Source organism: Antrihabitans stalagmiti (assembly GCF_016482825.1).
Lineage (GTDB): Bacteria > Actinomycetota > Actinomycetes > Mycobacteriales > Mycobacteriaceae > Antrihabitans > Antrihabitans stalagmiti.
This window is the reverse complement of the sequence record NZ_JAEMNV010000002.1, coordinates 1-57175: the sequence shown is the minus strand read 5'-3', so window position 1 is coordinate 57175 and position 57175 is coordinate 1. Positions and strand designations below refer to the sequence as shown.

The window sequence follows — 57175 nt, the reverse complement described above, 5'->3', positions numbered from 1 at the left end:
ACGTTATTTCGCGCGTCGCACGCGCGTTCCGGGTAGGCACAGATCGCGGTGATTCCGCCGCCGTAGGGTGCAGGGCATGAGCGAAGAGCCTGATCTCGTCCCGACACCCAAGGACGCGTCGACCGTCATTCTCGTGCGCGACGGCGATCCCGGACTCGAACTGTTCCTGCTGCGTCGCGTCGGCGGCATGGCGTTCGCCGGCGGCATGACCGTCTTTCCCGGCGGTGGCGTCGACCTTTCCGACGCCGACGCCAGTCTCGAGTGGGCCGGTCCGCCCGTCGAATGGTGGGCCGAGCGTTTCGGCGTCGATCCAAGTCGCGCGAAAGCACTGGTGTGCGCCGCGGTCCGGGAGACGTTCGAGGAATGTGGCGTGCTGCTTGCAGGCGAGACGCACGACACCGTCGTCGCGGACACCTCGCAATACCGCGCGGACCGCGAGCGACTCGAAAAGCGCGAGCTGACGTTCGGCGAGTTCCTCACCCGCGAAAATCTCGTAATCAGGGCCGATTTGCTGCGACCGTGGGCGAACTGGATCACGCCGATCGGTGAGAAGCGCCGTTACGACACCAGGTTCTTCGTCGCGGTCGTCCCGGAGGGCCAGCAGGCCGACGGAGAGACATCGGAAGCCGCGGCGGTGTCGTGGCATACACCGGAGGCCGCAATCGCGCAGTGGCGGCGCGGGGAGTCGATATTGCTGCCACCGACCTGGACCCAACTCGAGACGCTGTCTCGGTTCTCCGAGACGGCGAGTGTCTTGGCAGCCGAGCCCGAGATCGAGCCGATACTGCCGCTGCTGCACACGGTCGACGGCACGCTACGGGTCGATTTCCCCGGCATGGACGGCTACTACGAAGCAGGCCCACATCCATGGGCGGGACCGTCGCGCGCGTAGCGTTTCCTGACATGGCTGAATTCGTGACGCTAGAGGTCGCCGACGGCATCGGGACCATCACCATCGCGAGGCCACCGGTCAACGCGCTCAGTTTGCAGGTCCATCGCGAACTCGTCGCGTCTGCGCGGCAAGCGAATTCGAACGCCGACATCCGGGCCGTCATCGTGTACGGCGGCGAAAAGGTGTTCGCGGCCGGTGACGATGTCAAAGAGATGGCCGAACTCAGCGCGGGGGAGATGGCGTTGCTCGCCGGCGATATTCAAGCCGCGCTCGGTGCAATCGCAACGATCACTCAGCCGACTGTCGCGGCCATCAGCGGATATGCGCTCGGTGGTGGACTCGAGGTCGCGCTCGGTGCGGACCGAAGGATCGTCGGCGACAACGTGAAGCTCGGCCTTCCCGAAATTCTGCTCGGAGTGATTCCGGGCGGTGGCGGCACCCAACGACTTGCTCGGCTGATCGGACCGAGCAAAGCGAAGGATCTCATCTTCACGGGTCGATTCGTCGACGCCGACGAAGCGCTTGCGATCGGACTCGTCGACGAGGTTGTTGCGCCGGACGAGGTCTACAACGCGGCTCGGGCCTGGGCGCAGCAGTTCGTCGGCGGGCCCGCAAAAGCGTTGGCGGCGGCGAAGTCCGCGATCGACGACGGACTGGCGACCGATCTGGAATCGGGCCTCGCCATCGAGCGCCGCGCCTTCGCGGACCTCTTCGCGACCAAGGATGTCGGGATCGGGCTGCAATCCTTCGTGGCGAACGGGCCGGGGCGGGCGGAATTTACCGGCGAGTAGCAAAGGTACTGGTGATCCGGGTCGGGTCGAGGTCACCAACTTGTTCACCTCGGCTCACCTAGTAGGCTGCCCTTCATGACTGCAAGTCCCAAAGAGCCAGGCCGACGTCTCGCGGCTGTGCCGGACCTCGACCCCGCGCCCAACCCGCACGCCACCCAGGCGGAGGTGGAGGCAGCGCTGAAGGACACCAAACTCGCGCAGGTCCTCTACCACGACTGGGAAGCGGAGACCTACGACGACAAGTGGCACATCTCCTACGACGAGCGCTGCATCGACTACGCCCGTGGTCGCTTCGACGCGGTTGCAGGCGAGCAGCCGTTGCCGTACGAACGCGCACTCGAACTGGGCTGCGGTACCGGCTTCTTCCTGTTGAACCTCATGCAGGGTGGCGTCGCGAAGACCGGTTCGGTCACCGACCTGTCGCCGGGCATGGTGAAGGTCGCGCTGCGCAACGCCGAGAGTCTCGCGTTGCCTGTCGATGGCCGCGTCGCCGATGCCGAGACGATTCCGTACGAGGACAACACGTTCGACCTGGTTGTCGGGCACGCTGTCCTCCACCACATTCCTGACGTCGAGCAGGCTCTACGCGAGGTCTTGCGGGTGCTCAAGCCGGGTGGCCGCTTCGTCTTCGCGGGCGAGCCGACCACGATCGGTGACTTCTACGCACGCTGGCTCGGCCGCATCACGTGGGAAACGACGACGCGAATCACGCGACTGTCGGCGTTCGCCGACTGGCGTCGTCCGCAGGCGGAACTCGACGAATCCTCCCGCGCGGCCGCACTGGAAGCTGTCGTCGATCTGCACACGTTCGATCCGACCGACCTCGAGAAGATCGCGACCGCTGCCGGTGCGGTCGAGGTGCACGCGCACACCGAAGAGTTCTCGGCAGCCCTGCTCGGCTGGCCGCTGCGGACCATCGAGTACGCCGTTCCCGCCGAGAAGCTCGGCTGGAACTGGGCACGGTTCGGGTTCACCAGCTGGAAGACCCTGACCTGGGTGGACGAGAAGGTTCTTCGCCACGTCGTGCCGCGAGGATTCTTCTACAACGCCCTGATCACAGGTGTGAAGCCGAGCTAGTTGAGCTACGCCTTCACGGCGGCCGATGTCGACTTTCTGATCGGTTCGGCTGGCGTCGATGCGCTCGCCGAAGCCGACGCACTCGAATTGTCGCCGCGCACACACCTGCACGATCTCGGTGTGGCGCGGCGACTTTTCGGTTCCAACGCCGCCGCAGTGGTCGAAACCGTGCTGCTGCGACGCCGGTCGGTTGGCAAGATCGCGAACGGTCGGCATTGGCTCTACACCGACGACGCTCTGCAGCAGGCAACGCCGACGGTCGTCGCGAGGCACCGCGCTCGTCGCCTCACCGGCCGTGCCGTGCACGACGTGACGTGCTCGATCGGTGCAGAACTTGCAGCACTCGTCGAGACCTGCGAACCCGTCGTCGGCAGTGACATCGATCCGGTCCGGCTACGGATGGCTCGGCACAACGTTTCGCGAGCGGCGCTGCTGCGTGCCGACGCTCTGACGCCGACGACGCGGGACACCGTCGTCATCGCCGACCCAGGTCGGCGGGCGGGCGGCAAACGCACCCACGATCCCGCTCAGCTGCAGCCACCGCTGCCTGATCTGATCGACGCCTGCCGCGGCCGCGACCTCGTCGTGAAATGTGCACCGGGACTCGCCTTCGATCGCCTGGGCTGGTCCGGTGAGGTCGAGATCGTCTCACTCGACGGTGGGGTCCGTGAGGCGTGCCTGTGGTCCGAGGGCTTGGCTGATGGTCCGACACCAGCGACCCGTCGGGCGAGCGTCCTGTCGGGGGACGGGACCGGCTGGGACATAACCGACACCGAGCCGGACGAGATCCCCGTGCAGCCACCCGGTCGGTGGATCGTCAATCCGGACGGCGCTGTCGTTCGCGCGGGTCTGGTGCGCCACTACGCGGCGAGGCACGGGTTGTGGCAACTCGATCCACAGATCGCCTATCTGACCGGCGACGAACTTCCTGCCGACGTGCGTGGGTTCCGGATCCTCGAGCAGCTGAAGTACTCGGAGAAAGCCGTTCGACAGGAGTTGGGCCGACGCAATTGCGGCACGCTCGAAATTCTCGTTCGCGGTGTCGACGTCGATCCGGCCGTCCTTCGGCCGCGGCTCAAACTGCGCGGTAGCGAGTCGTTGTCGCTGGTGATCTCGCGGGTCGGGCGGTCGGCGGTGGCGTACGTGTGCGAGGCGCCACCGCCTCGCGGTTAGTCGGAGTCGGAATCGGACTCGAAGACGAACAGTTCGCCGAGCAGCGTCGGGGTCAGGACTTCGCCTTTCGGACCGATCGAGGTCCCGACCGTGAAGCCTTTCGCGTTCGGCAGCGTGTCCTCGTCCAACGTCTCGCCCGTTGTGGTGTCGAACGTCAGCAATGCCAGCTCGGCGTCGGGTCCGTCACCCTTGCGAATCACGGTGTATCCAGTCGACCCAGCGGCCTGGGCAGGTACGCCCGCCTGTACGAGTTCGGTTCGCTCCCATGCCAATTCGGCACGATCGCCCGCGTCACGCAGGGCGAGCAGATGGCCGCCCTTGCCACCGGACGGAATGATCAGCCCGTCGTCGGAGGTCGATTGGCTGCCGAGCGGGGTGAAGCCCAAGTCGTAGGTCCACTTCGTGGCGCCGGTTGCGGCGTCGACCGCGTAGAGCATGTTCTCGTTGTCGTTCACATACACCGTCGAGCGGTCGGCGGACAGGTCGGGCGTGGTGGCGGAACCGCCGGGCAGGATGTCGGACTTCCACTCGCGGGTGATCGTCGGTTTGTCACCGCCCGTGTAGCGCAGCGCGACCAGCGAGGCGACCGGAGCTCCCGGCTGCCACACCGTCACGAAGAAGCGGCCGGTGTCGAGGTCGATCGCAGGGGTGTTCGCGACAGGGCACTCGGCGGTGCCCGCGAAGCAGGCTTGCAGGCCGAGGTCGTCGAGGGGGACAGGCAGGTCGGGATTCTGGATCGGATCGGGTTGGGTCAGCAGATCGAACGGTGCGGCGACCCGAAGTCCGGTCTGTCGTTCGAGCACGTTGACCTGACCGCGTTGCGTGACGGACAGGACGTTGCCGTCGCCGGTGAACTGCGCGGAGATCGGCGTTCCGACGACCGGCGTGCGCCACCGCGGCTGACCGTGGTCGTTGAACGAGCTGACGGCTCCGTTGTCGCCGACGTAGATGTTGGTCTCGCGGTCGACGATCGGAGTCGACGCGATCACGCCAGGTCCGAGGATCGAGCAGAACCGCTTGCGGCCGCTCTCCATCTCGAAGGAGAAGAGGTTGCAGCCGCCGTCCATCTTGGACGTGACGAAGATCTGGCCGTTTGCGGCGATCGACGCGTACGCGGCGACAGGTCCACCGATCGGGCGCGACCAACTCAGTGACAGGCTTCGCGAACCCTCGACCGTACTGGTGTCGCTGTTGCGGGCGTCGGCGTGAATCCCGGGCCATCCGCCTGCCGCGAAGATGTCGGACGGTGTGTCGTCCGCGCCGCAGCCGACCGATACCAGCGCCGTGACTGCAGCGAGTGCAACCAACGACGACCGAGCCACCCGCATTCTCTTCTCCTAGTCCGACCCGTCATAGGACCTGCGCTACGAATCCGCACGAGACTATCGCGACCACCCGACCGCTCGGGTACCGGACAACCCGTGGGTGGTGGCCGAAGGGGCGAAAGTAGGCTGGCCGACCATGACGAGTATGTGGGGCGCCCCGCTGCGTACGAGATGGCGCGGTTCGCGCCGCAGCGATCCCGATCAGGCCAAATTCCTGACGATGGAGTCGTTGCGCTGGGTCAAGGCGAACAAGGCGTACACGCCCTGGTACCTGGTCCGCTACTACCGGCTCGCGAAGTTCAAGCTGGCCAATCCGCATATCGTCCTGCGTGGCATGGTCTTCCTCGGCAAGAACGTCGAGATCCACGCGACGCCCGACCTGGCCAGGATGGAGATCGGGCGCTGGGTCCACATCGGCGACGGCAACGCGATCCGGTGCCACGAGGGTTCGTTGCGGATCGGCGACAAAGCCGTGTTCGGCAAGGACAACGTCGTCAACGCCTACCTCGATATCGAGATCGGGTCGTCGACGCTTGTTGCGGACTGGTGCTACATCTGCGACTTCGACCACCGTATGGACGACGTGACCGTTCCCATCAAGGATCAGGGCATCCTCAAGGGTCCCGTTCGGATCGGGCCGGACACCTGGGTCGCGGCGAAGGTGACCGTGTTGCGCGGTACGCGGGTCGGCCGCGGCTGTGTGCTCGGCTCGCACGCGGTTGTGAAGGGTGAGATCCCGGATTACAGCATCGCGGTGGGAGCACCCGCGAAGGTCGTCAAGAACCGCAAGGACGCGTGGGAGGCCGGCGCGGCCGATCGGGCGAAATATATTGCAGCGCTGGAAGATATCGCGCGGAAAAAGGCGGCAGGACTCAACGACGAGCTCGACGCAACACCCTGACGCCGCAGCGAGTTACAGCAACGGCGATGCGGGATCCCGTTCGGGGAGTGGACGTTTCACAACTTCCGGCCTGGTGAGCGGATGCCTCACCCGACGCTTGGCACTCTGATACACCTGCGTGGTCTCGGCAGCGACGACGTGCCAGTCGAAATCCGAGGTGAGTCGCTCTCGGGCGGCGGTTGCTCGAAGCTGTGCTGCGGCTGGATCGTCGAGGGTCTCCCTGACCGCTGAGGTCAAACCTGCGACGTCGCCGGGTTCGAACGACAAGCCGGTGACGCCGTCGACGACGGCTTCGCCGAGTCCGCCCGCGGTCGAGGTGACCAAAGGTGTTCCCGCAGCAGCTGCTTCGAGTGCGATGATGCCGAAGGGCTCGTAGCGGCTCGGCAGTACGATCGCGTCCGCCGCGTGCAACCAGCTGAGCAGTTCGGTGTGTCCGAGGCTGCCGAGGAACGACACCGACCGTGCGACGCGGTGGGTGCGCGCAAGTTCGTAGAGCCAATCGAACTGGGTGCCCTCGCCGGCGATCGCAAGTGTGGTTCCGGGGTGACTGCGCCGGATTCGGGGGAGCGCTGCAATCGCGTCCTGGATTCCCTTCTCGTATTCCAGTCGTCCGACGTAGAGCAATCGTGCAGGCCCCGACCGCGGTTGCCGTGGTCGGAAACTCCAGGTCGTGACGTCGATACCGTTGCGAATCACGGTGATCGGCCCCAGCTTGCTGCCGTAGAGCCTGCTGACCTCGTCCCGCATCGACGACGAACAGGTGATCAGCGCATCGGAATCGTTGGCGAGCCACCATTCGACCGAGTGCACCTGACGGTTGATGACACCAGACACCCAGCCGCTGTGCCTACCTGCCTCGGTCGCATGCAGCGTCGAGACGAGTGGAACGTCGTAGAACTCGGCCAGCGCGATCGCCGGGTGGGCGACGAGCCAGTCGTGCGCGTGGACGACATCGGGTTGCCAGCCGTCACCGACTCCGGGTTTGCCGAGTGCAATTCCGGCCCGGACCATCGCGTGGCCCATGGCGAGGGTCCAGGCGAGCATGTCTTCACCGAAGTTGAAGTGCGGCGGATCCTCGGCGACAGCGACGACAAGAACGCCCTCGGCGATGTGGGAGTGCGTGGGGTGGGTTGCAGCGTCGGAACCGGTCGGTCGTCGGGACAACACGACGACCTCGTGTCCCGCTGCAGCCAACTCGGTCGCAAGATGATGGACGTGTCGACCCAGCCCGCCGACGACGACGGGTGGGTACTCCCACGACACCATCAAGATCTTCATGCGGCTCCCTGGCAACTGCCTGTGTGACGACCCCTGTTGTGACCCGTGAAGTTGCTTCGTCGTCATGGTCAGGCTCTCGTTGCCGATTCTCTATTCGGCAGTCTGCGCGCGTCGAGTCCCGGAAACAATCCGTCGGCCTGCGCCCATCCTGCCGCTAAACGGTGTGCTCGCGCGAGTTGACCCGATGCTGCCGCCTCCGCGATCTCACGAACGGCGTGTGCGTGCAGGTGCGCGCGGTCACGTGCATACCCGGCCGCAGAGTCCTTGCTGACCATAAACGCCCAGTCGCTGGACACGGTCAGCAGCGCCTCGCGGAGCAGTTGATCGTTGACAGGGTTGCGAAGTTCGAGGCCCGTGCTGCCCGACCTGTCCTTGTCGACGGTGTCGAGTGCTGTACGGACGACCTCGTCGTTGAGTGCAACGAGGTCCTTGACCTGATCGCCCGCCCACACTCGCCAGTCCTTGCCGGACCCCCACGACGAGTCGTGCAGTTGCACCGGTTCGCCGACGTAACCCCGCTCGCGTGCGCTTGCCAGTGTGCCGATGTCGATGCCGGCTTCGGGCAGCGCGCGTAGGACCTGGTCGAGCCATTGTGGACCCTCGTGCCACCAGTGTCCGAACAGCTCGGTGTCGAACGCTGCGACGACCAACGCGGGACGACCGATGCGGTCGGCTTCCGATCGCAGGCGCTTGCGGACGACCTCGACGAAGTCGTCGACGTGCCGTGTAATCGCGGCGCTCGCGAGTTCCGGGTCGTACGGCGCTTTGTCTGCCCCTGCGACGGTCCGACCCGTCACGCGTGACGCTTTGAGGCCTGTGTCGTGATCGTAGGTATGGAAATCGCGGTACGCGGCGTGGCCGGGATAGCCCGATTTGGGTGACCATACGCGGTAGCTGACCTGCAGATCGCGTCCGAATGCGACGACCTCGGCGTCGCGGACCGGACGTCCGAGGGAGGTGTCACCGCGGAATGCGGGTCCGTCGACCATGAAGTGGCCGATACCTGCGTCGTCGTAGTCGAGTTCCATGCCAGGGGTGTAGCCGCACTCCGGTGCCCAGATTCCGGTCGGGCGCGAACCCCAGCGTTCGTTCGCGTCGGCGAGGCCTTCGGAGAGCGAGAAAGCGCGAAGTCGTTGGTCGAGCAGCGGCTGGAACGGATGGGCGAGCGGTCCGCCGAGCAGTTCGATGGCACCGGAGTCGATCAGGCCCCGCAGTAGTGGGGAACTGCCGTGGCGCCAGTTGGTCTCGAAGTCGTCGAGTGCTGCCGCCGCGAGGCGATGCTCGCGCGCGCCGAGTTCGCGGTGCGCGGCACTGTGCATCAGTGCGGCTTCGTTGGCGCGCAACTGCCAGTTGCCGAGCCAATGATGCATGCCTGCGAGCGAATGCGGGTCGTCGAGTTGGGCCGCGAGAACAGGGGTGACGCCGAGGCTCAACAGTCCGGTTCGGCCTTCTGCGGCAAGCCTTTTCAGAACACCGACGACGGGCAGGTAGGACGCTGCCCAGGACTGGTAGAGCCATTCTTCGCCGACCGGCCACCTACCGTGATTGGCGAGCCACGGGAGGTGGGAATGCAGGACCAGGGCAAACATTCCCGGTTCGCGGCGTGCGGTCGTCACCGATCGGTCGGTTTCACTGCGATGGCAAGCAGATCGAGGCTGGCATCGATGTTCGGTTCGCTGATCTCGAAGTCGTCGGTGGTGACGGCGGCAACGTCGGCGGTGAGGTCGGCGGGCCATGGCTCGCCCGCGAGTGCACGCTCGATCTGAGCGTCGATGAACGAACCGCCGTGTTTTGCGTCCAACGCCTTCAGGCTCGGTCCGTGATGCACGCCGGTGAGGATCGACACGGTGAAGCCGGCGTCTTCGAGAAGTTCGCGCAGTTCTGCTGCGTTGAGTTCGCGGGTGTGAAACGGGTTGAGGGGAGTGTCACGCCCCGGGGAGAACGTGATCCGGTTCGGTGTACTGATCAGCAGTTCGCCGCCCGGCTTCAGCACGCGGAAGCATTCGCGCAGGAATTGCAGTTGGTCCCAGAGGTGTTCGATGACCTGGAAATTCACCACGACGTCGACCGATTCGTCGTCGATCGGCAGTGCCGCGAGGTTGCCGTGCCGCATGTCGACCCGCGGGTAGCGAGCGCGGACGTGTTCGACTGCGCTCACGTCGTAGTCGACGCCGATCACCGATGTCGCGACGTCGGCAATCATGTTGGCGCCGTAGCCTTCTCCGGATCCAGCTTCGAGTACCGCGCGGTCGGCGCAGCGAGCGAGGAGGTCGCGGTAGACCACCTCGTGTCGGCGGAACCAGTAGTTCTCCTCGGCTATGCCGGGCACGGTCCGCTCGCCCGTCAAAGGCAGCGGGTCGAGTGCCGTGTCCAGTGCCGGGGCCCCGGCACTGGAGGCGGCCGGGTTCGCCGTAGGTGCTTCGCTCATCGGATCGACGTTAGTGCCACGGGTGTCGGTGCAGGTGACGTGGTCGTGCACACCGTGTGATTTGTGCCATGTTACCGGTGAGTAGCATAGGATGGGGTAATCTCTCGCAGAGCAATTAGGCGCCGAGCGCGAAGGTCGTCACCAGTGCCGAACGGTGCTCACCAGAGTGCCGTGAACTGATGCAGCTACTACAGGAGGTCGACGCAGACCCATGCCGAACATCGTCGTACTGATCAAGCAGGTCCCCGATACCTGGTCCGAGCGCAAGCTGACCGACGGTGACTTCACGCTGGACCGCGAGGCTGCCGATGCAGTTCTCGACGAGATCAACGAGCGTGCAGTCGAGGAAGCACTGCTGATCAAAGAAGCCCACGGCGGCGAGGTGACCGTGCTGACCGCCGGTCCCGATCGCGCCACCGACGCAATCCGCAAGGCCCTCTCGATGGGCGCAGACAAGGCGGTGCACGTCAACGATCCCGCACTGCACGGCTCCGACGCGGTACAGACCGCGTGGACGCTTGCCGGTGCACTCGGGCAGATCGAAGGCATCGAGCTGATCATCGCGGGCAACGAAGCAACCGACGGCCGGATCGGTGCGATCCCGGCCATCATCGCCGAGTACCTCGGCATCCCGCAGCTCACGCACCTGCGCAAGCTGGCAATCGACGGTGACACCATCACCGGCGAGCGCGAGACCGACGAAGGTGTGTTCAAGCTGGAAGCAACGCTTCCGGCGATCGTGAGCGTCAACGAGAAGATCAACGAACCGCGCTTCCCGTCCTTCAAGGGCATCATGGCCGCGAAGAAGAAGGAAGTTCGCACCCTGACCCTGGCGGACATCGGCATCGATCCGGAGACGGTCGGCGTCGCGAACGCAGGTACCGCGGTCACGGCTTCGACGCCGAAGCCGCCGCGCACCGCAGGTGAGCGCATCGCGGACGAGGGTGAAGGCGGATCGCAGATCGCCAAGTACCTCGTGTCGAACAAGATCATCTGACGCACCCCACACGTAACCGAATTCCAGGAGAAGTAGCTATGGCAGAGGTTCTCGTGCTCATCGAGCACGCCGAAGGTGCCGTCAAGAAGGTCAGCACCGAACTCATCACCGCCGCCCGCGCACTTGGCGAGCCGTCCGCGGTCGTCACCGGCCCGGTCGGCACGGCGGACGCACTCGCCGAGGCACTTGCCGCGGCCGGTGCGGAGAAGATCTACGTCGCCGAAGGCGACAACATCACCAACTTCCTCGTCACCCCGAAGGTCGACGTTCTCGCGTCGCTCGTCGAGTCGGTGTCCCCGGCCGCCGTCATCACGGCAGCCAGCGCCGAAGGTAAAGAGGTCTCCGGACGTCTTGCCGCTCGTATCGGCTCGGGTCTGCTGTCCGACGTCGTCGAGGTCAAGGCGGACGGCAGCGCTGTCCACTCGATCTTCGGTGGCGCTTACACGGTCGACGCGAAGGCAACCGGCGACGTTCCGGTCATCTCGATCCGTCCCGGTGCCGTCGAGGCTGCACCGCAGGCAGGCGCAGGCGAGAAGGTTGTCGTCGAGGTGCCCGCACAGGAAGACGGCGTCGTGAAGATCACGTCCGTCGATCCGATCGTCGGCGGCGACCGTCCCGAGCTCACCGAGGCGACGGTTGTCGTGTCCGGTGGCCGCGGTGTCGGTAGCGCGGACAAGTTCTCCGTCATCGAGGAGCTCGCCGATTCGCTCGGTGCAGCCGTCGGCGCTTCGCGCGCAGCGGTCGACTCGGGCTACTACCCGGGTCAGTTCCAGGTCGGTCAGACCGGCAAGACCGTCTCGCCGCAGCTGTACATCGCACTCGGCATCTCCGGCGCGATCCAGCACCGCGCAGGCATGCAGACGTCGAAGACGATCGTCGCCGTCAACAAGGACGAAGAAGCACCGATCTTCGAAATTGCGGACTACGGCATCGTCGGCGACCTCTTCAACGTTGCCCCGCAGCTGACCGAAGCAGTCAAGAAGCACAAGGGATAGACATACCGCTCACCGACCCCGACCACCTCACGGTGGCCGGGGTCGTTTGCGTTCACCTCTCTTGTTCGGCAATCAGGCTAGGTTGGTTTGCAGCAGTCGAATTCGACGAAGGGTCGCCATGACGCCGTTGCAGCAGTACGTCGCAGAAGAAATCGCCGTCGATCACGCTGACGGATTGATGTCGAGGCGGGAGGCGCTGCGGCGGCTCGGCTTGCTCGGCGTCGGACTCACCGCAGCGACCGCGCTGCTCGCCGCGTGCTCGTCCGACAGCGACTCGAACACCGAAGCATCAGCGACCTCTTCCGCCGACGGCTCTTCCGACGCAGCCCCGCCGGGACTCGACACTGCGCTACCGACCGAGGCCATCACCTTCGCAGGCCCGACGGCCGAGTTGCAGGCAGCGTGGGCAGCGGCAGCCGACCCGCGCGGCGCTGTGCTCGTCGTCCACGAGAACAAAGGCCTCACCGACCACATTCGTTCCGTAGCAGGCAGATTCGCCGGTGTGGGCTACTCGGCGCTCGCGATCGACCTGCTGTCCGAAGAAGGGGGAACGGCAACATTTGCCGACCCCGCCGAAGCCACCGCCGCACTGACGAAGGCAACGCCGGAGCGGCTGGTCGCCGACATGAAGGCCGCGATCGACGAACTTCAGCGCCGGGTCCCCGGCAAGAAGGTCGGCGCGATCGGCTTCTGCATGGGCGGTGCGCTGGTCTGGCGGCTGCTCGGCTCGGGGGAGCAGCGCCTGTCCGCCGCGGCACCCTTCTACGGTCCGATACCCGACGGATCGGATCTGACCGGCGCGAACGCCGCCGTGCTCGCGGTCTACGCCGAACTGGACGCCAGGGTGAATGCGAGCCGCGACGCCGCGACGGCAGCACTGGACAAAGCGGGTCTGACCAACGAAGTCGTAACCGTCGCCGGCGCCGATCACGCCTTCTTCAACGACACCGGGCAGCGATACGACCCGCAGGCAGCGGCGCAAATCTGGCCAAAGGTGCTCGATTGGTACGGAAAATATCTCTAATTTGTACCTCGGTCGCGTTTGACGCAGCCCTACGTCGACCCCGTGTCACGGTTGTCGGGCCGGCGAGGCCTGGACTGAGGAGCGATGCGCGAAGCGCGAGCCGACGAGGGAAGGCCGCGCCTGAAGGCCCGCCAACCCCGACCGAGCGAAGGCGAGGTCCAACAACACGGGGAGTTCTCCCCATTTCCCCGCCACGTCTGATTCCGCACTCTTGTTGCACTGAGATTCGTGTGCGAGAGGACTGGCAGGAACATGGGCAGAGCACAACAGCGATACATCGGAGTCTCGATCGCGGCCGGCGTTGCTGCGACCACGACGATCTTTCTCGTCGGCTTTCACAAGGGTTCCGTCTCGGCCCAATCGGTCGAGATGGGCCGACTGGAACCCTTCTACAGCCAGCAGCTCGACTGGGCGTCGTGTGCGAACCTCGGCTACGACGGCAAAATCATCGACGAGACGATCGACAACGTCCAATGCACGAGAGTGACTGTCCCACTGGACTATTCGAAACCCGACGGCAAAACCGCCCAGGTTGCCTTGTCGAGGGTGCTGGCAAGCGGAGACAAGATCGGCTCGCTCGTGATGAACCCCGGCGGGCCCGGGGCGTCAGGTCTGGACATGGTGACACTCGGCGAAGGAACGTCGATCGCCGAAAAGTTCGACCGTGTCGGCTTCGATCCTCGGGGCACAGGTTCGTCGCTACCGGTCGTCCAGTGCTCGACTGCGGCCGAATTCGACGCGGCTCGTCTGGAATTCGATCCCGACCTCACGCTGGAGGGAACGAACGACAAGATCCGCAAGGACGTGGCCCGCTGCGGTGAACTGTCCGGCCTCGATCTGCTGGCCAACGTCGGCACCCGGGACGTCGTTCGAGATCTGGACATCGTCCGGGCTGTGCTCGGCGACGACAAGCTCACCTACCTTGGCGAGTCGTACGGCACTGCCATCGGCTCGCAGTACGCGGAGGCGTTCCCGGACCGCGTGCGAGCCATGGTTCTCGACGGTGCGATCAACCCGAGCGAACCGCTGCTCGCCGGCATCGACGAGGGCTTCTCGACCGCATTCGACGACTATGCGGCCGAATGCGCGAAAGCCGCCGACTGCCCGGTCGGCACCGACCCCGCAGTCGCCCGCCAAGCTCTGGACGCCCTGTTCGAGCCGCTGATCACAACTCCGGCCCGGACCTCCGACGGCCGCGGACTCAGCTACACCGACGCCCAGCAGGGCTACGGGCTGTTTCTCTACAGTTCGGAGACATGGGACGTGCTCACGCGGGCGCTGAAGCAGATCAGCAACGGCCGCGGCGACATCATGCTCGAGGCCGCGGACTTCGTCTACGCGCGTCGTCCCGACGGGACCTACGGCAACCGTCAGGAGATCATCCTCGCCGTGCGATGCGTCGACTCGCCACCCGCACCCGCGGCGGCCCCCGATGCGCCGATCGATCCCTGCACGATCTGGCCGGTACCGCCTACTGGTGCGCCACACGAGATCACGGTGCAGGGTCTGCCCGAACTCGTTGTCGTCTCGACGACGAAAGACCCGGCGACGCCGCACGAGGATGGCATCGAACTCGCCAGGCAACTGGATGCCTCGTTGATCACCTACGAAGCCGAACAGCACGGTGTTGCGCTGCGCTACGGCGTCGATTGTGTCGACGAACCGGTGATCGACTATCTGACCGACCTGACCGCACCCGCAGAGAACCTCGTATGTAGGTGATGTACGGCTCGTTCGCCGGGGCGTTCGTCGATCGTCGGTTGCCCGTCAGCCACCTCGATGAACCCCCGGTGAACGCCCGTACCTACTGCTACCTGCGTTAACCCAAGCTGCACCGACACGACACTCGAAAGATGCCGCGACGCATTTCTAGCTCGTTAGACATCGGGCATGACAACTTTGTCGGTTCTATCGCCACCCAGCCGAACCATCGGCGACACGACGTTGCGCCCGAGGTATTCCTTGGTCGTCACGTCGGATCGCGAGCATCGCTTGGCTGCGCAGCGATTGCGCTACGAGGTCTTCGCGACCGAACCCGGATTCAACATCCCCGACAATGCATTGGGCGTCGACGCCGATCGCTTCGACGAGCACTGCGATCACCTGCTCGTCCGCGACGAGATCTCCGGTGAATTCGTCGGTTGCTACCGGATGTTGCCGCCCGACGCCGCCAAGGCAGCAGGCGGTTACTACACGGCCACCGAGTTCGACCTGTCCGCGCTCGCGCCGCTGCGGCCGCAGGTCGTCGAGATGGGTCGCGCCTGCGTGCGTCCCGAGCACCGCAACGGATCGGTGCTCAGCCTCATGTGGGCGGGCATCCTGCACTACATCCAGCTCACCGGATACGAGTGGGTGATGGGCTGCGTTTCGGTTCCGATGCAGGAATCGGCAGACGAACCCGTAGGAGCCAATGTTCGCGGGGTGCGCGACATCCTGCTGAGCAAGCACGCATCGCCGCACGTGGTGCGTCCGTACAACCCGGTGATCGTCGACGGCCGAACCCTCGACGAGATCGCAGCGCCTGCCAAGACGAAGCTGCCGCCGCTGCTCAAGGGCTACCTGCGGCTTGGCGCGTCGGTCTGCGGCGAACCTGCCCACGACCCCGACTTCGCAGTTGCCGACTTCGTCGCGCTCCTCGGGCTTCATCAGGTCAACCGTCGCTACCTCGATCGACTGCAGCAGGCCGCTGCCAATCTCGAAGGTGGAGCTGGATGACCGTCGTCGAAGACATCGCCCTCGTCGAGGAGTGTGCGGGGCTGGCGGAAATGCCATCAGCACAGCCGCAGCATTCCGCACACGCGTGGATGCCCGGCAGCCCCTGTGATGCGGCCTGTGTCGATACCGATTCGGTCGTCGTCGGTGACGTCGAGTTCGCAACGCGACTTGCCGGCGTCGCAACGGTGCTGCTGAGTTTCCCCGTCGTCAGCGTTGTGACGCCGACAGCGTTGAAGTCGACGATGCAACGGCGCTACGCACACGCGCTGCTGCGCTGCTGCGGTATGCGGCTGCGGGTAATCGACGAGCGTGGAGACGCGTCGCCGGGGCGCATCTACGCGAGGCCCGACGACGGTGTGCTGATCGTCAGCGGCCATGTCGGGTGGACGGACATCATTGCCATTGCCGCCGTACAGCCCGTCAGCTTCGTCGCACGGGCAGATCTGGTCGACTGGCCCGTTCTCGGCCTGCTCGCCCGGAAGATGCGCGTCGTCCCGATCGACCGGGCCAAGCTGCGGACCCTGCCAGATGTCATCCGGCAGATCGCCGACAGGATCACCGCCGGTGAACGCATCACCGCATTTCCGGAAGGCACCACCTGGTGTGGCCGCGCCTACGGAACGTTGCGGCCTGCGCTGTTCCAAGCCGCGATCGACACGAACACCGCTGTGCAGCCGATCCGCCTGCAGTACCGCAACGAGGACGGGTCGCTGTCTACGACGCCGTCCTTCATCGGCGACGACTCGATGGTCGCGTCACTTCTACGCATGCTCCGCTCGCGCGGTATCACCGCCGAGATCGTCCTTGCACCCGTCGAGCAGCCAGGAACCAGCCGCCGCGACCTTGCGACGCGCTGCGAACGTGCGGTTCGTGGGCAGGTCGAACTCGATTTCGCCGCTCACGGAGTGCTCGAATCGGAAGAGGCACGCAACACTCACAAGACGCCTGTTCCGGCGGTCGAAACGGTCGCTGCAACGGCGCAGCCGGTCGCTCGTATCGCCTGAACGGGGCCGGGCGCCGGACGAGGTCAAACCGTCCGGCCGTCCGAGCTATCCTTGTTGGGTTATGAGTTCGGTCAGCAATGGCGTTGCCAGCGGCGCGTCCACCCCTGTTTACCTCGACCACGCGGCCACGACGCCGATGCTCCGTGTCGCGATCGAGGCGATGACCGCTGTCTTCCACACGTTCGGCAACGCGTCGTCGCTGCACGGTTCCGGTCGCGCGGCGCGGCGCCGGGTCGAAGAGGCACGCGAATCGATTGCGGCCAGCCTCGGCGCGCGGCCGTCGGAAGTCATCTTCACCTCGGGTGGTACCGAGAGCGACAACCTCGCGATCAAGGGCATCTTCTGGGCTCGCCGTGACGCCGATCCGCGTCGCGTCAGAATCTTTGCCAGCGCGGTCGAGCATCACGCGGTCCTCGACGCAGTCGAATGGCTGGAGCAGCACGAGGGTGCGGTCGTGACCTGGCTGCCGGTCGACGAGAACGGTTCGGTTGCACCGGACACGCTACGTGCGGCCCTTGCCCTGCACGCGGACGAAGCCGCCTTGGTTTCGATCATGTGGGCAAACAACGAGGTCGGCACGATCATGCCGATCGCAGAGCTCGCAGCCATCGCGCGCGAGTTCGACGTGCCGATGCACAGCGACACGATACAAGCCGCCGCACAGTTGCCGATCGACTTCGCCGCGAGCGGTCTGTCGGCCGCGAGCATCGCCGCGCACAAGTTCGGCGGGCCGATGGGCGCGGGGGCGCTGCTACTCGGGCGTCAGGTGCCGTGTGTTCCGCTGCTGCACGGCGGCGGTCACGAGCGCGATGTGCGCGCAGGTACACCCGACACGGCTGCAGTTGTGGGTATGGCCGCTGCACTGCGCGAGACCGTAACCGACATCGATTCCCGCGCGGCCGAACTACGCGCACTGCGCGACTATCTGGTCGACGGAATCCGGAGCATCGCGCCCGATTCCGTGCTCAACGGTCCGATCGGCACCGACCGTCTGCCTGGCAACGCGCACTTCACCTTTCCAGGTTGTGAAGGTGATTCGCTGTTGATGCTGCTCGACGCCGCCGGGATCGAATGCTCGACCGGGTCGGCGTGTACGGCGGGCGTCGCCCGACCGAGCCATGTACTCATCGCAATGGGTGTCGACGCGGCAGATGCGCGCGGTTCGTTGCGATTCTCGCTAGGCCACAATTCGACTCGCGCCGACGTCGCCGCGCTGATTGCCGCACTGCCACAGATCGTGGAGCGCGCGAAAGCAGCCGGCCTTGCAGGTGCGGGTGCAAAGGGAGGGATTCGCTGATGCGAGTGCTCGCCGCCATGAGTGGTGGCGTCGATTCGGCAGTCGCGGCCGCACGTGCGGTCGCCGCCGGACACGACGTCGTCGGAGTACATCTCGCGCTGTCCGAGGCGCCGGGAACCCTGCGAACCGGATCCCGCGGATGCTGCTCGAAAGAGGACGCCGGTGACGCGCGTCGTGCCGCCGATGTGCTCGGAATTCCCTTCTATGTCTGGGATTTCGCCGAGCGCTTCAAGGACGACGTGATCGACGACTTCGTCGAGTCCTACGCCGCGGGTGAAACTCCCAATCCATGCTTGCGCTGCAACGAGAAGATCAAGTTCTCCGCGCTTGCCGACCGGGCACAGGCGCTCGGCTTCGATGCCGTCGCAACCGGTCACTATGCCCGGCTGGAAGACGGTGTCCTGCGTCGCGCGGTCGATGTCGACAAGGATCAGTCCTACGTACTCGCAGTCCTTACCGCGGACCAGCTTTCACGGGCGATGTTCCCCGTCGGTGACACCCCGAAGCCGCAGATCCGTGCGGAGGCCGCCGAACGTGGCCTCGCTGTTGCCGAAAAGCCGGACAGCCACGACATCTGCTTCATTCCGTCCGGCAACACCCGTGCGTTCCTTGGTGCGCGAATCGGGATCCGCCCCGGCAAGGTCGTCGATGCCGACTCCGGTGAGGTGCTCGCGGATCACGAAGGTGTGCACGGCTTCACGATCGGTCAGCGCAAGGGACTCGGCGTGCAGGGACCCGCTGCCGACGGTCAGCCGCGGTACGTCACGTCCATCGAGCCCGACACGGGGACAGTGAAGGTCGGGTCCGCCGAGCGGCTACAGGTGTGGTCGATCGAGGCCGTCCGTGCAATCTGGACGTCCGGCGTCGCTCCCGAGGGGCCGATCGAATGCGTCGTGCAGGTTCGTGCGCACGGTGGTTTGGCGGAGGCTGTCGCCGAAGCGGTTGGAGATGGCATCGAGGTGCGGTTGCGCGAGCCGTTGACAGGTGTCGCACGGGGTCAGGCGCTTGTGATGTATCGGCCGGACGCCGCTGGTGATCAGGTGTTGGGCAGCGGCACGATCTCGCGAACCAGCAACCAGCAGTGACGGATTCGTCCGGATCCGTGCCGTTGGGCGGCATTGCCACCGGTATCGGCTCGTGGCCGGGCACGGACCCACGCGAGGCCGCGACGATCGTCGTCGGCGAGCTCGGCGACTTGCCGCACATCGTCGAACTGCCTGCGCGAGGTGTAGGTGCAGACATGATCGGCCGTGCCGGTGCGCTGCTGATCGATCTGCATTTCGACACGACTACTCGCGGCTACCGGCTGACCGCGCGCCAAGGCAACGCAGCGCGGCGGTCGTCGGTGTTTCTGCGTGACGATCTCGATGCGCTCGAAGAGGCATGGGGCACAGCTGGTTTCAATGGCCTCGGCAAGACCGTCAAGGTGCAGACGTGTGGACCACTGACGCTCGCCGCCGAGGTCGAGCTTGCCAACGGGCATCGCGTCATCACCGATTCCGGTGCGCTACGTGACTTTTCGGAATCCCTCGCCGAGGGACTGTCCCAACATGTCGCCGAAGTCGCGCGCCGGCTGGACGCGAAGGTGCTCGTGCAGATCGACGAGCCGCTGCTGTCGGATGTTCTCAACGGTTCGCTGCGCGGTGTGACGAGCATGGACAGTATCGGAGCGATGCCAGCACCCGATGCGCTGAACTTCCTCGACACGGTGATCGATGCGGCGAACGCGCCTGTGCTCGTGCACAACTGCGCGAGTTCGCCGCCGCTCGAACTGTTGCGACGCAGTCACGCATCCTATGTCGGAATCGATGTGGCGCAGCTCGAACCTGCCGATCTGGACGGCATCGGTGAGTTGCTGGAGGCGGGCAAGGGCGTCGCACTCGGTCTCGTTCCGTCGACGGATACGCCTGCGGTTCGCAAGTGGCGCGACCTCGCCGAACCCGCGTTGCAACTCGTCGACCGGTTGGGTTTCCCGCGAGCGACGTTGGGATCGAAGGTCATCGTCACCCCGTCGTGCGGGTTGGCCGGTGCATCCGATGCGTGGGCACGAAAAGCGTTGCGGTTGAGCACGGAAGTTGCGCGTGCATTCGCCGAGGAGCCGGAGTCGTTGTAAGCGCGCGGCGTTGTAGCAGAGGAGTAGTCGTGGACCGTGGCGATATCGAACAGCGGTTGGCGCCCTGGGGCGATGCTCTGGGGCCTGATCGAGAGGCGTACACGAATCACGTTCTGCGCGTGCTGGAATTCTGCGATGCACTGCATCTGCATGGTGGCGGGTCCGTCGAGACCAGGCCGAGCGACCGCGAGGAGTTCGTCGTTGCAGCGGTATTCCACGATCTGGGAATCTGGAGTGACGGGACCTTCGACTACCTCGCACCGTCGATCGAGCGGGCCCGTGCGGACCTCGCTGCGACAGGACACAAGAGCATCGAGCCGCTGGTGAGCGAGATGATCGACGAGCACCACAAAGTGCGTGCAGCGGGGAAGGCGAGTTCTCCGGTCGAGATTTTCAGGCGGGCCGACACCATCGACGTCACGTTCGGTCTCCGTCGTTTCGGATTGCCGCGCAGCGAGTATCGAAGGATCGCTGCGCAATACCCTGACGCGGGCTTCCATCTGCGCTTGGTCAAGCTGTCCGGGAAAAGGCTGGTGACCAAACCCTTGTCGCCCCTGCCGATGTTCAAATGGTGAGAATGCGGCTCCGCCGCTCGTGAGTCTTTTTGGTGGTCAGGCCCTCCGAAAAGACTCACGAGCGGCGTAGCCGCCTGTGCCCTGCGATAACCTGCGTCAGTGACCGAGAACGTCGACGACGCCACTCCCGATTCGCCGCCGGCTGGTGACTCAACGGCGCCAGCGGCTGCCTCCGCGCAGGAGCGCGAGGAATGGCAGACGTTGGCCGACGAGGTTCGCGAGCATCAGTTTCGGTACTACGTGCGCGACTCGCCGATCGTCACCGATGGCGAGTTCGACATCCTGCTCAACAAGCTGATCGCACTCGAGGATGCCCGTCCCGACCTTCGGACGCCCGATTCGCCGACACAACTCGTCGGTGGCGGATTCGCGACCGAATTCACCGCGGTAGACCATCTCGAACGAATGTTGAGTCTCGACAACGTATTCGACGAAGACTCGATGCGGACCTGGGTCAGGAAGGTCGAAGCTGATGCCGGAACCGATCTGCACTACCTGTGCGAGGTCAAGATCGACGGCATTGCTCTGAATCTGGTCTACGAGCAGGGCAAGCTCGTCCGCGCGGCGACCCGCGGCGACGGTCGGACCGGCGAGGACGTGACCTTGAATGCTCGGACGATCAAGGAGATCCCGCATCAGCTCACGGGCACCGACGATCATCCGGTTCCACGTCTGCTCGAGGTTCGCGGCGAGGTCTACTTCCGCGTCGAGGATTTCGACGAGCTCAACGCGTCGATCGTCGCCGAAGGTAAACCGCCGTACGCGAATCCGCGAAATACCGCTGCGGGGTCGTTGCGTCAGAAGAACCCCGCTGTCACAGCCAAGCGCAAGCTGGGCATGATCTGCCACGGCCTCGGACGAGCCGAAGGTTTCGCCCCGATATCGCTGTACGACGCCTATGTCGCTCTCGCGGCCTGGGGCATGCCCGTGTCGACTCACACGACGCGGGTGCAAGGCGCGGACGCCGTCGTCGACAAGGTTGCGTACTGGGGCGAGCATCGTCACGACGTCGAACACGAGATCGACGGGCTTGTCGTCAAAGTCGACGAGGTCGCACTGCAACGCCGCCTCGGAACCACGTCGCGGGCTCCGAGATGGGCGATCGCCTACAAGTATCCACCCGAGGAAGTAACGACGAAGCTGCTCGACATCCTCGTCGGTGTCGGCCGGACCGGACGTGTAACGCCTTATGCAGCAGTCGAACCCGTCACGGTCGCGGGATCGACGGTGTCACGAGCGACACTGCACAACGGGTCGGAGGTCAAGCGAAAAGGCGTGCTCATCGGAGACACGATCACCATTCGCAAGGCCGGCGACGTCATCCCGGAGGTCCTCGGACCTGTCGTCGACATGCGTACCGGCGACGAACGTGAATTCGTCATGCCGACCGAATGCCCCGAGTGCGGAACCACCCTCGCGTTCGAGAAGGAAGGCGACGCCGACATTCGTTGCCCGAACGCGCAGACCTGCCCCGCGCAACTACGCGAGCGGGTATTCCACGTCGGCGGCCGAGGCGCCTTCGACATCGAAGCACTCGGCTACGAAGCCGCTGTCGATCTGCTGAAGAGCGACGTGATCGTCGACGAAGGTGATCTGTTCACGCTGACCGCCGACGACCTCCTCCGGACGACGCTGTTCACCACGAAAGCGGGCGAGCTGTCGGCGAACGGCAAACGGCTGCTCGACAACCTGGACGCTGCCAAGGATCGACCGCTGTGGCGGGTTCTCGTCGCCTTGTCGATTCGCCATGTCGGACCGACAGCCGCGCGGGCGCTGGCGGCGCATTTCGGCAGTCTCGAGCGGATCATGTCGGCGTCCACCGAAGAACTCGCCGCAGCCGAAGGTGTCGGTCCGACCATCGCGGTGTCGGCCACCGAATGGTTCACCGTCGACTGGCACCGCAACATCGTCGAAAAATGGAAAGCCGCCGGCGTCCGCATGGAAGACGAACGCGACGCCTCGATCGAGCGGAATCTCGAGGGCATGTCGATCGTGGTCACCGGCTCGTTGGAAACGTTCTCCCGCGACGAAGCAAAAGAGGCGATCCTCGTTCGCGGTGGCAAGGCCGCTGGTTCGGTGTCGAAGAAGACGTCATACGTTGTCGTCGGCGATTCGCCCGGCTCGAAAGCGGACAAGGCCGAATCACTTGGAGTGCAGGTGCTCGACGAAGACGGCTTCCGGAAGTTGCTCGAAGGCGGACCTGCCGCGGTAGCGCCGCCCGATTCCGAATGACTGCTTGACCTCAACAGCACTTCAGGTTTCACGATGGACCTTGTTACTGAAACAAGGGAGATTCGATGTCGGAAACCAAGATTGCGCTCGTTACGGGCGCATCCGCAGGATTGGGTAGGGCGCTCACCGAAGCACTCGTCGGCGACGGCTGGAATGTCATCGCGACTGCGCGGGGGAGTGATCGGCTGGACCGACTGCGGCAGGACCTAGGTCCTGCCGTCCAACCGGTCCTCGGCGATGTGTCCGATCCGGAACATCGCACGCGCATTGCCGACGTGCTGAGGACACGCGCCCGCCTCGACCTGGTGGTCAACAATGCGAGCGAACTCGGGCCCTCGCCGATGCCGAGGCTGCAGCGCTATCCACTCGACGAACTTGCCCGCGTCTTCGCGACCAATGTGGTTGCCCCACTTGCTATTCTGCAGACAGCGCTGCCGTATCTGCGTGCCTCGGACGGTGTTGCGATCAACATCAGCTCCGACGCTGCGGTCGGCGCCTACGAGGGTTGGGGCGGTTACGGATCGTCGAAGGCCGCCCTCGATCACCTGACGGCGATCCTCGCAGCCGAGAATTCCGACCTGAGGATCTACGCGTTCGATCCCGGCGACATGCGAACGCAGATGCACCAAGCCGCGTTTCCAGGCGAAGATATTTCGGATCGACCGGAACCGGCCACGGTCGTCCCGGCGCTGCTTCGGATCATCGCCGAGCGACCGTCGAGCGGCCGCTACACAACCGCCGAGTGGCTGGCAGGTGCGGCTCGATGACAGCCACCGTGCACGAACCGACGTTTGCGCTACCGCCGGACCGTGAGGCGAGCGGACCACCCGAATCGCGCGGCTTGGCGCGAGACGACGTCGCGCTGCTTGTTTCCGATCGAAACACCATGACCCACGCGCGCTTTCACGAGCTGGGAACATTCCTGGTGCCCGGAGACCTTGTCGTCGTCAACAATTCGGCGACGCTATCTGCGGCGGTCGACGCAAGACTCGGCACCCGCGACGTGGTCCTACACTTCTCGACCTGGCTGGACGACCACAGTTGGGTCGTCGAAATCCGTTCACCGGATCGAACTCCCGCGAGCGGCAACGACATCGGATCTGGCGCACGCCTGCTCTGTCCCGGTGGCGTGGTCGGCACGCTCCGCAGACCGTGGCTCGACGGATCCGACCGACTCTGGGTCGCCGACATAACCGGCACCGATTCCGTCGTCGACCATCTGGCTCGCTGGGGCAGGCCGGTCACCTACACGTATCTACGTGACCGCTGGTCGGCGTTCTACTACCGCACCGCGTTCGGACTCTTTCCCGGCAGTGCCGAGATGCCGAGCGCTGCAAGACCGTTCACCGACCGACTGGTGACCGAGCTCGCCTCGACGGGTATTTCGTTCGCGCCCATCACCTTGCACACCGGCGTCTCGTCACCCGAGGCGGGAGAGCCACCGAGCCCGGAGCGGTTTGCCGTCTCCGCTGCGACCGCGCGCATCGTGAACGAGACTCGCGCGTCCGGCGGTCGGGTCGTTGCTGTGGGTACGACGGTGACGCGAGCACTGGAAAGCGTCGTCGATTCCGATGGCCGTGCGCATGCGGCCGCGGGATGGACCGATCTTGTTCTGGCACAGGATCGGCCGACCCGTCTGGTGGACGGCCTCATCACCGGATGGCATGCGCCGGGTGCATCGCATCTGAATTTGCTCGAGGCCGTGGTCGGCGTCGAATCGGTACGGCGAGCCTATGATTCGGCGCTGGCAGGGGACTACCTGTGGCACGAATTCGGCGACAGTGCGTTACTCCTGCGAAGCTGAGTGGCCGTCCTACTTCTTGACTCGCTGCGCGGCTGGATGCCAGTCATGGGTCGCGTCGAAGACGTCGAGCGCCATCGTGCCGAATGCAAGCACCAGAATCGGTACTGCGCCCAGTGCGACTGTCATGTAGCCGATCATTGTTCTTTCCCTTGTCTCGAAGTCTTGTATGCAGTGCATCGCTCGCCGAGACGATTTCGTAACGCTTTATCCGATTCGATTTCGAACAACGTCGGATAGTTGTTGGGCAACGTCGTGTAGGGGAGTGACGTCGCGGGTGGCGCGAGCGAGTAGGAGAGCTCCTTCGATCGCGGCGAGGATCAACGTTGCCAGTGGCACGGCGTCGGCAGGAGCGAGACCGTGACGGACGAGCGATTCTGCGATGATCTCCCGCCAGCTCGTCAAGGCAGCGCCACACACCTGAGCCAGCGCCGGCGAGGTGTGCGCGGTTTCCAGCGTGACCGTCGCGATCGGGCAGCCGTCGGCCCAACCGCTCGCCTCGAGCTCCGCGCCTGCGAGCGCGCCCCACGCGGTGATCGTGTCGGCGGGGTGGGCGGTGAACGCGCGTGTCAGCAGGCGTTCGTAGGCCGCTCCCGATGCGGTGAGCGCCTCGACGGCGAGCTGTTCCTTGCCGCCGGGAAAGTGGTGGGCTTGGGAACCCCACGGCGTCTCGCTGTCGGCGACAACCTGGCGCCATCCGGTCGCCGCGTAGCCCTGTCGTCGCAGCAGGCGTGACGCCGTTCGAATCATGCGCTGACGCGTGTCGGTGACTCGTGGCATCGGTCCATCGTAGCGGCTTGACAAGACGATCGTCTTAGTAAGACAGTTGTCATATCGCCGTCGGCATGGAGGAAATGGGATGAAGCGTCTGCTTCTCGAAGGAACAGCACGTGTGACGTGGGAAGACGTAGCCGAGCCGCAGCTCGGCGGTCCGCAGTCCGCGCTCGTGCGTCCGATTGCGGTCGCTACCTGCGACCTCGACGTCTTTGTGCTCAGAGGTGCCTACCCGCTCCCCGGGCCGTACCCGTTCGGCCACGAGGCCGTGGCAGAGGTCGTCGCCGTCGGCGACGAGGTCACCGCGGTATCGCCGGGCGATCGAGTGATCGTGCCGTTCCAGATATCGTGCGGAAGCTGCGGGCCGTGCCTGCGCGGCCGAACCGGCAACTGCCGCAGTAATCCACGTATGTCGTCCTACGGCCTCGGCACGATGGGCGGACTCGAATGGGGTGGCCTGCTCACCGATCTCGCGCTTGTTCCACACGCCGACGCGATGCTCGTGCCGTTGCCACAAGGAATCGACCCGGCGATGGTGGCGAGTGCAAGTGACAACATTCCGGACGCGTGGCGGACCGTAGGACCACAGCTGGCTGCCGAGCCGGGTGCGGAGGTGCTCGTCGTCGGCGGCGACGCCGGACCCGCGTCGATCGGTCTGTACGCGGTCGGTATCGCGGTCGCGCTCGGGGCGGCGCGTGTCGTCTATCTCGACGACAACGACGAAAGGTTGGCGATTGCTGCCGCTTTCGGTGCCGAGCCGATGCAGGGACCCTATCCGCGCAAGGCAGGGGAGTTCCCGATCACCGTCGACGCCAGCGGCGCCGAGGCGGGATTACGTTGCGCGTTGAACAGCACAGCAGGCGACGGGACCTGCACGAGTCCGTCGCTGTACCTGTCGGATCCGGCGATGCCGCTGCTTGCGATGTATTCGCGTTGCTGCACGTTCCACACCGGCCGTGCTCATGTTCGGCCGGCGATTCCACAGGTACTCGCTCTGGTCGAAGCCGGTTTCGATCCGTCGATCGTGACGTCGCAGGTCGTGCCGTGGGACAGCGCGGCGGAGGCGCTCGAAGCGCCTCCGATGAAACTTGTGGTCACGCGCTAGTCGACTCGCCGACCGCCCAGCGCTTCGCGATTGCGACAGCTTCGCGTCGGGTGGACACATTCAACTTCGCGAGAATGGCGGAGACGTGGTGATCGACCGTCCGAACGGAAAGCGTCAGCCGCGACGCTATTTCGGTGTTGGTGAGCCCGTCGCGCAGCTGGTCGAGCACCTCGACCTGCCGCTGCGTCAGGCCGGCGCGATTGGTCGTCGTCGTCGGGCGTGGACCGTGAGGGAGGCGGTGGACACCCATGTTGCGCAACCGTTTTCGTACGATATCTGCTGCGGCATCGGCGCCGAGTTGGACGAGCTTCTGCCATGCGGCCATCGTCGGGCCGACCTCACCGGAGTCAGCGAGTTCCAGGGCTTCCTCGTACGGATCGCCGATTCGGGCCCACTGCTCCGCGGCGTTGCGCCACTCGCCGCGCAGGCCTGCGGCCCACGGTTCCGGACAGCCGTCGAACACCTCGGCTGGATGCCCGGCGCGTTGGGAATACCGCAGAAGCTCGCCGTAGAGACCTGCGACGACGGGATGGGCAGAGTTTGCGGACCAGGTCGATGCCAACGCTGCGGACTGTTCCGAATGTCCTGTGAGCCAAGTCGATTCGACGAAAGCCAAACCCGAGTACGCCAAGCCGAGTAGCCACTTGCCCGCGATAGCGCGGGTGAAGGTGTCGGTGACCATCTCGGCCGCACCCGCTGCGCCGCGTCGTGTTCTGATTCGTGCAAGGTTCGCGCGGGCGAGCAGATCGAACATGCCGACGTCGGCAGATTCCAGCGCCTCCTGCAACCCTCGCTCGGCTGCCTCCCACTCGCCGCGGCGCATCAGGTGTTGGCACCGCAGAATATCCAGCCGAACCGAGTACACACCCAGGTCGTGGTCGAAGGTGAACGCCGCCCCTTCGGCGAGGCATTCCTCCAGATCGTCGAGTTGGCCGAAGCGCAGCAACAACTCGGCGAGGATGGTGTAGCCGCGGCCGGCGCCTTCGTGGGCGCCGTGGCGGATTGCATCCGCAATTCCGATGCGCAGCATGGCAATTCGATCAGAGGGGTCGAGCACCGGATTGCAGAGTGCGAGATAGATGGTGCACAACGCAACGAGGTCTCCTCGCTGCGCCTCCTGCGCCAACGTCAGCGCTTCTTCGAGGACGGGTGCAGCAGGTCCGAGGGCTTCCGCCGTGAGCAGCAGCGTGCCGCGATAGGTGGCCGCGTAGGCCCGCGACGACGGCGTGCCCGATCGCTCGAGAACGGCGACAGCCTCCTCGATCGCCGCATTTGCTCCCTCGGGATCGCCGGCAAGCAACAGTTGATGCGACAGGCCGACCAGCGTCTCGCCCGCGGCTTCCTCCGCGCCGTTGTCGCGATGCAGCGCAACCGCCTGCCGCGACGCGGCCACAGCGTCGGCGATGCGGTGTGCGTTGTACAGCTCCCAGGCGTATTCCCCCTGCACCACAGCGTGTTCGGCGGGATCGAGTAGGCCTGTCGCGAGTGCGGCCTCGTAGTGCACGAGGGCCTGCCGGTGCGCACCCGCAGCCGCTGCATCGCGACCCGCCGTCGGTGCGAAGCGAACGACGGTGTCGTTGTCGCCCGCGCTCGTTGCATGGTGGACGACGCGAGCGATGTCGATCGGCGGGTCTGCGAGCAAAGCCTCGGTCATCGCGCGATGTGCAGCGCGTCGGGCGATGGCCGATACGCCGTCTTCGATTGCGCGACGGGTCAATTCGTGCCGAAATGCAATTCCGGTCGACGTCGTCCGAAGTATCCGTCGTTCCTCTGCTTCGCCGAGCACATCGAGTGGACCGCCCAACAGTGTTTCCGCCAACGAGTATTCGATGGGTCCGGTTGCGACGCAGATTTTTTCGAGTGCTGCGCGGCAGGACGGTTGCAGCCGGTGCACCCGCGCGAGGACTGTCGCGGCGACGGTGGGCGAGACGTCTTCCGGTGCCGCCGCAAGTGCTTCGACGACGTAGAAGGGGTTGCCGCCGGTGGTCGAGTGCAGGGCAGCGACGTCTCGTCCGTCGGCACCGACCAACTCGGCAACTGCAGCTTCGGACAACGGCTCCAACCGGATTCGCGTCGGGGACGACGAGGCGACGATGCCGAGCAAGCGGCGCAGGGGATGGGCGATCGGAAGTTCGTCGTCACGAAACGTCAGTACGAGCAGGCCGAACGATCCTTCGATGCGCCGTGACAGGTGACCGAGTAGATCGAGCGTCGCGTCGTCGGCCCAATGCAGATCTTCGACGACGAGAACGGTCGGTGACGGGCCTGCGAACTCCGCAACGGCGGCCGTCATGGCCGACTCGGTGGAACCCTCCGTCAATGCGTGTTCGAGTCGACCGTCGGTTCCGGACACCGCATCGCGGAGCGCGCCGAGGGTCCGCGGCGCGAGCAGGTCGTCGCACGACCCGATCAGTACTCTTGGCCCGCTGGACAACTCACCGGTGAACGCTCGGACCAGCGTCGTCTTGCCGATGCCTGCCTCGCCGCTGATGAGCACAATTCCGCCGCGGCCCGCCACAGCGTCGTCGACAGCTGCTACCAGGCTCGCGAGCGGCGCCTCGCGCTCGAGCGGCACCGTGGTGGTCATGCCGTCACCCCGAGACAACGATTCGGACTCGACCGCGCGATTGAACGCCCGGAATGTGTCATCCGTTCAGAATGCCATGAGCACTTATCGAGAGATCGGCTACATGATGGGAGATGTGGCGGACCTACAGCTCGACCCACACGACCGGATCGTCGTGCGCGCGGCAACTCCCGATGATTACGACGCAGTGGCAGACCTCACCGTCACTGTCTACGTCGGCGAGGGATACGTCCCCGCGACAAGCGAATACGCCGAAACGCTTGCTCGAACCGCGCAACGAGCCGCGGCGACCGACGTGCTTGTCGCCGTTGTCGGGGGATGTGTGGTCGGCTCACTCACCGTCGCGCGCCCACCATCGCCTTTTGCGCCGATTGCGCAGGCCGACGAAATCGAGTTCCGAATGCTGGCCGTCCGGCGGTCGGCACGCGGTCTCGGAATCGGTACCCGACTCGTGCGTCACGTGCTGGATCTTGCCGCGGAGGAGGGGTACCGAGCGGTCGTCATATCCACCGACGACGCGATGGTCGACGCTCGCAGGATCTACCTCGAACTCGGCTTCGTCCATGTCCCGGAACGCGACTGGTCGCCCATGCCCGGGGTCGCGCTGACGGTGCTGGAGTGCGTGGTCAGCCGAGAACGGTTGCGATGATTCCGGCGAGGTAGCCCAATCTGGCAACCTCCGACGGCCGGAAACGAGGTCCGCCGGGTCGTCCGAGCATCAATACCTTGCCGGTGGCGCCCAGCGGGGCGGCCGCGAGCTTGGTGTCCATGTCGCGCCAGATCTGCGGGACCCAATCGCCTTCGTCGTCGAGCGTCGTCGGGTGGTCCAACGGCATCCACGGGACGTCGCGGGCATGGGTCTCGGGTGCGCCGGAGCTACCGACGACGCGGTAGGCGCCTTGAGCGCCGAGTGCAACGACGGTGCTCCAGCCCACGCGCAGTACCCGTGGCGCACCGTCGACGAGCACCTGCAGCCGATCGTCGCGAGCGGTCGCAACCTGATCGATGAGTTCGAGTTCGCGATGGGTGTCGAGCATCCCCGCGTACGGCCGAATCGAATCGACGCGGACACCGTCGAGCGCCTCGGCGGCGGTCAGCAGCGTGTCGGGCAGCGATCCGGGGTCGACGTCGACAACGAGATCGTCGATCGCGTACCCCTCGCCGCGTTCCACGACATCGAGGGACAGTATGTCGGCCCCGACAGCGCCGAGAGCGAGAGCGAGGGAGCCGAGGCTGCCCGGTCGATCCGGCAACTGCACTCGGAGCAAGAAGGACAACGTGGTGCGCCTTTCGGTGTCGAAGTCGACGCCGGCATCGGGTGTAGCCGTCCGATAGCCAGACGAAGGGCAGCAGGAATGTTGCCGATCTCGCCAGCAATCCTTACACCTTTGCGCACATAGTTTCGACTCGAACGCACGCTCGTGACGGACGCGACACACCGCACGAGCGCGAACCAACCGCTCGTCTCGCTGGGGAAACACGGTCGAAAGATATGGCCGCGCCGTCGCTCGCTAGGCTGTCCGGGACCAGCCTCACGTGCGCATCCATACCTGAAAGGGGGCCTACGCGGTGCCTGCCATCTCCCGCGACGAGGTCGCCCACCTCGCCCGGCTCTCCCGGCTCGCGCTCAGCGACGCCGAGCTCGATCAGTTCGCCGGTCAGCTCGATTCGATTCTGAGCCACGTCAAAGCCGTGTCCGAGGTTGCTGCCGACGACGTTCCGCCCACCGCGAACCCCAATCCGGCCACCAACGTGACCCGCCCCGACGTGATCGTCCCAGGTTTGACCCCCGAGCAAGCCCTCTCCGGTGCTCCCGCCGTCGAAGAAGGCCGCTTCGCGGTTCCGCAGATCCTCGGGGAGGCCGAATAATGAGCGACCTCACTTCTCTGGACGCAGCCGAACTCGCCGCACGTATTCACAGTCGCGAACTGTCGAGCGTCGACGTGACGAAGGCACATCTCGACCGCATCGCCGAGGTCGACGGCGAGTACCACGCGTACCTGCACGTCGCGGGTGATCGGGCGCTTGCCGCCGCCGAGGACGTGGATCGGTCCATCGCCGCGGGCGACGCTCCGGCATCGGCGCTCGCCGGTGTTCCACTCGCACTCAAAGACGTGTTCACGACCACGGACATGCCGACGACGTGTGGCTCGAAAATTCTCGAAGGTTGGGTGTCGCCGTACGACGCGACGGTGAGCGCCAAACTGCGCGCGGCGGGCATCCCGATTCTCGGCAAGACCAACATGGACGAGTTCGCAATGGGCAGCTCGACCGAGAACTCGGCCTACGGACCGACGAAGAATCCTTGGGACACAACACGTATCCCTGGCGGGTCCGGCGGCGGCTCGGCGGCGGCGCTGGCATCACATCAAGCACCACTCGCCATCGGCACCGATACCGGCGGGTCCATCCGCCAGCCCGCAGCGGTCACGGCCACGGTCGGTACCAAACCGACGTACGGAACGGTGTCACGCTTCGGTCTTGTCGCCTGTGCATCGTCGCTGGATCAGGGCGGGCCGTGCGGTCGAACCGTTCTGGACACGGCACTGTTGCACGAGGTGATCGCCGGATACGACCCCCGCGACTCGACGTCCCTCGACGTCGCTGTGCCGCCCGTCGTCGCCGCCGCGCGTGAGGGCGCACGTGGCAACCTCGCCGGTGTGAAGGTCGGTGTCGTCAAGGAACTGCATTCCGACAGTTACCAATCCGGCGTCATCTCGTCCTTCGATGCGGCCGTCGCCGTGTTGACGGAGCTCGGTGCCGAGGTCGTCGAGGTGTCGTGCCCGCACTTCGAGTACGCACTCGCTGCGTACTACCTCATCCTGCCGAGCGAGGTGTCGTCCAACCTCGCGCGTTTCGATGCCATGCGATACGGCATGCGGGTCGACGACGGAAACATGAGTGCCGAGCAGGTCATGGCCGCGACGCGCGCGGCGGGCTTCGGTCCGGAAGTCAAGCGTCGCATCATGATCGGCACCTACGCGTTGTCGTCGGGCTACTACGACGCCTACTACGGTCAGGCGCTGAAGGTACGGACCCTCATCGCTCGTGACTTCGACAAGGCCTACGAGCAGGCCGATGTGTTGATCTCTCCGACAAGTCCGTTCACGCCGTGGAAGCTCGGCGAGAAGGTCGACGATCCGCTGGCGATGTACCTGTCGGATCTGTGCACCCTGCCGACCAACCTGGCGGGGCACTGCGCGATGTCGGTGCCGTCCGGACTGTCGAAAGACGACGGGCTGCCCGTCGGCTTGCAGATCATGGCACCAGCGCTCGCCGACGACCGGCTGTACCGAGTCGGAGCGGCATACGAAGCAGCGCGGGGGCCGGTGCAGTAGTCCTTCACTCGATTCCTGACGCGATGCGATCGCGGATGTAGCCGACGAATCCAGCTGCATCGGCGGTCGCGCCCGTGTCTTCAGGGTCGGTGGCGCCCATACGTTGTCGAACGGCACGACGGACAGCTGACGCCTGATCGTCGGGTAGGTCCAGCTCCAGTGCCTGTTGGCCCGCCTCGGTTTTGCCGTGCCACCGGCCGGTTTCGACCCGGACGAGACTGCGGCAGGCGTTCAGCACGGCATTCTCGAATTCCGCGCTCTGGAATTCCGCGCTCTGGAATTCCGCACTCTCGAGTTCCGCACTGCCGATGCTGCTGTGCGCGTGCCAGTTCAACGCCGCGGTGACTGCCGTTCGGAGGTCGGCGGCGGAGAGTGCGCCGAAGACTTCCGCGGCGGGTGGGCCGATCAGCGCGACCCCACGTTGCGCGACGATGTCGCGGTCGAGTGTGTACCAGAAGAGGCCGTCGGCCGGGTCACGGTCGAGAGGTGAGATGTTGACGCGGAACGGCATGGCTGGGCCGTCGTTGAGTTCGAGCTCGAAGGCTGGTTCCAACGATGCGGACCTGATCGTATCTGCCTGATACACAACCAATTCCAGACCCCGAGCTGGGCAGGGCAAACAGTTGTGACGTAGTTCGCGCACAGCTTCCGACTTCTCGTCGGTGGACAATTCTTTCTCGACGACAATCGCAACGTCGATGTCGCTGCGGCCATGCAGGTAGTTGTCGAGCGCGAGCGATCCAGTGAGGTAGAAGCCGAACATGTTGTGCCCCAGCACAGTTCGTGCAGCAGCCACCAGATCGTCGAGGTAGGTACCGACGACAGGGCCGTAGCGCTCGGAGCTGGTCACCGCGGATCGGTCGCTCATCTCCTCGACCCTACTCACACCCCGGCATTGCCGTTCCCTGCTCGGTTCCGTAGCGGTGGCCGTGACCTGCGGGCGCATCGAGCGCAGACAACAGGTCGACCGTTGTCTGCACGAAACTCACCACCGGTAGCCACGGCGGCATCGGTGCATCCGCATGCGTCCCGGTTGGTTCCGGGCGATGGAACAGCAGATCCGACGACCATCGGACGACCGGGTCGGAACTGTTCGCCAGAATCGTCGCACCCTCGCGCTCGACCCCGCCTGCGGGCGGACCGGCCCACAACGCTCCGCACGGTTCGACGGCACCCCCTGCCAATGCCGCGCTGCCGCCGATCGCTCCGAGGCTTTGGCCGTAGAGGTAGAGCTTGGGACGATCGTGTATCGGCAGTTGTGCGACGCGGTCGGCGACAGCTGTATACAGCGTCCGCGCGGATTCCTCTGCCGCACTTCGGCCGAAGACGAATGTTGCCCAACTCGGAGCGTACGAATACTGCACACCGACGATGGCGACGTCGCCACCGAAGCGGGTCTCGAAACCCTGGACCGCATTGTCGTCGATCCAGCCGCTGCCGGTCGGTATCGCGACGACGATGTTCGAACGCTCGAAGCCGCCTGATCGTTGCAACTCGTCGACCGCGATGGCCACACGGTCGTGCAGATCGGCAGCGGAATCGATACCGGCATAGACGCGAACGCTGTCGGTTCCGGGATTCGTAGCGGTCGCGACGAACTTGCGACCTTCGGCACCCAACGCCTGCCAGGACGCGAATGAATACGGACTACCTGATCGGGTCGCCGAATCAGGTTGGTGGAGACTCGAATCGATTTCGGCGTTGGCGGCCCGATAGGTGTCGGTACGCCAGTCGACCAGTACGGGAACGCCGTACGTCACTGCGGCCGCTGTCCCGACAATAGCCAGCGTCACACCCCGGACGATGCCGAGCCGACGCGCGAGTGCGCGGAGTGCGGCCGCAATCACGTACAGCAGCAGCATGATCAGTGCCGAACCTGCGGCAACCTGAATCCAGTAGCCTGCTCCGATCTGTTCGGCAGACATCGCCGACCGCAGTCGGTTCTGCCACTCGTTCGCACCGAGTGCCGATATCACAACTGTTCCGATGCCCACAGCCGTCACGGTCCGCCGCGTTGCACCGGCTGCGGGACCAACACGGAGGGTACGCAGGGCAAACCCGAGCAGCGCGGCCAACACCAGACCGAGCGCACCGAGCATTCCGGAAAGCACTGCCTGCATCGCCGCCGCACGCGGAAGTAGTCCTGGCGCAAGGGAAACCAACACCATCGCAGTGACGCCTACACTCACCTCGACACGCGGTATCGCGAGCGACCCTGCAAGCGTCTTCGCGTGCTGCAGCGGTCGCACCGCCGACGAGACAGTTGCGGTCATGCCGACACCGATCGGTATCCGAACTGCTGCGTGCTCTGCCGAAGGACGCGGAAAGCCCTGGGCGACAACATAAGCAACATGGCGACGAGCACGGCGATCAGATAGGAGCCGAGCGGCTCCGGCCGCGGACTGACGTACCCTTGCCGCCAGGAGTTGGCATCGACGAAGCCGGCTGCGATGTCCGCCATTGCGTAACACCCGAATCGCCCTGTGGTCGACTCGCGTTCGCCGCAGACGTCGTGCATCCGCCGACCGAGCTGTTCGTCGACCGCAATCCTTGCCCAAGTGCCGAGTTCCGCACCCGACTTCTCGGCGTAGCGGAGCAGGTCGTAGCCGAGATCGTGTGCCTTGCAGGCGGTGTCGAACTCGACGGGCAACGTCACCGGCGACGAGCAGTCACCGTCCGGGTCGGTCAGCATGCCGTCGATCACCACCGGTTGGTAGCCGAGCACAGCTGCGAAGTCCGCCGGAATCGCCGCCGCCGCCGTCGAAGGCGTGACATCGGGTGCGGTGACGGTGTCGATAGCTGCTGCAGCAATTCGGTTCTCGTGTGTCGGTGTCGCCGTGCTCGCCGCTCCCGCCACCGGGGTGAGCACAGCGGTGGTCACGGTGAGGATTGCCGCGGCAGCGGCTGCTCTGTTCATCCACGTCGTTTCGGCCATGACAGGAAAGATAGAAATGGCCTGCGCGCCTGCACATCACCCTGTGGGGCCGACCGCACTCGGCGTCGAGACCGGCGCACCTGGTCCGGGTGATACCGCGGTGCCGCGTCGATATCACCCCTGGGTATGACGACAGGTGGGAACGGGACTTCCTAGTGTCGAGGTGTGAGAAGAAGCGGTCGAGCTGTCACGCGGGCAGCAGGTGGTGTTGCCAGAGCGGCTAAGCCGCACGTCAAGCGTATGAGCTGGAGTATGTGGCTCGACGTGACGATCGTGGCGGTGACGCTGATCCTGTATTCGGTCGCGTGGCCGACACTGCACCTAACGCACAACGTGCCGGCGGCGGTACAGCCGATCATCGCTGCACTCGCTGTTGCACCCTTTCTGCTGATCAGGGCGAATCCAGCACTGGGGTGGGCAATCTCGGCGCTGTCCGCGCTGATCGTGTCGACAGCCTTCGAGTCGCAGCCTTACAACACCATCCCGTGGCAGGTCGTCCACATCATCGTCATTCTGCCGCTGCTCTTTGCGGTGAGCTTGCGCGCAGCCTTCCCGATCGTCGGCGTGGCCTGGATCTCCACGGTCATCCTGTTCGTCGGCAACATGGGTGCCGACCAGCGCGCGGGCTGGACCGTCGCGCTGACGTCCTACGTCGTGATCGGCCTCTTGATCCGGTGGTTGGTGCTCTCGCGCCGCCAACTCGCGAAGCAGGAGGAGGTCAGCGACCTCGAGCGCGCCAAGCGCACGATCCTCGAGGAGAAGGCGCGCATCGCCCGCGATCTGCACGACGTCGTCGCTCATCACATGTCACTCGTGGTCGTCCAAGCCCAAAGTGCGCCCTATCGCGTCGCGGATGTGTCACCTGCCGCACGGGCCGAATTCGAATCGATCGGTGCGACCGCACGCGAGGCGCTCAACGAGATTCGCGGCATGCTCGGTGTGCTCAGGAGCGACGGCGAACGTCGCGACCTGGCGCCGCAACCGGGAACCGATCAAATCCAGGAGTTGCTCGAAGGCAGTCGTCGCGCGGGTGTTCCGATCGTCTGGGCAATCTCCGGAGAGCCCGAGAACGTCTCGGATGCAACGGGTCTCGCGGTCTATCGCATCCTGCAGGAGTCGCTGTCGAATGCCTCGCGGCATGCCGGTGGTGCGCCGGTCGAGGTCGTCGTCGAGTACGGCATGTCGCTCGTCTCGGTCAGCGTCGTCAACGGTAAGCCGCGGACGACGGTCTCGACACGTGCAGGCGACACCGGTGGCAGCGGCATCGGCGGAATGACGGACCGGGCACTGTCGGTCGGCGGGCTTCTCACCGCAGCGCCACGCGGCGACGGTGGATTCGAGGTCAGGGCACAGCTTCCCGTTGCGACCTACACGGTCGCCGGGTTGGCGGGACGCACCGCCTAGGGTGGGGCGGTGACGATAACGGTGCTGATCGCAGACGACCAGGCGATGGTCCGCCAGGGTTTCGGAGCGCTCCTGTCGGCTCAGCCGGATATCAGTGTGATCGGCGATGCGCCGGACGGCCGGGTCGCGGTCGCCGAGGTCAAGCGGCTCCGACCCGACGTCGTCCTGATGGATGTGCGGATGCCGGAGATGAACGGTCTCGACGCAGCGAGGGCGATCCTGTCGTCGGGGCTCGAACCGCCGGTCCGGGTGCTGATGCTGACGACCTTCGACATCGACGACTACGTCTACGAGGCTCTTCGGATCGGTGCCAGCGGGTTTATGCTCAAGGACGCACCTGCCGAAGAACTGATCAGGGCGGTTCGCGTCGTCGCCGACGGTCAGGCGCTGCTCGCGCCGACCGTCACCCGCAGGCTGATCGCCGACGTCACGCGGCGCCGATCGACACCGAAGGTGGAATCTGCTGCACTCGGATCTCTCACCCCGCGGGAACGCGAAGTGCTCGAGTTGATCGCGAAGGGGCTCTCGAATACCGAGATCGCGTCGAAACTCTTCGTCGCCGAGCAAACGGTCAAGACTCACGTCGGCAAGGTGCTCTCCAAGTTGAACCTGCGTGACCGCGCGCAGGCCGTCGTACTCGCCTACGAAACGGGCGTCGTCACGCCAGGCTGAGCATGTTGGGCACCGAGCGGGCAAGATAAGGGCCATGCGTATCGGAGTGCTCACCGGTGGTGGCGACTGTCCAGGACTCAACGCCGTGATTCGGGCGGTCGTGCGGACTGCGAACGGACGCTACGGCGACAGTATCGTCGGCTTCAACGACGGTTGGCGAGGTCTGCTCGAGGATCGAAAGGTCCAGTTGCAGAACGACGATCGCAACGACAGGCTGCTCACCAAGGGCGGCACCATGCTCGGAACGGCGCGTACCAATCCTGAGAAGTTGCGCGCCGGGATCGATCAGATCAAGCAGACGCTCGACGACAACGGCATCGACGTGCTGATTCCGATCGGCGGTGAGGGCACGCTGACGGCGGCCCACTGGCTGGCTGAGGAGGGCGTCGCCGTCGTCGGGGTCCCCAAGACGATCGACAACGACATCGACTGCACGGACGTCACCTTCGGATTCGATACGGCGCTGACCATTGCTACCGAGGCGATCGACCGGTTGCACAGCACGGCGGAGTCTCATCAGCGGGTGATGTTGGTCGAGGTGATGGGCCGCCACGCCGGTTGGATCGCGCTGCATTCGGGGCTGGCTTCGGGCGCGCACATGACGTTGATTCCCGAGCAGCCGTTCGACGTCGACGAGGTCTGTGCGCTGGTCAAGAAGCGCTTTCAGAGTGGGATGTCGCACTTCATCTGCGTCGTTGCCGAGGGTGCACACCCCGCGCCGGAGTCGATGACGCTGCGCGAAGGTGGCATCGACGAGTTCGGTCACGAACGATTCACCGGGGTCGCGCAGCAACTCGGTGTGGAGATCGAGCGGCGGATCAACAAGGAGGTCCGGACGACGGTGCTCGGGCATGTCCAGCGTGGTGGCACGCCGACCCCGTTCGACCGGGTGCTGGCCACCCGCTTCGGCGTCAATGCCGTCGATGCTGCGCACGCCGGTGCGTTCGGCAACATGGTTTCGCTGCGGGGAACCGAGATCAGTCTGGTCCCGCTCGCGGATGCAACACGGCAGCTCAAGCGGGTTCCGCAGTCTCGTTACGACGATGCGGCGGCATTTTTCGGGTGATGCGGCTTTGCCGCTCGTGAGTCTTTTCGGCGGTCGGGCGCTCCGAAAGTGCTCACGAGGCGCGTAGCGCCCTCGTATCTGCGGGCCAGGGTTTTGATGTGGTCCACGAGCTCCGGTGGACCGTCGACACGGAAGTCCATGCCGAGCATGCTCAGGTAGATCGCGATCGTTTCCAGCGTGTCCGCACCCGTGACGAGGATGCTGGTCTCCGCGTCGACAGCCTCCACAACGCCGACCGCCGGATTGATGCGGTCGATCACTGTCTCCGCCGCCGCGAGCACCGTGACGCGAGCGTGCACCTTCCATCCGGTCGACGCGACCTCGCGCAGGACGAAGGCGACGAGGTCGTCTTCGGGTAGGCCACGCGGACCGAAGCGTCTGCTGCCAACCGCAGCACGCTGCACCCGAGCCACCGGATAGGCGCGCCAGCGATGGCTGCCGAGGTCGTAGGCGACCAGGTACCAGCGTCGCTGCCAGTTGACGAGGCGATAGGGCTCGATGTCCGTCGCGGTGTCGTTGCCGTCGACGCTGATGGTCACCGTCGCGTTGTCGCGTATCGCACCGGCGAGTGCGGTCAGGGTCGCGGCGGCAACGGGTGCGTCCGGCTCGCGTGAACCCGTCGTCGCCGGACCGATCGCGGTGGCACTGCGCAGCGCAGTCACTTTGCGCTGCAACCGCTTCGGCAGAATCTGCTCGAGTTTTGCCAGTGCTGTCGCCGAGCTCTGCTCGATGTCGGCCACACCCGTCGACCCGTCGCCGGCAAGTCCGATCACCACGGCAACGGCGACGGCCTCGTCGTCGTCGAGCAGTAGCGGTGGCATCTTCGTGCCGTGGCCGAGGCGGTACCCGCCGACCGACCCCCGACCGCCGTGGATGGGATAGCCGAGGTCGCGCAGCCTGGCGATGTCGTTGCGCAGGGTGCGGTCGCTGACGCCGAGTCGCTCGGCGAGTTCGCGGCCGGTGAGCATGTGCTGGTCCTGCAGCAGCGACAGCAGTCGCAGGACCCGTATCGCCGTTTCCGCCATAATTTTCCGATCCTCCGATGTATTAGGAACGAAACTAGCCTAATAGCAATTTAAGCTGTTTACAGAAGGAAGAACACGACGAAAGGGTTACGACATGACCGACACCACCGCAAACCTCGACTGGCGCACCGCTCTCGCCGCTTCTCATCGCGCACTGCAGACCACGGTCGACGCAATCGGCGACGACCAGTGGGACCTCCCGACACCCTGCTCGGAGTGGACGGTGACCCAGGTCGTCCAGCACGCCGCGGCTGACCAACTCGCCTACGCGTCGGCGCTCGGCGTCGGCGACGGACCCACCTACGACCCGTTCTCGCCGTCGGGTGCGATCGACGGCAGTGCAACCGATCTGGTTCGCGACGCCATCGCCCCGACCGCCTCGGCGTGGGCCGATGTGGCCGACGATCGTGCAACCGCTCCGACTCCGCTCCCGCACGGCGAGTTGCCCGTCGAGATCGCCTCCGGCGCCTGCGCGTTGGACGCCGCCGTGCACGCCTGGGACATCGCCCGCGCGATCGGAGCGCCGTCACCGCTTGGTGACGAACTGTCCGCACAGCTACTTGCGGTTGCTCGGGAAATCGTCGAGCCGCTGCGGAACTACGGCGTCTACGCGGCCATCGTCGAGTCGAAGGGGGAAGCCGGCGCCGAGGACACGTTCCTGCGCTACCTCGGCCGCGACCCGCACTGGACCGCCTGAGGTCTGCGGGTCGGCTGACCGGTCGGGGGCATCCGCCCCCGGCCAGTCGTTCGTCTCCCGCCGCATAAACTGTGCTGCATGACTGCCGCAACGGTCGATCTCGTCGACTACGCCGATGTGCTCGCCACCTACGAACCCGTTCTCGGCATGGAAGTTCACGTCGAACTCGGTACCCAGACCAAGATGTTCTGCGCCTGCCCGACCGAGTTCGGTGCCGAGCCCAATACGCAGGTCTGCCCGGTGTGCCTCGGCTTGCCGGGGTCGCTGCCGGTCGTCAACGCGACCGCCGTCGAATCGGCGATCCGTATCGGCTTGGCGCTCAACTGCTCGATCACGCCGTGGGGTCGCTTCGCGCGCAAGAACTACTTCTACCCGGACCAGCCGAAGAACTACCAGATCAGCCAGTACGACGAGCCGATCGCGACGGACGGCTACCTCGACGTCGTCCTCGACGACGGCAGCACCTTCCGCGTCGAGATCGAGCGCGCGCATATGGAAGAAGACACCGGCAAGTCGTTGCACGTCGGCGGTGCGACCGGACGTATCCACGGAGCCAGCCATTCACTGCTCGATTACAACCGGGCAGGCGTCCCGTTGGTCGAGATCGTGACGAAGACGATCGAAGGCACGGGCGAGCGCGCTCCCGAGGTCGCCCGCGCCTACGTCACGGCGCTGCGTGATCTGCTCAAGGCCCTCGGCGTCTCCGACGTCAGGATGGACCAGGGTTCGCTGCGATGTGACGCGAACGTCTCGCTGATGAAGATCGGCGCCAAGGAGTTCGGCACGCGCACCGAAACGAAGAACGTCAACTCGCTCAAGAGCGTCGAAGTTGCGGTTCGCTACGAAATGCGGCGTCAGGCAGCGGTTTTGAACGCCGGCGACGAAGTCGTTCAGGAGACACGACACTTCCAGGAGGCCGACGGGACGACGTCGGCTGGACGCCGGAAGGAGACCGCCGAGGACTACCGCTACTTCCCCGAACCCGATCTGGAACCCGTTGCCCCCGATGCAGAGTGGATCGAGGAGCTCCGTGCGACGATTCCGGAGCTGCCGTGGCTGCGTCGTGCGCGCATCCAGGAGGAGTGGGCGCTGTCCAACGAGGTTATGCGCGACCTCGTCAACGCTGGTGCCATCGATCTGATCATCGCCACCGTCGATGCCGGTGCTCCCGCTGCTGCGGCTCGTTCGTGGTGGGTCGCGTATCTGTCGGAGAAGGCGAACGAGCGAGGCGTCGAACTCGACGCACTGCCCATCACCCCCGAGCAGGTCGCGGCCGTGATCGCTCTCGTCGCGGCGGACAAGGTCAACAACAAGGGTGCTCGTCAGGTCATCGACGGTCTGCTCGCAGGTGAGGGCACTCCCGAGGAGATCATCGCGGCCCGCGGCCTCGGCGTCGTTCGCGACGACTCGGCACTCAAGGAAGCCGTCGACACTGCCCTCGCCGCCAACCCGGACATCGCGGAGAAGATCCGCAGCGGCAAGGTTGCAGCTGCGGGCAAGATCGTCGGTGACGTCATGAAGGCGACGCGCGGGCAAGCCGACGCGGCTCGGGTCCGTGAATTGGTCCTGGAGGCCTGCGCCTGAGACCTACGGCTCGTGCGTCTTTTCTTCAGGGCGGAACCTGAAGAAAAGACTCACGAGCGGCGTAGCCGCCTCGTCCTAATCCGGACCGCCGCCACCGTCGCCGGGTAGCGGTATCCGAACGACCCGATCGTCGTTCGGGCCGGGCTCGCCGCCGGTCTTGTTCACCGTTCCCACCCAGATCGCTCCATCGGGTCCGGGAGTCGCTCCGCCGAGTTGGCCGTACTGATTCTGGGCGAGCAATGTCGGCGCCGCCGTAATCGACCCCGTGCCCTGGTCGACGGTCATCATGGCGACAGCCCTGGCGCCGGTCAATGCGACTGCGACAACGCCGCTTCCGGCCGCACATCCCGCGACGCCGGGTCGGTCGGGCCACGTCCATGCCGACGAGACGGCGCCCTCCGGGTTCACCTTCTGCAGACGATCTTCGACGCCTGTGCGGTCGGTGACCCAGATCGTTCCACCCGGTTCCAGGCAGACGTCGCCGGCAACTCCGATGCCAGACACCACAACTCGAGGTGTGGCGGGCTGGCCGACATTGGGCCGATCGAGGCGTAGCAGTTTGCCGGCGAGCGAGCCGGGATCGGCTGCGGCAGCTGGGTTTCCGGCGTCGCCCGTCAACACGACGAGTTCGTTCTCGTTGACGAAGTCGAGCGCCCCCGCGTTGCCGGTCGCGCCGCGCGGAATGCCTTCGAGCACCGGCTTGGGTGTGTCGCCAGCGGCGATTCGAACGACCCGATTGTCGCTGCCGGTTGTGATGTAGGCGTAGATCAAGCCGTCTTCGAGGAACGTCGGCGAGAGTGCCAAGTCCAGCAATCCGCCGTCGCTCGACCCGTCGACGTCGATGCGGGCGATCTCCGCGGCAGGCAGTTCGGGTGCGACGCGCAGGATGCGGCCGGTGCGGCGTTCGGCGATGAGCGCGCCCGAGCCGTCGGGCAACACGACGATTCCGCCTGTCGTGTCGAGGCACGTGGCGACGACGTTGGGGTCCGGGTCGATGCACGGCCCGCTCGGACGTGGTGGACGTGACGTCGACGTCGGTGGTCTGTCGGTGCGTGGGCCGACTTCCGCGGGTCCCGCGGTCGGCTCTGGGCTGAACGGGCTGGACGCAGCGTCGTCGAATCGTGCGCATCCCGTCAGGACGAGCAGGAGCAGGGCCGATACGGCGGTGACTCCGCGTCGCCTGCGTGCGGGCCGCATTCGCGCCCCCGGTGAAGCCAACGTCATGGCTTCACGTTACGGAAACAACACTGCGCGTGCGTGAAAGGGGTCCGCCGAGAACATCGTGCGAGGAAACGTCCGTGAGAGATCGAACCGGCGCGTCGGCATGGTAAAGACGTGGAGACAACGGCTGTGAGACCTAGTCTCGATGCGTGACCGAAACGCCACGGGATAAGTCGGATCTGCCTGCCGACGTGCCGCCGACCGGACGCGCCGCGGGGAGTCCGTACGACGCGCCGACCGAGAAGTTGCCGGTTGCGGGTCGCAACTTTCCGCAGACCGACGACGATCTCGACATCGATCCGACGCAACAGCTACCGACCTATCGGCCCGACTTCGACGACGAACCAAGTCGCAAGCAATACGCGTTCGAGGACTCGTCGCCCTCGATTCCTATGCAGAAGCAGTACGCATTCGAACCCGACACCAGCGCGGCCCCCGCCGCGGCTGTTGCGACGAAAACACGCAGGCGCAACAGGCAGGTCGATGAGGACGAACTGCGCGGGAGGGGCACCCTCGATCTGGGACTGCTGCTGCTCAGGGTCGGTGTCGGCGCTCTGTTCGTTTTTCATGGACTGCAGAAACTGACCGGGTGGTGGGGTGGACCGGGTCTGGACGGCATGCGTGACGCACTCGACGCGATGGGCTGGGAGCAGCCGCGCCTGTGCGCGATTCTGCTCACGGTCGGGGAGTTGGCGGGCGGTTCGCTGCTGATCCTCGGGCTCGCAACACCGTTGGCCGCGGGCGCTGTGCTCGCCGTGATTATCAACGCGTGGTTGGCACGCCAGGGCGCTGAGCACGGACTGCAGTTCACAGCGCCGAACGGGCCCGAATACGAGACGCTGCTCATGATCGGCGCAGCGGCCATCATTCTGACCGGTCCGGGCAAGTACGCGGTGGACGGTGGCCGCGGTTGGGCGACACGGCCCTACGTCGGGTCGCTACTTGCACTGTTCGCCGCAGTTGCTGCCGCTGCTTGCACGTGGATTTTCCTGCGCGGGGGAAATCCGTTCGTCTGACGAGTGCATAGCTGTTCAGGAAAAACGACTCGAATCTGCCTGCACAGCTATGCGCTCGACGCATCACGGAATTCTGCGCACCGCACCCTTGTCCGCGGACGAGGCGAGCACCGCGTAGGCGCGCAACGCCGTTGTGACTGTTCGCTCACGACCGACCGGCTGCCACGGCCGTTCCGAGGCCTCCATCTTGGCGCGTCGCTCGGCGAGGACCTCGTCGTCGACAAGGAGTTCCAACCGGCGGGTCACGACGTCGATCAACACCTGATCACCGTCTTGCACAAGGCCGATTGCACCGCCACCCGCAGCTTCGGGGGAGATGTGGCCGACCGAAATCCCCGACGAACCGCCGGAGAAGCGGCCGTCGGTGATGAGGGCGCACTTGCGGCCGAGGCCCGAACCTTTGAGGAATGCGGTCGGATGCAGCATCTCCTGCATGCCGGGCCCGCCCGCGGGTCCCTCGTATCGGACGACAAGCACGTCGCCAGGCTGGATCTTCTTGCCGAGGATCACCGAGACCGCTTCCTCCTGGGATTCGACGACGCGCGCCGGACCCTGGAAGTTCCACAGTTCTTCGTCGATGCCCGCGGTCTTGATGATCGCGCCGTCGGGTGCGAGGTTGCCGCGCAGCACGGCTAGTCCGCCTTCGACGGTGTACTTGTGGTCGAAATCGCGGATGCACCCACCGGCCGCGTCGACATCGAGCGAGGACCAGCGGTTGTCGGTCGAGAACGGCTCCACGGTACGGACCCCTCCCGGAGCCGCGTGGAACAGTTCGATCGCTTCGTCGGATGCCCTGCCGGAGCGGATGTCCCAGGTGTCGAGCCACTCGTCGAAACTGGCCGTGTGCACGGTCGAGACGTCGGTCTCCAGCAGTCCGGCACGGCGTAGTTCGCCGAGGATCGCGGGGATTCCGCCGGCGCGGTGTACGTCCTCCATGTGGTAATCGGAGTTGGGCGAGACCTTCGACAGGCACGGAACACCGCGGCTGATGGCGTCGATCTCGGCGAGGTCGAAGCCGTGCACCTCGCCTTCCTGCGCTGCCGCGAGGATGTGCAACACCGTGTTGGTCGACCCGCCCATTGCCACATCGAGCGCCATCGCGTTGCGAAAAGCTTTGTGTGTAGCGATGTTTCGAGGCAGGACGCTCTCGTCGTCGTCGCGGTAGTACTTGAGCGCTGCCTCGACGACGGTGGTTCCCGCACGGTCGAAGAGGGCGTGGCGTGCGACGTGGGTCGCCAGGGTGGAACCGTTGCCGGGCAGTGCAAGTCCGAGTGCCTCGGTGAGGCAGTTCATCGAGTTGGCGGTGAACATGCCCGAGCACGAGCCACACGTCGGGCACGCGCTGCGCTCGACTTCCGACAACCCGTCTTCGGACACCGCGTCGTTGGCGCTCGCGGAGATCGCGGTAATGAGGTCGGTCGGGGCCTGTGCGACGCCGCCGACGACGACGGCCTTGCCGGCCTCCATCGGTCCGCCCGAGACGAACACCGTCGGAACATTCAGTCGCATAGCGGCATTGAGCATTCCGGGGGTGATCTTGTCGCAGTTGGAGATGCACACGAGTGCGTCGGCGGTGTGCGCGTTGACCATGTATTCGACGGAGTCGGCGATGATCTCGCGACTAGGCAGCGAGTACAGCATGCCGCCGTGGCCCATCGCGATACCGTCGTCGACTGCGATGGTGTGGAACTCGCGAGGCACGCCACCCGCAGCGCGGACGGCGTCGGCGACGATCTCGCCGACGTTCTTCAGATGCACATGACCGGGTACGAACTGCGTGTACGAGTTCGCGATCGCAACGATCGGCTTACCGAAATCGGAGTCGGTCATTCCTGTCGCGCGCCACAGGGCGCGCGCGCCCGCAGCATTGCGGCCGACCGTTGTCGTACGTGATCTGAGTGGAGGCATAGCGACCTTCTTCGGATAGAGCATGCACTGACGGAGCGCGCGCGGATGCCGAGGGCCCGACACCGGTTACTCGGACGAGCGCGGTGACTCCGAATTCTCTTCCGGGTCCGAATCATGGTTCGACTCGACGACGTCCGGGACTGCGGCATACGGATCGGGGATTCGCCCGCCCGAGGCCTCTGCCAATTCTTGCAGACGATCGAAACCTACGGCAGGCAGGACGCTTTCCTTGCCGCTGATCAGGTCGGCCCGTGCCCAGCCGCGCTTCGGGAATCGCACGCCTTTGATGTCGGTCCACGGGATCGATTTGGCAGCGAACACACTGCGGGTCTCCAGACCCGAGGAGGTGACCGTGGTCTGGTTTCGCAAAATCCACACCGTGACGCCGATCGGCAGCAGGAACAGCCAGCCGAGCGCAGCGGGCCAGCCGAGGGCGGGGAAGCTGACGCAAATCAGCAGCATGAACGCCGCGACCAGGGAAAGTCGGGTGATTCTTATGACATATGGTGCCTGCTCGACCGCAGCCCCGTCGACATTGCTGCCGTCGGCAGTGTGGGACGATGACTGTGGTGGCACGGACTTATGCGGTGATGACACACCAACATCTTCGCATTACAACGGATTGTTCCCACATAATGGGACGGCGTCGTCACAGGTTTGACTCTTCGGCGTACTCACGCCTACCGTCGAGCGCGTGAAACGAAATGAGTTGCTCGTAATCGGCCGGCGCGTCTGCGCGTGAAGGCAACAGCCTGAGTCGATTATCAACTCGCACGCATGACGCGCCACCCTCGAACAGCATGGCTGTCGAGGGCTTTTTGCTGTTAAGGGCAATTTCCTTTTTCGACCCGCCCAGAGCTCGAGACCTGATCAGTACAACGCGACGCACGAAGGAAGCACCAAAGTGAGCGCACCCACCGCACGACCGGGGCCGACAACCCGCAGGTCGACGCCATCGGCTCCCCAGTCGACCCCAGCGGCACCAGCCGCATCGCCGATCAACCGCCGTCAACTTCCGCCCGAGCGTGTCACGGGCGCGCAGTCGGTCGTTCGCGCGCTGGAGGAACTCGACGTCGACGTGGTATTCGGCATTCCGGGTGGTGCGGTACTTCCTGTCTACGACCCACTCTTCGATTCGAAGAAGGTCCGCCACGTGCTCGTTCGCCACGAGCAGGGCGCAGGCCACGCCGCAACCGGCTACGCGCAGTCCTCCGGAAAGGTCGGCGTCTGCATGGCGACGTCCGGACCGGGAGCGACCAACCTCGTGACCCCGATCGCCGACGCCAACATGGATTCGGTTCCGATCGTCGCCATCACAGGTCAGGTCCCGCGGCCGATGATCGGCACCGACGCTTTCCAGGAAGCCGACATCTCCGGCATCACGATGCCGATCACGAAGCACAACTTCCTGATCACCGACGGCGTCGACATCCCGCGGATCATGGCCGAGGCGTTCTACCTGGCCTCGTCGGGTCGTCCGGGCCCGGTGCTCGTCGACATCCCGAAGGATGTGCTGCAGGCGCAGACCACGTTCACGTGGCCGCCCGAGATGCGACTGCCCGGCTACCGTCCTGTCACAAAGCCGCACGGCAAGCAGGTCCGCGAAGCGGCTCGGCTGATCATGGATGCCAAGGCGCCGGTGCTCTACGTCGGTGGTGGCGTCATCAAGTCCGACTCCTCACCCGAGCTGTTGGAACTGGCCGAGTTGACCGGCATCCCAGTCGTCACCACGTTGATGGCGCGCGGTGCGTTCCCGGACAGCCACGATCTGAACTGCGGCATGCCAGGCATGCACGGAACGGTTGCCGCCGTCGCGGCACTGCAGCGCAGCGACCTGCTGATCACGCTCGGTGCCCGCTTCGACGATCGGGTGACCGGTCGTCTCGACTCCTTCGCACCGGATGCGAAGGTCATCCACGCCGACATCGACCCGGCCGAGATCGGCAAGAATCGCCACGCGCACGTGCCGATCGTCGGCGACTGCCGCGAGGTGATCTCCGAACTGATCGAAGCGATCCGCGCCGACCAGGCGACCGGTTCGAAGATCGAGATCAGCAAGTGGTGGGAGTACCTCGACGGCGTTCGCAAGAGCTACCCGCTCGGCTGGGATCGCCCGGCCGACGGTTCGCTTTCACCCGAATTCGTGATCTCCGAGATCGGACGCCTCGCGGGTCCGGATGCGGTCTACTGCGCGGGCGTCGGCCAGCACCAGATGTGGGCCGCACAGTTCATCCGCTACGAGAAGCCGCGCACGTGGCTCAACTCGGGTGGTCTCGGCACGATGGGCTACGCCGTTCCCGCTGCCATGGGCGCCAAGATGGGCACACCCGAAAAAGAGGTGTGGGCGATCGACGGCGACGGCTGCTTCCAGATGACCAATCAGGAACTGGCCACCTGCACGGTCGAAGGCATCCCGATCAAGGTTGCCGTCATCAACAACGGCAACCTCGGCATGGTCCGGCAGTGGCAGACCCTCTTCTACGAGGAGCGCTACTCCCAGACCGACCTCGGCACCCACTCGTTGCGGATCCCCGACTTCGTGAAGCTCGCGGATGCCTACGGCTGCCACGGCATTCGCGTCGAGCGTGAAGAAGACGTCGAAGCCGCAATCCGCGAAGCGCAGTCGATCAACGACAAGCCCGTCGTCATCGACTTCATCGTCGGCGCCGACGCTCAGGTGTGGCCGATGGTCGCCGCAGGCACGAGCAACGACGAGATCATGGCGGCCAGGGGCATCCGGCCGCTGTTCGACGACGACGAACTTGTTGCGGAGCCGTCGGTCATCCACGCCGCGATGGACCGACCCCAAGCAGTGCAGGAGGATACGAAGTGAGGACGAGCCACACGCTCAGCGTGCTCGTCGAGGACAAGCCCGGAGTGTTGGCCAGGGTGGCCGCTCTGTTCTCGCGTCGCGGATTCAATATCGAATCACTTGCGGTGGGGGGCACGGAGATTCCGGATATCTCGCGCATGACGATCGTCGTGACCGTCGAGGATTCGCCGCTCGAACAGGTGACGAAGCAGCTCAACAAGCTGATCAACGTGATCAAGATCGTCGAGCAGGACACCGACACCTCGGTTGCTCGCGAACTGATTCTCGTCAAGGTCCGCGCCGACGCCAGCGTGCGGACCGCCGTCATCGAGGCAGTTACGCTCTTTCGCGCGAAGGTCATCGACGTGTCGCCCGACGCGTTGACCATCGAGGCGACCGGTACCCGGTCGAAGCTCGATGCGTTGCTGCGAATGCTCGAACCGTTCGGAATTCGAGAGATCGTGCAGTCCGGAGTTGTCGCAGTCGGGCGTGGACACAAGTCCATCACCGCAGCGCGCTAAAGCTTTTTCTGAAAAAACGTCAGCACACGCACACAGTTGTAAACGGAGAAGGGAAACCAACCAAAGTGGCAGTCGAGATGTTCTACGACGACGATGCCGATCTGTCGATCATCCAGGGCCGCAAGGTCGCGGTGATCGGCTACGGAAGCCAGGGGCACGCGCATTCGCTGAGCCTGCGTGATTCCGGCGTCGACGTCCGCGTCGGCCTGAAAGAAGGCTCGAACTCGCGGGCGAAGGCCGAGGAGCAGGGCCTCACCGTCGGCACTCCGGCCGAGGTTTCCGAGTGGGCAGACGTCATCATGGTGCTCGCACCGGACACCGCTCAGGCCGCCATCTTCAAGGAAGACATCGAGCCGAACCTGAAGGACGGCGACGCCCTCTTCTTCGGACACGGACTCAACATCCACTTCAAGCTGATCGAGGCTCCGGCCAACGTCACCGTCGGCATGGTTGCGCCGAAGGGCCCCGGCCACCTCGTGCGTCGTCAGTTCGTCGACGGCAAGGGTGTTCCGGCACTCATCGCCATCGATCAGGACCCCAAGGGCGAAGGCCAGGCGCTTGCTCTTTCGTGGGCGAAGGGCATCGGCGGCACCCGCGCCGGCGTCATCAAGACCACGTTCAAGGAAGAGACCGAGACCGACCTCTTCGGTGAGCAGGCCGTGCTCTGCGGCGGCACCGAAGAACTGGTCAAGACGGGCTTCGAGGTGATGGTCGAGGCAGGCTACGCGCCCGAGATGGCGTACTTCGAGGTGCTGCACGAGCTCAAGCTCATCGTCGACCTCATGTACGAGGGTGGCATCGCTCGCATGAACTACTCGGTGTCCGACACCGCGGAGTTCGGCGGCTACCTCTCGGGTCCGCGCGTCATCGACGCCGGAACCAAGGAGCGCATGAAGGCGATTCTGGCCGACATTCAGTCCGGCGAGTTCACCCGTCGCCTCGTCGCGAACGTCGAGAACGGCAACACCGAACTCGAAGGTCTGCGCAAGGCGAATGCCGAGCACCCCATCGAGGTCACCGGCAAGCAGCTGCGTGGACTCATGAGCTGGGTCGATCGTCCGATCACCGAGACCGCATAAGGCGCTACGCGCCCTGTGCGCGGTTGCCGGGTCCATGGACCCGGCAACCGCGCACAACCTCGAAGCTAAGCTGTTCAACGAATTCGCCACGCCTACTCGGGAGTCCATCACGTGAGCCAGCCAGGCCGCCCCATTGTCCTGATCGCCGACAAGCTTGCCCAGTCGACCGTGGAGGCGCTTGGAGACGGCGTCGAGGTTCGCTGGGTCGACGGTCCTGATCGCCCCGCCCTCATCGCGGCCGTTCCTGAGGCCGACGCGTTGCTGGTTCGTTCGGCGACGACCGTCGATGCCGAAGTTCTCGCCGCCGGAACCAATCTGAAGATCGTCGCCCGCGCCGGTGTCGGACTCGACAACGTCGACGTGCCCGCGGCGACCGAGCGTGGTGTGCTCGTCGTCAACGCACCGACCTCCAACATCCACACCGCTGCCGAGCACGCGGTGACCCTGCTGCTCGCCGCAGCGCGTCAGATCCCCGCCGCGGACGCCACGCTGCGTGAACACACCTGGCAGCGCAGCAAGTTCAACGGTGTCGAGATCTTCGGCAAGACGGTCGGCGTGGTCGGCCTCGGCCGGATCGGGCAGCTTTTCGCCGCACGCCTCGCCGCGTTCGAAACCCACGTCATCGCGTACGACCCCTACGTGTCGCCTGCCCGCGCGGCCCAGATCGGCATCGAGCTGGTCAGCCTCGACGAGCTGCTTTCCCGCGCCGACCTCATTTCCGTCCACCTGCCGAAGACCCCCGAGACCAAGGGCATCATCGGCAAGGAGAACCTCGCGAAGACCAAGCCGGGTGTCGTCATCGTCAACGCCGCACGTGGCGGACTCGTCGACGAGGCAGCACTCGCCGAGGCTATCAAGTCCGGTCACGTACGCGCGGCAGGCCTCGACGTCTTCGAGACCGAGCCCTGCACTGACAGCCCGCTTTTCGAGCTGCCGCAGGTCGTTGTGACGCCGCACCTGGGTGCCTCGACGAGCGAGGCGCAGGACCGTGCGGGTACCGACGTCGCGAAGTCCGTATTGCTGGCTCTCGCAGGCGAATTCGTTCCCGACGCCGTCAACGTCTCCGGTGGCGCGGTCGGCGAGGAAGTCGCACCGTGGCTCGAGATCGTCCGCAAGCAGGGCGTTCTGCTCGGTGCACTGTCGAAGGAACTTCCGGTCAGTATTTCGGTAGATGTGCTGGGGGAGTTGGCGTCCGAGGACGTCGAAATCCTGAAGCTTTCGGCACTGCGCGGACTTTTCTCCGCTGTCATCGAAGATGCCGTCACGTTCGTCAATGCGCCGTCGCTCGCCGCCGAGCGTGGTGTGACGGCCGAACTCACCAAGGCATCGGAGAGCCCCAACCACCGGAGCGTCGCCGACCTGCGTGCTGTCTACGGCGACGGTTCGGTCATCAACGTGTCGGGCACGCTCACCGGACCCAAGCAGGTCCAGAAGATCGTGAACATCAACGGCCGCAACTTCGATCTTCGCGCCGAGGGCCTCAACCTCGTCGTCCACTACAACGACGAGCCTGGCGCGCTCGGCAAGATCGGCACCCTGCTCGGCGAAGCCGGCATCGACATCCAGGCCGCACAGCTGAGTCAGGACGCCGAAGGTCCGGGCGCGATCATCCTGCTCCGCATCGACCGCACGGTGCCAAGTGAGGTCGAAACTGCGATCACAGCAGCCGTCGGTGCTTCGATGATCGAGCTCGTCGACCTGTCCTGAGCCGGCACCAATCGAGCTGGCACCAATCGAGCTGGGAAAAATCAAGTGAGGCAACAGCTATGAAGCTCGCCGTTATTTCGGGCGACGGCATCGGTCCCGAGGTCGTCGCCGAGGCACTGAAGTCGCTGCGCGTTGTCGTGCCGGACGTCGAGACGACGGAGTACGACCTCGGTGCTCGGCGCTACAACGCGACGGGCGAACTGCTGCCCGATTCGGTGTTGGCCGAATTGCGTCAGCACGAGGCGATACTGCTCGGCGCCATCGGCGATCCGTCGGTGCAGAGCGGCGTACTCGAACGAGGTCTGTTGCTGCGCGCCAGGTTTGCGCTCGATCATCACGTGAACCTGCGCCCGTCGAAATTGTTCCCCGGAGTCGTCGGACCGCTGAACGGCAACCCGGCGATCGACTTCCTCGTGGTCCGCGAGGGCACCGAAGGCCCGTACACCGGAACCGGCGGCGCAATTCGGGTCGGCACACCGCACGAGGTTGCTACCGAGGTCAGCACCAACACCCGCTTCGGCGTGGAACGTGTTGTGCGATATGCGTTTGCGAAGGCTCAGGCTCGCCGCAAGCACGTCACGCTCGTGCACAAGACGAACGTCCTCACGTTCGCAGGCTCGCTGTGGCAGCGGACGGTCGACGAAGTTGCGGCCGAATTCGCTGACGTCGAGGTCGCCTACCAGCACATCGATGCAGCGACGATCCACATGGTGACCGATCCAGGCCGCTTCGACGTGATCGTCACCGACAACCTGTTCGGCGACATCATCACCGATCTCGCGGCCGCGGTTACGGGCGGAATCGGTTTGGCCGCAAGCGGAAACATCGATGCGACCGGTACCAACCCGAGCATGTTCGAACCGGTACACGGCAGCGCGCCGGACATTGCCGGCCAGTCGAAGGCAGACCCGACGGCAGCCATTCTGTCCGTGTCGTTGTTGCTCGATCACCTCGGTCGCACAGCGGAGGCTGCCAAGGTCGCCGATGCGGTGGCCGCGGACCTCGCCTCGCGGGAGCCGGGGGCGGCGATCGATACGGTCGAGGTCGGCGACCGCATCGCAGCCTCGCTCTAGGTCGTCGCGGCCGCTGGGTCTTTCGGAACCAGCGGCACCGCAACGACGGCGATCAGTGCCGTGACGAGCCACATCGTCGGATAGTTCGTTGCGACGATCAGCGTGCCGAACAACGGCGGTACGGCGGACGACGCCAAATTCTGCCCGGTGTTCTGGATCCCGAGACCTCTTCCGCTCCAATAGGGTCCGGCTATTTCGGCGACCGCTGTGAACGCCAGACCGTTGTCGGCGACGGTGACGACCGACGCGATCACCAAGATCGGGATCGCGACTGCCCAGTCGATCCAGTCGGTCAAGGCAAGCGCGGCCATCGTCACCGCTGCCGCGATCGCCACATAGCGCAGCGGTCGCATTCTGCTGCCCAGCAGATCCGACCATGCTCCTGCGCCGATTCGGCCCGCCGCTCCTAGCAATTGGGTACCGGTGATCAAGGCCCCTGCGGCAGGCAGCGACCAACCGCGGTCCTGCGTCAGCCAGACGAGAGCGAACGTCCACACCGCAGCCTGGGGAATGACGAGCAACACCGAGACGGAGTGGATTCGCAGCAGCGTCGAATCGCCGCGGTAGGGGTTGTTCAGCAGACCCGACTTGGCAGCGTCGACCTTGGACGGTCGGGGTGGGTCGATGATTCCGATGCCGCAGCCGATGGCGGCGATCCCGGCCATCACGGCAGGAACGGCGAGTGCGGCGGGTACACCGTGTGCCGTGGCGACCGTCGGAATCGCGAGCGCGCCGATCGCGACGCCGAGTGGTTGGGACATCTGTCTGATGCCCATAGCGAACCCGCGACGATTGACGGGGAACCAGCCGACGACGACGCGGCCACTTGCGGAATTGGTACTTGCGGCAGCGATTCCACCAAGCAGCAGGAAGGCTCCGAGCGCAATGTAGGAGGACGTGAAGACGGCTGCTGTCGCGGCCAGGCACATCGATCCCAAGCCGATGACGAGGACGCGGCGCTCGCCGATTCTGTCGACGACGACGCCCCACGCGATCAGAGCGAGCACGATTCCGACGGTCGGCATGGCAACGAGCAGACCTGCCATCGGAAGGCTGAGTCCGTCGGCGTGCAACGCAGGTATGAGAAAGGCGGAGCCGTGCACGAACAGCGAACTCGTGGATTGGCCGAAGACGCCGAGCGCGAGCATGGACCATTTGCGAGTGCTACCGACTTCTCCCGTGTGGTCCATGCTGCCTCGATTCGGTGCTGGTTTGGTGTCTCATTCTATGGGATGAAAGTCTTACAATATGGATACGGTGTCGACACTACACCCGAAGCCGACGGACCTCGACGCCGCTAACGGGTGCGCTACCTCGGTCGATAGACTTCATCCATGCGCCTTGGTCGAATTGCCAGTCCGGACGGTGTCGCTTTCGTGAGTATCGAGGGGGACGGCGACGAACGGATTGCAAAGGAAATCGCCGAACATCCCTTCGGTACTCCCACGTTCACGGGACGGTCCTGGCCGCTCGCCGACGTTCGCCTGCTCGCCCCGATCCTTGCAAGCAAGGTGATCTGCGTCGGCAAGAACTACGCCGCCCACGCTGCGGAGATGGGCGGCGAGGCGCCGAAGGATCCGGTGATCTTCCTCAAGCCGAACACTTCGATCGTCGGCCCCAATGCGCCGATTCTGTTGCCTGCCAACTCGAATCAGGTCGACTACGAGGGTGAGCTTGCCGTCGTCATCGGACGGCCGTGCAAAGACGTCGCGGCGGCGAAAGCTCTCGACGTGGTACTCGGCTACACGGTCGCAAACGATGTGACCGCGCGCGATCACCAGCGTCACGACGGTCAGTGGACGCGCGGCAAGAGCTACGACACGTTCTGCCCGCTCGGTCCCTGGATCGAAACGAACATCGATGCCTCCGATCTCGAGATCACGACCGAGCTCGACGGCGTCGTCAAGCAGAACAGCCGCACATCCCTTTTCCTGCATGACATTCCGAAGATCATCGAATGGATCAGCAGTGTGATGACACTGCTACCGGGCGACGTGATTCTCACCGGCACACCCGAGGGTGTCGGTCCTATCGAAGCTGGGCAGACCGTGTCGGTCACGATCGAGGGTATCGGAACCCTCAGCAATCCGGCAGCTGCCAAGAAGGGCAAGTAATGACCACACCTGCTGTCCGCGTTCGCTTTTGCCCGTCACCGACGGGAACGCCGCACGTCGGACTTGTGCGCACCGCACTGTTCAACTGGGCCTTCGCGCGTCATCACGGCGGTACGTTCGTCTTCCGAGTCGAGGACACCGACGCAGCGCGCAACACCGAAGAGTCCTACCAGGCGATTCTCGACGCGTTGCGCTGGCTCGGACTCGATTGGGACGAGGGCCCCGAAATCGGTGGACCCTACGAGCCGTACCTGCAATCGCAGCGCCGCGGCCTTCACCTCGACGTCGTCGCGAAATTGCTGGAGGCGGGGGAGGCGTACGAATCCTTCTCCACGCCAGAGGAAGTCGAAGCCCGGCACAAGGCTGCCGGACGTGACCCGAAACTCGGCTACGACAACTTCGACCGCGAGCTCACCGCGGAGCAGCGCCAGCAGTTCCTCGACGAAGGACGCGGTGCCGTCGTCCGGCTGCGGATGCCCGATCACGACCTCTCCTGGACCGACCTCGTGCGCGGCGAAACGACGTTCCGTGCCGGGACGGTTCCGGACTTCGCATTGACCCGTGGCAACGGCGAACCGTTGTACACACTCGTCAACCCTGTCGACGACGCGATGATGAAGATCACACACGTGCTGCGCGGCGAGGACATCTTGTCCTCTACGCCAAGGCAATTGGCGCTGTACGAGTCGCTGCAACGGATCGGAGTCGCCGACTTCACACCCGAGTTCGGGCACCTACCGTTCGTCATGGGTCAGGGCAACAAGAAACTGTCGAAGCGTGATCCCGAGTCGAGCCTTTTCGTTCACCGCGACCGCGGCTACATTCCGGAGGGTCTGCTCAACTACCTCGCGCTGCTCGGGTGGAGCATCGCCGAGGATCGTGACGTGTTCTCCCTCGGCGAGATGGTCGTCGCGTTCGATGTGTCGAAGGTCAATTCCAATCCGGCCAGATTCGACCTCAAGAAGGCCGACTCCATCAACGCCGAGCACATTCGGTTGCTGGATCCGGCCGATTTCACCGTCAGGTTGCGCGCGTTCCTGGTCGAGCACGGCCACATTTCGGACGACGTCGACGCCGAAGTGTTCGCCACCGCAGCGGAGTTGGTGCAAACCCGCATCGTCGTTCTGTCCGATGCGTGGGACCTGTTGAAGTTTCTTTATGTCGACGACTCGGACTTCGCGATCGATCCAGCGGCGGCAGCCAAGAATCTCGGCGCCGATTCGGCGCCCGTGCTGGACGCGACCATCACAACGTTGGACGGTGTCACCGAGTGGACGACGCCGACGCTGGAAACCGCCCTCAAAGAGACGCTGATCGACGAAATGGGTCTCAAACCGCGCAAGGCATTCGCCCCGGTACGCGTCGCCGTCACGGGCAGCCACATCAGCCCGCCACTGTACGAGTCGATGGAATTGCTCGGCAGAGACAAGACGCTGGCGCGGCTGCGCTCGGCACGGGCGGGCGTTGCGGTCGAACAGTAGTCGAAAAACCTTCGCCGACCTGCTGGTTTGTGGATATCGGGGACCCCTTTGGTACCCTCTTGATCGGCCACAAAGCAGCCTCGCGAGAACCACAGCGAAGCAGGCGGCGAAGGCCATTGGGGTATGGTGTAATTGGCAACACAGCGGTTTCTGGTACCGCCATTCTAGGTTCGAGTCCTGGTACCCCAGCGGTAAGTTGCAGGCGAGAGATCGCCGCAATCGGAGCGATTTTGTCGCCGAGCAATAGCCAGTTAAGCTGGCTGAGCTTTCCACAAGCAGAAGTTCCTGGCCCCGTCGTCTAGCGGCCTAGGACGCCGCCCTCTCAAGGCGGTAGCGCGGGTTCGAATCCCGTCGGGGCTACAACGGGCAAAGACCCCGTGACCAGCAGAAATGCAGGGTCACGGGGTCTTTCTCATTTCCACCACATCACCGTCTGCC

51 protein-coding genes and 2 tRNA genes (1 of these 53 cut by a window edge) are annotated in these 57175 nt (G+C 65.0%); 38 read left to right on the top strand and 15 right to left on the bottom strand.

Going from position 1 to position 57175, the window contains the following annotated elements; translation table 11 throughout:
* The 5 genes from JGU71_RS04800 to JGU71_RS04780 all read left to right on the top strand — a co-directional run.
* Positions 1 to 52, top strand: partial view of an ABC transporter ATP-binding protein gene (locus tag JGU71_RS04800; protein WP_199703564.1) — the final stretch only. It extends 782 nt beyond the left edge of the window; the window shows 52 of its 834 coding nt (coding positions 783-834); the start codon falls outside the window, past its left edge; it ends in the stop codon at positions 50 to 52.
* A 24-nt stretch (positions 53 to 76) separates the two neighbouring features.
* A complete protein-coding gene (locus tag JGU71_RS04795; RefSeq protein ID WP_199702923.1) occupies positions 77 to 892 on the top strand; it encodes an NUDIX hydrolase in 816 nt (271 codons plus the stop codon).
* An 11-nt stretch (positions 893 to 903) separates the two neighbouring features.
* On the top strand, positions 904 to 1683 hold the full coding sequence (locus JGU71_RS04790) for an enoyl-CoA hydratase/isomerase family protein (protein ID WP_199702922.1): 780 nt from the start codon (positions 904 to 906) through the stop codon (positions 1681 to 1683).
* Positions 1684 to 1758: 75 nt separating this feature from the next.
* Positions 1759 to 2760, top strand: coding sequence for a class I SAM-dependent methyltransferase (locus JGU71_RS04785; protein WP_199702921.1), 1002 nt, complete (start codon positions 1759 to 1761; stop codon positions 2758 to 2760).
* The gene (locus tag JGU71_RS04780) at positions 2761 to 3933 is read left to right on the top strand and encodes a THUMP-like domain-containing protein (RefSeq protein ID WP_199702920.1); all 1173 of its coding nucleotides are present in this window, start codon (positions 2761 to 2763) and stop codon (positions 3931 to 3933) included.
* Here JGU71_RS04780 and JGU71_RS04775 read toward each other — a convergent pair.
* Complete coding sequence (locus tag JGU71_RS04775; RefSeq protein ID WP_199702919.1) at positions 3930 to 5261, bottom strand: outer membrane protein assembly factor BamB family protein; 1332 nt, start codon at positions 5259 to 5261, stop codon at positions 3930 to 3932. The two genes, JGU71_RS04780 and JGU71_RS04775, sit on opposite strands and share 4 nt — an antisense overlap.
* Before the next feature lie 133 nt (positions 5262 to 5394).
* Here JGU71_RS04775 and JGU71_RS04770 point away from each other — a divergent pair, with 133 nt between their 5' ends.
* Positions 5395 to 6159, top strand: a complete 765-nt coding sequence (locus tag JGU71_RS04770; protein WP_199702918.1) for an acyltransferase — start codon at positions 5395 to 5397, stop codon at positions 6157 to 6159.
* Positions 6160 to 6171: 12 nt separating this feature from the next.
* Here JGU71_RS04770 and JGU71_RS04765 read toward each other — a convergent pair whose 3' ends face one another.
* From JGU71_RS04765 to JGU71_RS04755, 3 genes are all read right to left on the bottom strand, one after another.
* Positions 6172 to 7437, bottom strand: a complete 1266-nt coding sequence (locus tag JGU71_RS04765) for a glycosyltransferase family 4 protein (RefSeq protein WP_199702917.1) — start codon at positions 7435 to 7437, stop codon at positions 6172 to 6174.
* 68 nt (positions 7438 to 7505) lie between these two features.
* On the bottom strand, positions 7506 to 9026 hold the full coding sequence (locus JGU71_RS04760) for a 1,4-alpha-glucan branching protein domain-containing protein (RefSeq protein ID WP_199703563.1): 1521 nt from the start codon (positions 9024 to 9026) through the stop codon (positions 7506 to 7508).
* 23 nt (positions 9027 to 9049) lie between these two features.
* Positions 9050 to 9865 (bottom strand): class I SAM-dependent methyltransferase, encoded by an 816-nt coding sequence (locus JGU71_RS04755; protein ID WP_199702916.1) that lies wholly within the window; start codon positions 9863 to 9865, stop codon positions 9050 to 9052.
* Positions 9866 to 10076: 211 nt separating this feature from the next.
* On the opposite strand from JGU71_RS04755, the gene JGU71_RS04750 reads away from it, so the two are divergent.
* From JGU71_RS04750 to JGU71_RS04690, 13 genes are all read left to right on the top strand, one after another.
* Positions 10077 to 10862 (top strand): electron transfer flavoprotein subunit beta/FixA family protein, encoded by a 786-nt coding sequence (locus JGU71_RS04750; RefSeq protein ID WP_199702915.1) that lies wholly within the window; start codon positions 10077 to 10079, stop codon positions 10860 to 10862.
* A 38-nt stretch (positions 10863 to 10900) separates the two neighbouring features.
* Complete coding sequence (locus JGU71_RS04745) at positions 10901 to 11857, top strand: electron transfer flavoprotein subunit alpha/FixB family protein (RefSeq protein ID WP_199702914.1); 957 nt, start codon at positions 10901 to 10903, stop codon at positions 11855 to 11857.
* Positions 11858 to 11975: 118 nt separating this feature from the next.
* A complete protein-coding gene (locus tag JGU71_RS04740) occupies positions 11976 to 12881 on the top strand; it encodes a dienelactone hydrolase family protein (protein WP_199702913.1) in 906 nt (301 codons plus the stop codon).
* Positions 12882 to 13133: 252 nt separating this feature from the next.
* A complete protein-coding gene (locus JGU71_RS04735; RefSeq protein WP_199702912.1) occupies positions 13134 to 14603 on the top strand; it encodes an alpha/beta hydrolase in 1470 nt (489 codons plus the stop codon).
* A gap of 168 nt (positions 14604 to 14771) precedes the next feature.
* Complete coding sequence (locus JGU71_RS04730; RefSeq protein ID WP_199702911.1) at positions 14772 to 15596, top strand: GNAT family N-acetyltransferase; 825 nt, start codon at positions 14772 to 14774, stop codon at positions 15594 to 15596.
* Complete coding sequence (locus JGU71_RS04725) at positions 15593 to 16600, top strand: lysophospholipid acyltransferase family protein (protein WP_233528782.1); 1008 nt, start codon at positions 15593 to 15595, stop codon at positions 16598 to 16600. Before JGU71_RS04730 ends, JGU71_RS04725 begins: the two co-directional genes overlap by 4 nt.
* 61 nt (positions 16601 to 16661) lie before the next feature.
* Positions 16662 to 17897 carry a cysteine desulfurase family protein gene (locus JGU71_RS04720; protein WP_199702910.1) on the top strand — a complete coding sequence of 412 codons (1236 nt, stop codon included), beginning with the start codon at positions 16662 to 16664 and terminating at the stop codon, positions 17895 to 17897.
* Positions 17897 to 18982: a tRNA 2-thiouridine(34) synthase MnmA gene (gene mnmA / locus JGU71_RS04715; RefSeq protein WP_199702909.1), complete on the top strand. Its 1086-nt coding sequence runs from the start codon at positions 17897 to 17899 to the stop codon at positions 18980 to 18982. The genes JGU71_RS04720 and mnmA overlap by 1 nt, the downstream gene beginning before the upstream one ends.
* Positions 18979 to 20010 carry a methionine synthase gene (locus JGU71_RS04710; RefSeq protein WP_307829495.1) on the top strand — a complete coding sequence of 344 codons (1032 nt, stop codon included), beginning with the start codon at positions 18979 to 18981 and terminating at the stop codon, positions 20008 to 20010. Before mnmA ends, JGU71_RS04710 begins: the two co-directional genes overlap by 4 nt.
* Before the next feature lie 29 nt (positions 20011 to 20039).
* Positions 20040 to 20585, top strand: a complete 546-nt coding sequence (locus JGU71_RS04705) for an HD domain-containing protein (RefSeq protein WP_199702908.1) — start codon at positions 20040 to 20042, stop codon at positions 20583 to 20585.
* Between the two features lie 99 nt (positions 20586 to 20684).
* Entirely contained in the window at positions 20685 to 22817 is a 2133-nt protein-coding gene (gene ligA / locus JGU71_RS04700; RefSeq protein ID WP_199702907.1) for an NAD-dependent DNA ligase LigA, read from the top strand.
* Between the two features lie 65 nt (positions 22818 to 22882).
* A complete protein-coding gene (locus JGU71_RS04695; RefSeq protein WP_199702906.1) occupies positions 22883 to 23584 on the top strand; it encodes an SDR family NAD(P)-dependent oxidoreductase in 702 nt (233 codons plus the stop codon).
* Complete coding sequence (locus JGU71_RS04690; protein WP_199702905.1) at positions 23581 to 24621, top strand: S-adenosylmethionine:tRNA ribosyltransferase-isomerase; 1041 nt, start codon at positions 23581 to 23583, stop codon at positions 24619 to 24621. Before JGU71_RS04695 ends, JGU71_RS04690 begins: the two co-directional genes overlap by 4 nt.
* Before the next feature lie 204 nt (positions 24622 to 24825).
* Here JGU71_RS04690 and JGU71_RS04685 read toward each other — a convergent pair whose 3' ends face one another.
* A complete protein-coding gene (locus JGU71_RS04685) occupies positions 24826 to 25398 on the bottom strand; it encodes a TetR/AcrR family transcriptional regulator (RefSeq protein ID WP_199702904.1) in 573 nt (190 codons plus the stop codon).
* A gap of 79 nt (positions 25399 to 25477) precedes the next feature.
* Here JGU71_RS04685 and JGU71_RS04680 point away from each other — a divergent pair, with 79 nt between their 5' ends.
* On the top strand, positions 25478 to 26497 hold the full coding sequence (locus JGU71_RS04680; RefSeq protein WP_199702903.1) for a zinc-dependent alcohol dehydrogenase: 1020 nt from the start codon (positions 25478 to 25480) through the stop codon (positions 26495 to 26497).
* Here the strand turns inward: JGU71_RS04680 and JGU71_RS04675 are convergent.
* Positions 26487 to 29084: an ATP-binding protein gene (locus JGU71_RS04675; RefSeq protein ID WP_199702902.1), complete on the bottom strand. Its 2598-nt coding sequence runs from the start codon at positions 29082 to 29084 to the stop codon at positions 26487 to 26489. The two genes, JGU71_RS04680 and JGU71_RS04675, sit on opposite strands and share 11 nt — an antisense overlap.
* Before the next feature lie 106 nt (positions 29085 to 29190).
* On the opposite strand from JGU71_RS04675, the gene JGU71_RS04670 reads away from it, so the two are divergent.
* The gene (locus JGU71_RS04670) at positions 29191 to 29733 is read left to right on the top strand and encodes a GNAT family N-acetyltransferase (RefSeq protein WP_199703560.1); all 543 of its coding nucleotides are present in this window, start codon (positions 29191 to 29193) and stop codon (positions 29731 to 29733) included.
* Here the strand turns inward: JGU71_RS04670 and JGU71_RS04665 are convergent.
* On the bottom strand, positions 29711 to 30361 hold the full coding sequence (locus JGU71_RS04665; protein ID WP_199702901.1) for an ACT domain-containing protein: 651 nt from the start codon (positions 30359 to 30361) through the stop codon (positions 29711 to 29713). The genes JGU71_RS04670 and JGU71_RS04665 overlap by 23 nt on opposite strands.
* Before the next feature lie 292 nt (positions 30362 to 30653).
* On the opposite strand from JGU71_RS04665, the gene gatC reads away from it, so the two are divergent.
* Positions 30654 to 30953: an Asp-tRNA(Asn)/Glu-tRNA(Gln) amidotransferase subunit GatC gene (gatC, locus tag JGU71_RS04660; RefSeq protein ID WP_199702900.1), complete on the top strand. Its 300-nt coding sequence runs from the start codon at positions 30654 to 30656 to the stop codon at positions 30951 to 30953.
* Entirely contained in the window at positions 30953 to 32422 is a 1470-nt protein-coding gene (gatA, locus tag JGU71_RS04655; protein WP_199702899.1) for an Asp-tRNA(Asn)/Glu-tRNA(Gln) amidotransferase subunit GatA, read from the top strand. The genes gatC and gatA overlap by 1 nt, the downstream gene beginning before the upstream one ends.
* Before the next feature lie 4 nt (positions 32423 to 32426).
* On the opposite strand, the gene JGU71_RS04650 is transcribed toward gatA, so the two are convergent.
* From JGU71_RS04650 to JGU71_RS04640, 3 genes are read right to left on the bottom strand one after another with little or no spacing between them, the layout of a single operon-like run.
* Positions 32427 to 33290, bottom strand: a complete 864-nt coding sequence (locus tag JGU71_RS04650; protein WP_199702898.1) for an aminoglycoside adenylyltransferase domain-containing protein — start codon at positions 33288 to 33290, stop codon at positions 32427 to 32429.
* A 10-nt stretch (positions 33291 to 33300) separates the two neighbouring features.
* Positions 33301 to 34695 (bottom strand): alpha/beta-hydrolase family protein, encoded by a 1395-nt coding sequence (locus tag JGU71_RS04645; protein ID WP_199702897.1) that lies wholly within the window; start codon positions 34693 to 34695, stop codon positions 33301 to 33303.
* Positions 34692 to 35357, bottom strand: coding sequence for a hypothetical protein (locus JGU71_RS04640; RefSeq protein WP_199702896.1), 666 nt, complete (start codon positions 35355 to 35357; stop codon positions 34692 to 34694). Before JGU71_RS04640 ends, JGU71_RS04645 begins: the two co-directional genes overlap by 4 nt.
* 240 nt (positions 35358 to 35597) lie before the next feature.
* Between JGU71_RS04640 and JGU71_RS04635 the strand changes: the two genes are divergently transcribed.
* Genes JGU71_RS04635 through JGU71_RS04625 form a run of 3 tightly spaced genes read left to right on the top strand, consistent with a single transcriptional unit; the run spans position 35598 to position 38499 of the window.
* Positions 35598 to 36761, top strand: a complete 1164-nt coding sequence (locus tag JGU71_RS04635) for a sensor histidine kinase (RefSeq protein WP_199703559.1) — start codon at positions 35598 to 35600, stop codon at positions 36759 to 36761.
* A 9-nt stretch (positions 36762 to 36770) separates the two neighbouring features.
* Complete coding sequence (locus JGU71_RS04630) at positions 36771 to 37433, top strand: response regulator (protein ID WP_199702895.1); 663 nt, start codon at positions 36771 to 36773, stop codon at positions 37431 to 37433.
* Between the two features lie 34 nt (positions 37434 to 37467).
* On the top strand, positions 37468 to 38499 hold the full coding sequence (locus JGU71_RS04625; protein WP_199702894.1) for an ATP-dependent 6-phosphofructokinase: 1032 nt from the start codon (positions 37468 to 37470) through the stop codon (positions 38497 to 38499).
* Here JGU71_RS04625 and JGU71_RS04620 read toward each other — a convergent pair.
* Positions 38469 to 39524 carry a helix-turn-helix transcriptional regulator gene (locus JGU71_RS04620; RefSeq protein WP_199702893.1) on the bottom strand — a complete coding sequence of 352 codons (1056 nt, stop codon included), beginning with the start codon at positions 39522 to 39524 and terminating at the stop codon, positions 38469 to 38471. The two genes, JGU71_RS04625 and JGU71_RS04620, sit on opposite strands and share 31 nt — an antisense overlap.
* 94 nt (positions 39525 to 39618) lie before the next feature.
* Here JGU71_RS04620 and JGU71_RS04615 point away from each other — a divergent pair, with 94 nt between their 5' ends.
* Positions 39619 to 40221 (top strand): TIGR03086 family metal-binding protein, encoded by a 603-nt coding sequence (locus tag JGU71_RS04615; RefSeq protein WP_199702892.1) that lies wholly within the window; start codon positions 39619 to 39621, stop codon positions 40219 to 40221.
* A gap of 78 nt (positions 40222 to 40299) precedes the next feature.
* Entirely contained in the window at positions 40300 to 41805 is a 1506-nt protein-coding gene (gene gatB, locus JGU71_RS04610) for an Asp-tRNA(Asn)/Glu-tRNA(Gln) amidotransferase subunit GatB (protein WP_199702891.1), read from the top strand.
* A 75-nt stretch (positions 41806 to 41880) separates the two neighbouring features.
* Here the strand turns inward: gatB and JGU71_RS04605 are convergent, their stop codons facing one another.
* Positions 41881 to 43029 carry a PQQ-dependent sugar dehydrogenase gene (locus JGU71_RS04605; RefSeq protein WP_199702890.1) on the bottom strand — a complete coding sequence of 383 codons (1149 nt, stop codon included), beginning with the start codon at positions 43027 to 43029 and terminating at the stop codon, positions 41881 to 41883.
* Positions 43030 to 43175: 146 nt separating this feature from the next.
* On the opposite strand from JGU71_RS04605, the gene JGU71_RS04600 reads away from it, so the two are divergent.
* Positions 43176 to 44042 (top strand): DoxX family protein, encoded by an 867-nt coding sequence (locus tag JGU71_RS04600; RefSeq protein ID WP_199702889.1) that lies wholly within the window; start codon positions 43176 to 43178, stop codon positions 44040 to 44042.
* 63 nt (positions 44043 to 44105) lie between these two features.
* Here the strand turns inward: JGU71_RS04600 and ilvD are convergent, their stop codons facing one another.
* Positions 44106 to 45950 carry a dihydroxy-acid dehydratase gene (ilvD, locus tag JGU71_RS04595; protein ID WP_199702888.1) on the bottom strand — a complete coding sequence of 615 codons (1845 nt, stop codon included), beginning with the start codon at positions 45948 to 45950 and terminating at the stop codon, positions 44106 to 44108.
* Between the two features lie 66 nt (positions 45951 to 46016).
* Positions 46017 to 46547 (bottom strand): PH domain-containing protein, encoded by a 531-nt coding sequence (locus tag JGU71_RS04590; RefSeq protein WP_199702887.1) that lies wholly within the window; start codon positions 46545 to 46547, stop codon positions 46017 to 46019.
* A gap of 307 nt (positions 46548 to 46854) precedes the next feature.
* Between JGU71_RS04590 and JGU71_RS04585 the strand changes: the two genes are divergently transcribed.
* From JGU71_RS04585 to JGU71_RS04565, 5 genes are all read left to right on the top strand, one after another.
* Complete coding sequence (locus JGU71_RS04585) at positions 46855 to 48783, top strand: acetolactate synthase large subunit (RefSeq protein ID WP_199702886.1); 1929 nt, start codon at positions 46855 to 46857, stop codon at positions 48781 to 48783.
* On the top strand, positions 48780 to 49283 hold the full coding sequence (ilvN, locus tag JGU71_RS04580; RefSeq protein ID WP_199702885.1) for an acetolactate synthase small subunit: 504 nt from the start codon (positions 48780 to 48782) through the stop codon (positions 49281 to 49283). The genes JGU71_RS04585 and ilvN overlap by 4 nt, the downstream gene beginning before the upstream one ends.
* A gap of 77 nt (positions 49284 to 49360) precedes the next feature.
* Positions 49361 to 50362, top strand: coding sequence for a ketol-acid reductoisomerase (ilvC, locus tag JGU71_RS04575; protein ID WP_199703558.1), 1002 nt, complete (start codon positions 49361 to 49363; stop codon positions 50360 to 50362).
* A 111-nt stretch (positions 50363 to 50473) separates the two neighbouring features.
* The gene (gene serA / locus JGU71_RS04570) at positions 50474 to 52069 is read left to right on the top strand and encodes a phosphoglycerate dehydrogenase (protein ID WP_199702884.1); all 1596 of its coding nucleotides are present in this window, start codon (positions 50474 to 50476) and stop codon (positions 52067 to 52069) included.
* A gap of 59 nt (positions 52070 to 52128) precedes the next feature.
* Entirely contained in the window at positions 52129 to 53142 is a 1014-nt protein-coding gene (locus JGU71_RS04565; protein WP_199702883.1) for a 3-isopropylmalate dehydrogenase, read from the top strand.
* Here JGU71_RS04565 and JGU71_RS04560 read toward each other — a convergent pair.
* The gene (locus tag JGU71_RS04560) at positions 53139 to 54332 is read right to left on the bottom strand and encodes an MFS transporter (protein WP_199702882.1); all 1194 of its coding nucleotides are present in this window, start codon (positions 54330 to 54332) and stop codon (positions 53139 to 53141) included. The two genes, JGU71_RS04565 and JGU71_RS04560, sit on opposite strands and share 4 nt — an antisense overlap.
* Before the next feature lie 144 nt (positions 54333 to 54476).
* Between JGU71_RS04560 and JGU71_RS04555 the strand changes: the two genes are divergently transcribed.
* The 4 genes from JGU71_RS04555 to JGU71_RS04540 all read left to right on the top strand — a co-directional run bounded on the left by JGU71_RS04555 (position 54477) and on the right by JGU71_RS04540 (position 57097).
* Positions 54477 to 55256 (top strand): fumarylacetoacetate hydrolase family protein, encoded by a 780-nt coding sequence (locus JGU71_RS04555; protein WP_199702881.1) that lies wholly within the window; start codon positions 54477 to 54479, stop codon positions 55254 to 55256.
* Complete coding sequence (gene gltX / locus JGU71_RS04550; RefSeq protein WP_199702880.1) at positions 55256 to 56737, top strand: glutamate--tRNA ligase; 1482 nt, start codon at positions 55256 to 55258, stop codon at positions 56735 to 56737. The genes JGU71_RS04555 and gltX overlap by 1 nt, the downstream gene beginning before the upstream one ends.
* Before the next feature lie 117 nt (positions 56738 to 56854).
* Positions 56855 to 56926 (top strand) — tRNA-Gln (locus tag JGU71_RS04545).
* 98 nt (positions 56927 to 57024) lie between these two features.
* Positions 57025 to 57097, top strand: a tRNA-Glu gene (locus tag JGU71_RS04540).
* Positions 57098 to 57175 lie beyond the last annotated feature (78 nt).

What these genes read in the sequence shown, in the direction of transcription:
- JGU71_RS04560 (WP_199702882.1), bottom strand. Translation starts at nt 54,332, where the DNA reads ATGGACCACACGGGAGAAGTCGGTAGCACTCGCAAATGGTCCATGCTC.
- JGU71_RS04785 (WP_199702921.1), top strand. Translation starts at nt 1,759, where the DNA reads ATGACTGCAAGTCCCAAAGAGCCAGGCCGACGTCTCGCGGCTGTGCCG.
- JGU71_RS04605 (WP_199702890.1), bottom strand. Translation starts at nt 43,029, where the DNA reads ATGACGTTGGCTTCACCGGGGGCGCGAATGCGGCCCGCACGCAGGCGA.
- JGU71_RS04730 (WP_199702911.1), top strand. Translation starts at nt 14,772, where the DNA reads ATGACAACTTTGTCGGTTCTATCGCCACCCAGCCGAACCATCGGCGAC.
- JGU71_RS04760 (WP_199703563.1), bottom strand. Translation starts at nt 9,026, where the DNA reads ATGTTTGCCCTGGTCCTGCATTCCCACCTCCCGTGGCTCGCCAATCAC.
- JGU71_RS04680 (WP_199702903.1), top strand. Translation starts at nt 25,478, where the DNA reads ATGAAGCGTCTGCTTCTCGAAGGAACAGCACGTGTGACGTGGGAAGAC.
- JGU71_RS04775 (WP_199702919.1), bottom strand. Translation starts at nt 5,261, where the DNA reads ATGCGGGTGGCTCGGTCGTCGTTGGTTGCACTCGCTGCAGTCACGGCG.
- gltX (WP_199702880.1), top strand. Translation starts at nt 55,256, where the DNA reads ATGACCACACCTGCTGTCCGCGTTCGCTTTTGCCCGTCACCGACGGGA.
- JGU71_RS04750 (WP_199702915.1), top strand. Translation starts at nt 10,077, where the DNA reads ATGCCGAACATCGTCGTACTGATCAAGCAGGTCCCCGATACCTGGTCC.
- ilvC (WP_199703558.1), top strand. Translation starts at nt 49,361, where the DNA reads ATGTTCTACGACGACGATGCCGATCTGTCGATCATCCAGGGCCGCAAG.
- JGU71_RS04770 (WP_199702918.1), top strand. Translation starts at nt 5,395, where the DNA reads ATGACGAGTATGTGGGGCGCCCCGCTGCGTACGAGATGGCGCGGTTCG.
- JGU71_RS04620 (WP_199702893.1), bottom strand. Translation starts at nt 39,524, where the DNA reads ATGGCGGAAACGGCGATACGGGTCCTGCGACTGCTGTCGCTGCTGCAG.
- JGU71_RS04650 (WP_199702898.1), bottom strand. Translation starts at nt 33,290, where the DNA reads ATGAGCGACCGATCCGCGGTGACCAGCTCCGAGCGCTACGGCCCTGTC.
- JGU71_RS04695 (WP_199702906.1), top strand. Translation starts at nt 22,883, where the DNA reads ATGTCGGAAACCAAGATTGCGCTCGTTACGGGCGCATCCGCAGGATTG.
- gatA (WP_199702899.1), top strand. Translation starts at nt 30,953, where the DNA reads ATGAGCGACCTCACTTCTCTGGACGCAGCCGAACTCGCCGCACGTATT.
- JGU71_RS04625 (WP_199702894.1), top strand. Translation starts at nt 37,468, where the DNA reads ATGCGTATCGGAGTGCTCACCGGTGGTGGCGACTGTCCAGGACTCAAC.
- JGU71_RS04565 (WP_199702883.1), top strand. Translation starts at nt 52,129, where the DNA reads ATGAAGCTCGCCGTTATTTCGGGCGACGGCATCGGTCCCGAGGTCGTC.
- JGU71_RS04735 (WP_199702912.1), top strand. Translation starts at nt 13,134, where the DNA reads ATGGGCAGAGCACAACAGCGATACATCGGAGTCTCGATCGCGGCCGGC.
- JGU71_RS04615 (WP_199702892.1), top strand. Translation starts at nt 39,619, where the DNA reads ATGACCGACACCACCGCAAACCTCGACTGGCGCACCGCTCTCGCCGCT.
- JGU71_RS04690 (WP_199702905.1), top strand. Translation starts at nt 23,581, where the DNA reads ATGACAGCCACCGTGCACGAACCGACGTTTGCGCTACCGCCGGACCGT.
- JGU71_RS04795 (WP_199702923.1), top strand. Translation starts at nt 77, where the DNA reads ATGAGCGAAGAGCCTGATCTCGTCCCGACACCCAAGGACGCGTCGACC.
- JGU71_RS04645 (WP_199702897.1), bottom strand. Translation starts at nt 34,695, where the DNA reads ATGACCGCAACTGTCTCGTCGGCGGTGCGACCGCTGCAGCACGCGAAG.
- JGU71_RS04765 (WP_199702917.1), bottom strand. Translation starts at nt 7,437, where the DNA reads ATGAAGATCTTGATGGTGTCGTGGGAGTACCCACCCGTCGTCGTCGGC.
- gatB (WP_199702891.1), top strand. Translation starts at nt 40,300, where the DNA reads ATGACTGCCGCAACGGTCGATCTCGTCGACTACGCCGATGTGCTCGCC.
- JGU71_RS04685 (WP_199702904.1), bottom strand. Translation starts at nt 25,398, where the DNA reads ATGCCACGAGTCACCGACACGCGTCAGCGCATGATTCGAACGGCGTCA.
- JGU71_RS04725 (WP_233528782.1), top strand. Translation starts at nt 15,593, where the DNA reads ATGACCGTCGTCGAAGACATCGCCCTCGTCGAGGAGTGTGCGGGGCTG.
- JGU71_RS04635 (WP_199703559.1), top strand. Translation starts at nt 35,598, where the DNA reads ATGAGCTGGAGTATGTGGCTCGACGTGACGATCGTGGCGGTGACGCTG.
- JGU71_RS04740 (WP_199702913.1), top strand. Translation starts at nt 11,976, where the DNA reads ATGACGCCGTTGCAGCAGTACGTCGCAGAAGAAATCGCCGTCGATCAC.
- JGU71_RS04790 (WP_199702922.1), top strand. Translation starts at nt 904, where the DNA reads ATGGCTGAATTCGTGACGCTAGAGGTCGCCGACGGCATCGGGACCATC.
- ilvD (WP_199702888.1), bottom strand. Translation starts at nt 45,950, where the DNA reads ATGCCTCCACTCAGATCACGTACGACAACGGTCGGCCGCAATGCTGCG.
- JGU71_RS04675 (WP_199702902.1), bottom strand. Translation starts at nt 29,084, where the DNA reads ATGACCACCACGGTGCCGCTCGAGCGCGAGGCGCCGCTCGCGAGCCTG.
- JGU71_RS04755 (WP_199702916.1), bottom strand. Translation starts at nt 9,865, where the DNA reads ATGAGCGAAGCACCTACGGCGAACCCGGCCGCCTCCAGTGCCGGGGCC.
- JGU71_RS04555 (WP_199702881.1), top strand. Translation starts at nt 54,477, where the DNA reads ATGCGCCTTGGTCGAATTGCCAGTCCGGACGGTGTCGCTTTCGTGAGT.
- JGU71_RS04670 (WP_199703560.1), top strand. Translation starts at nt 29,191, where the DNA reads ATGGGAGATGTGGCGGACCTACAGCTCGACCCACACGACCGGATCGTC.
- JGU71_RS04640 (WP_199702896.1), bottom strand. Translation starts at nt 35,357, where the DNA reads ATGGCCGAAACGACGTGGATGAACAGAGCAGCCGCTGCCGCGGCAATC.
- JGU71_RS04720 (WP_199702910.1), top strand. Translation starts at nt 16,662, where the DNA reads ATGAGTTCGGTCAGCAATGGCGTTGCCAGCGGCGCGTCCACCCCTGTT.
- JGU71_RS04745 (WP_199702914.1), top strand. Translation starts at nt 10,901, where the DNA reads ATGGCAGAGGTTCTCGTGCTCATCGAGCACGCCGAAGGTGCCGTCAAG.
- mnmA (WP_199702909.1), top strand. Translation starts at nt 17,897, where the DNA reads ATGCGAGTGCTCGCCGCCATGAGTGGTGGCGTCGATTCGGCAGTCGCG.